52 protein-coding genes and 2 pseudogenes (2 of these 54 only partly in view) are annotated in these 55,222 nt (G+C 73.0%); 16 read left to right on the forward strand and 38 right to left on the reverse strand.

The features are described 5' to 3' along the window. Positions 1-541, reverse strand: partial view of a phosphoenolpyruvate carboxylase gene (ppc, locus tag ACIGXW_RS25775; RefSeq protein WP_360908881.1) — the start only. 2,183 nt of this gene lie to the left of the window's left edge; 541 of the gene's 2,724 nt are visible here — the first part of the coding sequence; it begins with the start codon at positions 539-541; its stop codon lies off the left edge, out of view. 194 nt (positions 542-735) lie between these two features. On the opposite strand from ppc, the gene ACIGXW_RS25780 reads away from it, so the two are divergent. Then, positions 736-1,713, forward strand: a complete 978-nt coding sequence (locus ACIGXW_RS25780) for an acyl-CoA desaturase (RefSeq protein ID WP_399575186.1) — start codon at positions 736-738, stop codon at positions 1,711-1,713. 45 nt (positions 1,714-1,758) lie between these two features. Beyond that, complete coding sequence (locus ACIGXW_RS25785) at positions 1,759-2,457, forward strand: TetR family transcriptional regulator (RefSeq protein WP_399575187.1); 699 nt, start codon at positions 1,759-1,761, stop codon at positions 2,455-2,457. A gap of 19 nt (positions 2,458-2,476) precedes the next feature. On the opposite strand, the gene ACIGXW_RS25790 is transcribed toward ACIGXW_RS25785, so the two are convergent. Then, positions 2,477-3,307, reverse strand: coding sequence for a trans-aconitate 2-methyltransferase (locus ACIGXW_RS25790; protein ID WP_399575188.1), 831 nt, complete (start codon positions 3,305-3,307; stop codon positions 2,477-2,479). Between the two features lie 107 nt (positions 3,308-3,414). On the opposite strand from ACIGXW_RS25790, the gene ACIGXW_RS25795 reads away from it, so the two are divergent. Beyond that, a complete protein-coding gene (locus ACIGXW_RS25795) occupies positions 3,415-3,912 on the forward strand; it encodes a MarR family transcriptional regulator (RefSeq protein WP_071963251.1) in 498 nt (165 codons plus the stop codon). On the opposite strand, the pseudogene ACIGXW_RS25800 reads toward ACIGXW_RS25795, so the two are convergent. The 8 genes and pseudogenes from ACIGXW_RS25800 to ACIGXW_RS25835 all read right to left on the reverse strand — a co-directional run. After that, positions 3,871-4,392 (reverse strand): annotated as a pseudogene (locus tag ACIGXW_RS25800) (DNA-binding response regulator); the annotation flags it as partial. The gene ACIGXW_RS25795 and the pseudogene ACIGXW_RS25800 overlap by 42 nt on opposite strands. Positions 4,393-4,464: 72 nt before the next feature. Further along, positions 4,465-4,656 (reverse strand): annotated as a pseudogene (locus ACIGXW_RS25805) (DNA-binding response regulator); the annotation flags it as partial. A gap of 327 nt (positions 4,657-4,983) precedes the next feature. Next, positions 4,984-6,153, reverse strand: a complete 1,170-nt coding sequence (gene galK, locus ACIGXW_RS25810; protein WP_399575189.1) for a galactokinase — start codon at positions 6,151-6,153, stop codon at positions 4,984-4,986. Next, entirely contained in the window at positions 6,150-7,130 is a 981-nt protein-coding gene (gene galE, locus ACIGXW_RS25815; RefSeq protein ID WP_399575190.1) for a UDP-glucose 4-epimerase GalE, read from the reverse strand. Before galE ends, galK begins: the two co-directional genes overlap by 4 nt. After that, positions 7,127-8,185 (reverse strand): galactose-1-phosphate uridylyltransferase, encoded by a 1,059-nt coding sequence (galT, locus tag ACIGXW_RS25820; protein WP_399575191.1) that lies wholly within the window; start codon positions 8,183-8,185, stop codon positions 7,127-7,129. The genes galE and galT overlap by 4 nt, the downstream gene beginning before the upstream one ends. A gap of 92 nt (positions 8,186-8,277) precedes the next feature. After that, complete coding sequence (locus tag ACIGXW_RS25825; RefSeq protein ID WP_079273874.1) at positions 8,278-9,042, reverse strand: response regulator transcription factor; 765 nt, start codon at positions 9,040-9,042, stop codon at positions 8,278-8,280. Positions 9,043-9,280: 238 nt separating this feature from the next. After that, on the reverse strand, positions 9,281-11,128 hold the full coding sequence (locus ACIGXW_RS25830) for a PQQ-binding-like beta-propeller repeat protein (RefSeq protein WP_071963256.1): 1,848 nt from the start codon (positions 11,126-11,128) through the stop codon (positions 9,281-9,283). 217 nt (positions 11,129-11,345) lie between these two features. Beyond that, the gene (locus ACIGXW_RS25835; RefSeq protein WP_071963257.1) at positions 11,346-13,154 is read right to left on the reverse strand and encodes an ABC-F family ATP-binding cassette domain-containing protein; all 1,809 of its coding nucleotides are present in this window, start codon (positions 13,152-13,154) and stop codon (positions 11,346-11,348) included. A gap of 232 nt (positions 13,155-13,386) precedes the next feature. On the opposite strand from ACIGXW_RS25835, the gene ACIGXW_RS25840 reads away from it, so the two are divergent. Beyond that, a complete protein-coding gene (locus ACIGXW_RS25840) occupies positions 13,387-14,475 on the forward strand; it encodes an acyltransferase family protein (protein ID WP_399575192.1) in 1,089 nt (362 codons plus the stop codon). Here the strand turns inward: ACIGXW_RS25840 and ACIGXW_RS25845 are convergent. The 8 genes from ACIGXW_RS25845 to ACIGXW_RS25880 all read right to left on the reverse strand — a co-directional run bounded on the left by ACIGXW_RS25845 (position 14,464) and on the right by ACIGXW_RS25880 (position 21,821). Then, positions 14,464-15,387 carry a 4-(cytidine 5'-diphospho)-2-C-methyl-D-erythritol kinase gene (locus ACIGXW_RS25845; protein WP_399575193.1) on the reverse strand — a complete coding sequence of 308 codons (924 nt, stop codon included), beginning with the start codon at positions 15,385-15,387 and terminating at the stop codon, positions 14,464-14,466. The two genes, ACIGXW_RS25840 and ACIGXW_RS25845, sit on opposite strands and share 12 nt — an antisense overlap. Further along, complete coding sequence (rsmA, locus tag ACIGXW_RS25850; protein ID WP_399575194.1) at positions 15,384-16,265, reverse strand: 16S rRNA (adenine(1518)-N(6)/adenine(1519)-N(6))-dimethyltransferase RsmA; 882 nt, start codon at positions 16,263-16,265, stop codon at positions 15,384-15,386. The genes ACIGXW_RS25845 and rsmA overlap by 4 nt, the downstream gene beginning before the upstream one ends. Next, positions 16,262-17,722, reverse strand: a complete 1,461-nt coding sequence (locus tag ACIGXW_RS25855; RefSeq protein ID WP_399575195.1) for a ubiquitin-like domain-containing protein — start codon at positions 17,720-17,722, stop codon at positions 16,262-16,264. The genes rsmA and ACIGXW_RS25855 overlap by 4 nt, the downstream gene beginning before the upstream one ends. A gap of 93 nt (positions 17,723-17,815) precedes the next feature. Then, on the reverse strand, positions 17,816-18,727 hold the full coding sequence (locus tag ACIGXW_RS25860; protein WP_399575425.1) for a TatD family hydrolase: 912 nt from the start codon (positions 18,725-18,727) through the stop codon (positions 17,816-17,818). Positions 18,728-18,775: 48 nt separating this feature from the next. Further along, a complete protein-coding gene (locus ACIGXW_RS25865) occupies positions 18,776-19,276 on the reverse strand; it encodes a hypothetical protein (RefSeq protein ID WP_399575196.1) in 501 nt (166 codons plus the stop codon). A gap of 181 nt (positions 19,277-19,457) precedes the next feature. Then, positions 19,458-20,318, reverse strand: coding sequence for a 16S rRNA (cytidine(1402)-2'-O)-methyltransferase (rsmI, locus tag ACIGXW_RS25870; protein WP_071965833.1), 861 nt, complete (start codon positions 20,316-20,318; stop codon positions 19,458-19,460). A gap of 34 nt (positions 20,319-20,352) precedes the next feature. After that, positions 20,353-20,835 carry a DUF6299 family protein gene (locus ACIGXW_RS25875; protein WP_399575197.1) on the reverse strand — a complete coding sequence of 161 codons (483 nt, stop codon included), beginning with the start codon at positions 20,833-20,835 and terminating at the stop codon, positions 20,353-20,355. A 134-nt stretch (positions 20,836-20,969) separates the two neighbouring features. Further along, entirely contained in the window at positions 20,970-21,821 is an 852-nt protein-coding gene (locus ACIGXW_RS25880) for an EamA family transporter (protein ID WP_399575198.1), read from the reverse strand. A gap of 234 nt (positions 21,822-22,055) precedes the next feature. Here ACIGXW_RS25880 and ACIGXW_RS25885 point away from each other — a divergent pair, with 234 nt between their 5' ends. Beyond that, positions 22,056-23,828 (forward strand): dolichyl-phosphate-mannose--protein mannosyltransferase, encoded by a 1,773-nt coding sequence (locus ACIGXW_RS25885; RefSeq protein ID WP_399575199.1) that lies wholly within the window; start codon positions 22,056-22,058, stop codon positions 23,826-23,828. A gap of 119 nt (positions 23,829-23,947) precedes the next feature. Next, a complete protein-coding gene (locus ACIGXW_RS25890; RefSeq protein ID WP_399575200.1) occupies positions 23,948-25,570 on the forward strand; it encodes a penicillin-binding transpeptidase domain-containing protein in 1,623 nt (540 codons plus the stop codon). A 70-nt stretch (positions 25,571-25,640) separates the two neighbouring features. Here ACIGXW_RS25890 and ACIGXW_RS25895 read toward each other — a convergent pair whose 3' ends face one another. The 4 genes from ACIGXW_RS25895 to ACIGXW_RS25910 are packed head-to-tail and all read right to left on the reverse strand — an operon-like array spanning position 25,641 to position 27,581. Next, positions 25,641-26,828, reverse strand: coding sequence for a methyltransferase domain-containing protein (locus ACIGXW_RS25895; protein ID WP_399575201.1), 1,188 nt, complete (start codon positions 26,826-26,828; stop codon positions 25,641-25,643). After that, positions 26,825-26,980: a hypothetical protein gene (locus ACIGXW_RS25900; RefSeq protein ID WP_399575202.1), complete on the reverse strand. Its 156-nt coding sequence runs from the start codon at positions 26,978-26,980 to the stop codon at positions 26,825-26,827. The genes ACIGXW_RS25895 and ACIGXW_RS25900 overlap by 4 nt, the downstream gene beginning before the upstream one ends. A gap of 47 nt (positions 26,981-27,027) precedes the next feature. Continuing rightward, entirely contained in the window at positions 27,028-27,219 is a 192-nt protein-coding gene (locus ACIGXW_RS25905; RefSeq protein WP_399575203.1) for a hypothetical protein, read from the reverse strand. Beyond that, entirely contained in the window at positions 27,216-27,581 is a 366-nt protein-coding gene (locus ACIGXW_RS25910; protein WP_399575204.1) for a DUF6415 family natural product biosynthesis protein, read from the reverse strand. Before ACIGXW_RS25910 ends, ACIGXW_RS25905 begins: the two co-directional genes overlap by 4 nt. A gap of 120 nt (positions 27,582-27,701) precedes the next feature. Between ACIGXW_RS25910 and ACIGXW_RS25915 the strand changes: the two genes are divergently transcribed. The 4 genes from ACIGXW_RS25915 (at position 27,702) to ACIGXW_RS25930 (ending at position 30,747) form a co-directional block, all read left to right on the forward strand. Further along, on the forward strand, positions 27,702-29,042 hold the full coding sequence (locus ACIGXW_RS25915) for a hypothetical protein (RefSeq protein ID WP_399575205.1): 1,341 nt from the start codon (positions 27,702-27,704) through the stop codon (positions 29,040-29,042). A 154-nt stretch (positions 29,043-29,196) separates the two neighbouring features. Then, positions 29,197-30,102 carry a hypothetical protein gene (locus ACIGXW_RS25920; protein ID WP_399575206.1) on the forward strand — a complete coding sequence of 302 codons (906 nt, stop codon included), beginning with the start codon at positions 29,197-29,199 and terminating at the stop codon, positions 30,100-30,102. A gap of 80 nt (positions 30,103-30,182) precedes the next feature. Further along, positions 30,183-30,485 carry a hypothetical protein gene (locus ACIGXW_RS25925; RefSeq protein ID WP_399575207.1) on the forward strand — a complete coding sequence of 101 codons (303 nt, stop codon included), beginning with the start codon at positions 30,183-30,185 and terminating at the stop codon, positions 30,483-30,485. Next, complete coding sequence (locus tag ACIGXW_RS25930; RefSeq protein WP_399575208.1) at positions 30,478-30,747, forward strand: hypothetical protein; 270 nt, start codon at positions 30,478-30,480, stop codon at positions 30,745-30,747. The genes ACIGXW_RS25925 and ACIGXW_RS25930 overlap by 8 nt, the downstream gene beginning before the upstream one ends. A gap of 71 nt (positions 30,748-30,818) precedes the next feature. Here ACIGXW_RS25930 and ACIGXW_RS25935 read toward each other — a convergent pair whose 3' ends face one another. The 5 genes from ACIGXW_RS25935 to ACIGXW_RS25955 form a co-directional block, all read right to left on the reverse strand. Beyond that, positions 30,819-31,607, reverse strand: coding sequence for an SDR family NAD(P)-dependent oxidoreductase (locus tag ACIGXW_RS25935; RefSeq protein ID WP_399575209.1), 789 nt, complete (start codon positions 31,605-31,607; stop codon positions 30,819-30,821). Positions 31,608-31,617: 10 nt separating this feature from the next. Next, positions 31,618-32,790 carry a serine hydrolase domain-containing protein gene (locus ACIGXW_RS25940; RefSeq protein ID WP_399575210.1) on the reverse strand — a complete coding sequence of 391 codons (1,173 nt, stop codon included), beginning with the start codon at positions 32,788-32,790 and terminating at the stop codon, positions 31,618-31,620. 84 nt (positions 32,791-32,874) lie between these two features. After that, complete coding sequence (locus ACIGXW_RS25945; protein ID WP_399575211.1) at positions 32,875-33,648, reverse strand: energy-coupling factor ABC transporter ATP-binding protein; 774 nt, start codon at positions 33,646-33,648, stop codon at positions 32,875-32,877. Then, positions 33,645-34,409 (reverse strand): cobalt ECF transporter T component CbiQ, encoded by a 765-nt coding sequence (gene cbiQ, locus ACIGXW_RS25950; RefSeq protein ID WP_399575212.1) that lies wholly within the window; start codon positions 34,407-34,409, stop codon positions 33,645-33,647. Before cbiQ ends, ACIGXW_RS25945 begins: the two co-directional genes overlap by 4 nt. Before the next feature lies 1 nt (position 34,410). Continuing rightward, positions 34,411-35,454, reverse strand: a complete 1,044-nt coding sequence (locus tag ACIGXW_RS25955) for an energy-coupling factor ABC transporter permease (protein ID WP_071965279.1) — start codon at positions 35,452-35,454, stop codon at positions 34,411-34,413. Between the two features lie 227 nt (positions 35,455-35,681). Between ACIGXW_RS25955 and ACIGXW_RS25960 the strand changes: the two genes are divergently transcribed. Both ACIGXW_RS25960 and ACIGXW_RS25965 read left to right on the forward strand, forming a co-directional pair. Continuing rightward, positions 35,682-37,718: a DHA2 family efflux MFS transporter permease subunit gene (locus tag ACIGXW_RS25960; RefSeq protein WP_399575213.1), complete on the forward strand. Its 2,037-nt coding sequence runs from the start codon at positions 35,682-35,684 to the stop codon at positions 37,716-37,718. Between the two features lie 138 nt (positions 37,719-37,856). Then, positions 37,857-39,008: a DUF1524 domain-containing protein gene (locus ACIGXW_RS25965; RefSeq protein ID WP_399575214.1), complete on the forward strand. Its 1,152-nt coding sequence runs from the start codon at positions 37,857-37,859 to the stop codon at positions 39,006-39,008. Between the two features lie 16 nt (positions 39,009-39,024). Here ACIGXW_RS25965 and ACIGXW_RS25970 read toward each other — a convergent pair whose 3' ends face one another. The 3 genes from ACIGXW_RS25970 to ACIGXW_RS25980 all read right to left on the reverse strand — a co-directional run bounded on the left by ACIGXW_RS25970 (position 39,025) and on the right by ACIGXW_RS25980 (position 43,322). Further along, positions 39,025-40,221 carry a MarP family serine protease gene (locus ACIGXW_RS25970; protein ID WP_399575215.1) on the reverse strand — a complete coding sequence of 399 codons (1,197 nt, stop codon included), beginning with the start codon at positions 40,219-40,221 and terminating at the stop codon, positions 39,025-39,027. A 164-nt stretch (positions 40,222-40,385) separates the two neighbouring features. Next, entirely contained in the window at positions 40,386-42,599 is a 2,214-nt protein-coding gene (locus ACIGXW_RS25975) for an MMPL family transporter (protein WP_399575216.1), read from the reverse strand. 123 nt (positions 42,600-42,722) lie between these two features. After that, a complete protein-coding gene (locus ACIGXW_RS25980; protein WP_399575217.1) occupies positions 42,723-43,322 on the reverse strand; it encodes a TetR/AcrR family transcriptional regulator in 600 nt (199 codons plus the stop codon). A gap of 82 nt (positions 43,323-43,404) precedes the next feature. On the opposite strand from ACIGXW_RS25980, the gene ACIGXW_RS25985 reads away from it, so the two are divergent. Next, positions 43,405-46,725: a S41 family peptidase gene (locus ACIGXW_RS25985; protein WP_399575218.1), complete on the forward strand. Its 3,321-nt coding sequence runs from the start codon at positions 43,405-43,407 to the stop codon at positions 46,723-46,725. A gap of 100 nt (positions 46,726-46,825) precedes the next feature. Here the strand turns inward: ACIGXW_RS25985 and ACIGXW_RS25990 are convergent, their stop codons facing one another. The 3 genes from ACIGXW_RS25990 to ACIGXW_RS26000 all read right to left on the reverse strand — a co-directional run bounded on the left by ACIGXW_RS25990 (position 46,826) and on the right by ACIGXW_RS26000 (position 49,484). After that, positions 46,826-47,005 carry a hypothetical protein gene (locus ACIGXW_RS25990; protein WP_399575219.1) on the reverse strand — a complete coding sequence of 60 codons (180 nt, stop codon included), beginning with the start codon at positions 47,003-47,005 and terminating at the stop codon, positions 46,826-46,828. A 77-nt stretch (positions 47,006-47,082) separates the two neighbouring features. After that, positions 47,083-47,967 (reverse strand): SDR family oxidoreductase, encoded by an 885-nt coding sequence (locus ACIGXW_RS25995; RefSeq protein WP_399575220.1) that lies wholly within the window; start codon positions 47,965-47,967, stop codon positions 47,083-47,085. Beyond that, positions 47,964-49,484: a flavin-containing monooxygenase gene (locus ACIGXW_RS26000; RefSeq protein ID WP_399575221.1), complete on the reverse strand. Its 1,521-nt coding sequence runs from the start codon at positions 49,482-49,484 to the stop codon at positions 47,964-47,966. Before ACIGXW_RS26000 ends, ACIGXW_RS25995 begins: the two co-directional genes overlap by 4 nt. 190 nt (positions 49,485-49,674) lie before the next feature. Between ACIGXW_RS26000 and ACIGXW_RS26005 the strand changes: the two genes are divergently transcribed. After that, on the forward strand, positions 49,675-50,367 hold the full coding sequence (locus ACIGXW_RS26005; protein ID WP_399575426.1) for a MerR family transcriptional regulator: 693 nt from the start codon (positions 49,675-49,677) through the stop codon (positions 50,365-50,367). 19 nt (positions 50,368-50,386) lie between these two features. Here ACIGXW_RS26005 and ACIGXW_RS26010 read toward each other — a convergent pair whose 3' ends face one another. Further along, complete coding sequence (locus ACIGXW_RS26010) at positions 50,387-51,028, reverse strand: hypothetical protein (protein ID WP_399575222.1); 642 nt, start codon at positions 51,026-51,028, stop codon at positions 50,387-50,389. A 156-nt stretch (positions 51,029-51,184) separates the two neighbouring features. After that, positions 51,185-51,979: an exodeoxyribonuclease III gene (locus ACIGXW_RS26015; protein ID WP_399575223.1), complete on the reverse strand. Its 795-nt coding sequence runs from the start codon at positions 51,977-51,979 to the stop codon at positions 51,185-51,187. 68 nt (positions 51,980-52,047) lie between these two features. On the opposite strand from ACIGXW_RS26015, the gene ACIGXW_RS26020 reads away from it, so the two are divergent. Then, positions 52,048-52,533, forward strand: a complete 486-nt coding sequence (locus ACIGXW_RS26020) for a GNAT family N-acetyltransferase (protein WP_399575224.1) — start codon at positions 52,048-52,050, stop codon at positions 52,531-52,533. Between the two features lie 7 nt (positions 52,534-52,540). Here the strand turns inward: ACIGXW_RS26020 and ACIGXW_RS26025 are convergent, their stop codons facing one another. The 3 genes from ACIGXW_RS26025 to ACIGXW_RS26035 form a co-directional block, all read right to left on the reverse strand. After that, positions 52,541-53,041 carry a DUF1269 domain-containing protein gene (locus tag ACIGXW_RS26025; protein ID WP_399575225.1) on the reverse strand — a complete coding sequence of 167 codons (501 nt, stop codon included), beginning with the start codon at positions 53,039-53,041 and terminating at the stop codon, positions 52,541-52,543. Between the two features lie 37 nt (positions 53,042-53,078). Next, positions 53,079-54,308, reverse strand: a complete 1,230-nt coding sequence (locus ACIGXW_RS26030) for an ATP-binding protein (protein ID WP_399575226.1) — start codon at positions 54,306-54,308, stop codon at positions 53,079-53,081. A gap of 78 nt (positions 54,309-54,386) precedes the next feature. Continuing rightward, positions 54,387-54,842, reverse strand: a complete 456-nt coding sequence (locus ACIGXW_RS26035) for a hypothetical protein (protein WP_399575227.1) — start codon at positions 54,840-54,842, stop codon at positions 54,387-54,389. 265 nt (positions 54,843-55,107) lie between these two features. Between ACIGXW_RS26035 and ACIGXW_RS26040 the strand changes: the two genes are divergently transcribed. Beyond that, positions 55,108-55,222 carry the 5' portion of an alpha-N-acetylglucosaminidase gene (locus ACIGXW_RS26040; RefSeq protein ID WP_399575228.1) on the forward strand. Its footprint extends 2,075 nt past the window's final position, so 115 of the gene's 2,190 nt are visible here — the first part of the coding sequence; the start codon lies at positions 55,108-55,110; its stop codon lies beyond the right edge, outside the window.

The following is a 55,222-nucleotide window of genomic DNA, read 5'->3' on the forward strand; positions in this document are numbered from 1 at the left end:
CGTCGGTCTGCCAGAGCAGGTCGATGTTCTCGGCGAGGCGCAGGTCGGTGCGGCGCTTGTCGCCGGTGCCGACGACCGTGGTGTCGAGGAGCTCGGCGATGCGGCGGAGCTTGTTGAGGACGCTGCGGCGGGCGGCTTCGGTGGGGTGCGCGGTGAAGACGGGGCGTACGCCGAGGTGCTCGACGGTCTGCCGCAGGTGCTCGGGGTCGGCTTCCTTCAGCTGGTCGGCGGTGCGGGCGAGGATGGAGCCCTCGGCGTCGCGCTTGGCGCGCAGCTCGCGGCCGCGGTGGACCTGCTCGGTGACGTTGGCCAGGTGGAAGTAGGTGGAGAAGGCCCGCACGAGCTTGGCGGCGGTCTGCGGGTCGGTGGTGCCGAGCAGCTCGGCGGCGGCTTCGCCGTCCGTCCGGGTCAGGGCGCGGACGCGCTCGACGAGGTCGAGGAGCTCGTCGCCCTCCTGGCGGACGAGGGTTTCGCCCAGGAGGTCACCGAGACGGCGGATGTCGGCGCGCAGGGCGGCGTTGGTGTTGTCGGCACTGCTCACAGGTGCGGCTCCTTGCGGTGTTTCCGAGCACGTCTGGAGGGGTTGCGGACCGCGCTGTCCGACGTCCCCAGCATAGGTCTCCGCACGACGCGCGGTTGTCCACAGCCCTCTTGCCCACCCTCTTCGCCCTGCCATACTTACGAAGCCGTAGGTTACGGAACCGTAGCCATGCTCCGACCCCCATGAGGGAACCCATGACTGCAAGCCCCGACGTGATCGAAGACGCGCCGAAGGCCCACCAGGAGACCCCGCTGCCCGCCGGCACGCTGGGCAGCGACAGCAAGCGTTCGATCGAGCAGATCACGCTGCTGCTCTTCATCACCGTTCCGTTCATCGCGTTGCTCGCGGCGGTCCCGCTGGCCTGGGGCTGGGGCGTGAGCTGGCTGGATCTCGGCCTGATGGTGGCGATGTACTACATCGGCTGCCATGGCATCACGATCGGCTTCCACCGGTATTTCACGCACGGTTCGTTCAAGGCCAAGCGGCCGTTGCGGATCGCGCTGGCCGTCATGGGGTCGCTGGCGGTGGAGGGGCCGCTGGTGCGCTGGGTGGCGGATCACCGCAAGCACCACAAGTTCTCCGACGCCGAGGGGGACCCGCATTCGCCGTGGCGGTACGGCGAGAGCGTGCCGGCGCTGATGAAGGGCCTGTGGTGGGCCCATGTGGGGTGGATGTTCGACGAGGAGCAGACGCCGCAGCAGAAGTACGCGCCGGATCTGATCAAGGACCCGGCGATCCGGGCGGTCTCCCGGCAGTTCGTGCTGTGGACGGCGGTCTCGTTGCTGCTGCCGCCGCTGGTGGGCGGGCTGGTGACGTGGTCGTGGCAGGGCGCGGTGACGGCGTTCTTCTGGGGTTCGCTGGTTCGGGTGGCGCTGTTGCACCATGTGACGTGGTCGATCAATTCGATCTGTCACGCCGTGGGGAAGCGTCCGTTCAAGTCGCGGGACCGGTCGGGCAACGTCTGGTGGCTGGCGGTGCTCTCGTGCGGTGAGTCGTGGCACAACCTCCACCACGCCGACCCGACGTCCGCGCGGCACGGTGTGCTCAAGGGGCAGCTGGATTCCAGCGCCCGGATCATCCGCTGGTGTGAGAAGGCGGGCTGGGCGTACGACGTGCGCTGGCCGAACGCGGACCGGATCGCGTCCCGTCGGCAGTCCCAGGAGAAAGGATAAGGACGGTGCCGCCCGGGGGTGCCCCCGGCGGTAGCTGGGGGAGGCATGATTGACGGCGTGGCGATCGACAGCAGTACCACCGGTGACAAGGACCTGCCCCCTACGTCGGGGGGCAGGCGGGCGCGGCCGCGCCGGGTGCGGATGACCGGCGCGGAGCGCCGTGAGCAGCTGCTGGACATCGGTCGCACGCTCTTCGCCGAGCGGGGGTTCGAGGGCACGTCGGTGGAGGAGATCGCGGCGAAGGCCGGGGTGTCCAAGCCGGTGGTCTACGAGCACTTCGGCGGCAAGGAGGGGCTGTACGCGGTGGTCGTGGACCGCGAGATGCGGCAGCTGCTGGACATGGTGACGGGTGCCCTGACGGCGGGGCATCCGCGGGAGCTGCTGGAGCAGGCGGCGTTCGCCCTGCTGGACTACATCGAGAAGTCCACGGACGGTTTCCGCATCCTGGTGCGGGATTCGCCGGTGGCCCAGTCGACGGGCACGTTCGCCTCCCTGATCAGCGATATCGCGACGCAGGTGGAGGACATCCTGGGCCTGGAGTTCAAGGCCCGGGGCTTCGATCCGAAGCTGGCCCCGCTCTACGCCCAGGCGCTGGTGGGCATGGTGGCGCTGACGGGTCAGTGGTGGCTGGACGTGCGCAAGCCGAAGAAGGCCGAGGTGGCGGCGCATCTGGTGAACCTGGCCTGGCACGGCCTGGACGGTCTGGAGCCCCATCCGCGCCTGGTGGGTCACCGCAAGAGCTGAGGTCCCGGCCGTGGGCCGCTCAGCCGTCCTTCCGGGCGACCACGAAGACCCTGCGGAAGGGGAAGAGGGTGCCGTGCGGCCCCGGCGGGTAGGCGGCCCGCAGCAGCGCCGCGTACGCGCCGAGGAACTCCTCGGTGGCCGCCGGATCGCCGGCGAGGGTGGTCAGGACGGGCCGTAGCCCCGTTCCCTTGATCCAGTCGAGGACGGGGTCCTCGCCCTGCAGGACGTGGGTGTAGGTGGTCTCCCAGGCGTCGACCTCGCAGCCGAGGCCGGCGAGGTGCTGGAGGTATGCGCCCGGTGGGAGGACGTCGAGGGTGCGGCGGCCGGCCGGTCCGAGGCGGTCCCGCCATTGGGGTGAGGCGCACAGTTCGCGGAGCAGGGCGTGGCTGGGGGCGTCGGAGTTGCCGGGGACCTGGAAGGCGAGGGTGCCGCCGGGGGTGAGGGCGCGTGTCCAGGCGGGGAAGGACCGGGTGTGGCCGGGGACCCATTGGAGTGCGGCGTTGGAGACGATCAGGTCGTAGGGCTCTTCGGGGACCCAGTCGGTGAGGTCGGCGTGGACGAAGTCGGTGTGCCGGCCGGCGGGCAGGGTGGCCAGGTGTTCCCGGGCGGTGTGCAGCATGGCGTCGGAGTTGTCGATGCCGGTGATGCGGGCGTGGGGCCAGCGCTCGGCGAGGAGCGCGGTGATGTTGCCGGCGCCGCAGCCGAGGTCGGCGATGCGGGTGGTGCCCCGGTGGGCGGGCGGCTCGGGGATACGGGCGAGCAGGTCGAGGAAGGGGCGGGTGCGGTGGCCGGAGTGGCGGAGGTACTGCCGCGGGTCCCAGGTGGGTGTGGGGGTGGGTGCGCCGTGCATGGTGGGGCCTCCCTGCAGGTCCTGCGGATGTCGCGTTCCCAGGATCTCCACAGAATTATCTTGACGTCAAGAGACTTCATGTCGACACACCCTCTACACTGATCGTCATGGAGGACGAGGTCGATCGGCTGGTCGCAGCATGGCGCCGGGAGCGCCCTGACCTCGACGTGGAGCCACTCGAGGTGCTCAGTCGGGTCAGCAGGCTGGCCCGCCACCTCGACCGCGCCCGGAGGATCGCGTTCGCCGAGCATGAGCTCGAGCCCTGGGAATTCGACGTCCTGACCGCCCTGCGCCGCGCCGGGGCGCCCTACCAGCTCTCGCCGGGGCAGCTGCTGACCCAGACCCTGGTGACCTCGGGCACCATGACCAACCGCATCGACCGGCTCGCCAAGAAGGGCCTGGTCGAGCGCGAGCCCGACCCGACCGACCGGCGCGGTGTGCTCGTCCGGCTCACCGCCGAGGGGCAGGACCGCGCCGACCAGGCGCTCGCCGGGCTGCTGGCGCAGGAGCGCGCCATCCTCGCCGAGCTGTCCTCCGCCCAGCGCAGCGATCTGGCCGCTCTGCTACGCCAGTTGACCGCCCCGTTCGACAACGTCCCCGGCTAGGTCCACCGGGCCGACCCCGGCCCGCCGGGCCAGTGCGACGGCGGCCAGCGTGGAGTGCACCCCCAGCTTGCCCAGGACGTTCTGCATATGGGTGCGGACCGTGTGCGGGGAGAGGAAGAGACGCTCGGCGACGGCCTTGCGACCCAGGCCGGCCACCATGCAGCGCAGCACCTCGCGTTCGCGCGGGGTGAGCGACTCCACCAGCCGCTCGCTCTCCGTGCGGTGCTTGCGCGCGGCCGTCAGCTCCCGCAGCACGCCCGTCAGCAGGGCGGGCGGCAGATGCGTCTCGTCCCGCAGCACACCGCGTATGACCGACAGCAGGCGCGAGAGGGAGCAGTCCTTGGCGACCCAGCCGCCCGCGCCCGCCTGCAGCGCGGCCGCGGCCCGGCGCGGGTCGTCGCGCTCGGCCAGCACCACCGTCCGTACCCCCGGATGCCCCGAGCGCACCCTCGCCACCAGCGAGATCCCGTCGACCGTGCCCTCGCCGGACGACTGACCGCCGTCCTGGCCCCGGAGCTGGCCCGGGACCTGTGCGACGTCCGAGCCGACCGTGCCGAGGTCGGCGTCGATCAGCAGGACGTCGAACCGCCGCCCTTCACCCACCGCGCGCTCCAGTGCGCGCAGCGCCGCCGGCCCGCTGCCGGCCGCCGAGACGTCCACGTCCTGCTCGGCCGCGAGGGCGGCGGCGAGCGACTCGGCGAAGATGCGGTGGTCGTCGACCACCAATACCCGAATACGTGCCACAACCACCCCCATATCCCGGTAGGCAAGGGCAGTGCGGGTACGGCGCCCGAACCTGGGGCCGCCACATGCGCACGGCCGCCGCCGTGCCCTGACAACTACCCCACCCGGGCGTCGTACCTGCCTGTCTCGCCCCCTGATCAGCGCCGGCCCCCACCGGCACTGTGCATCAGCGTACGGGCGGGGTCCGACAACGGAAGCCGATTGGCAAAACTGCTTGACCCGGGTGTTTATCGTGAGCTTTATGTTCAGTATTGAGGCGGTGAACGACTCGGAACGACGCGATGTGGTCCGCGCCGTGACCGAACACCGGCCGGCTCCGCCACAGGGCTAGGCCACCCGCCGCGCGCCCGCCGACGGTGCCGCCGCGAAGACGCGCGGCTCCCGGTGCCCGGCCTCGGCGAACGCGCCGGTGACCGCCGCCCGGACCGCCCCGGCGGCCGCCTCCTCGGCCAGCACCACCGCCGAGCCCCCGAACCCCGCCCCGGTCATGCGGGCCCCGAGCGCGCCCGCACCGAGCGCCGAGGCGACCACCAGGTCCAGCTCCGGGCAGGAGACGGCGAAGTCGTCGCGCAGCGAGGCGTGCCCGGCGCTCAGCAGCGGCCCGGCCGCCCGGGCGTCACCGGCCCCCAGGAGGGCGGCCACCTCCCCGACGCGGCGGTTCTCCGTCACGACGTGCCGCACCAGCGCCGGCCACTCCCCCGCACCGCCCGTTCCGGCCAACTCCTCCAGGGCGGCGGACAGTTGCGCGTACGGCACGTCCCGCAGGGCGCGCACGCCCAGCGCGCGTGCGGCCGACTCGCACCCCGCGCGCCGCCGTGCGTACCCGCCGTCGCCCACCGCGTGCGCGACCCGGGTGTCGACCACCAGCAGGGTGAGGCCGTGTGCCGCCGGGTCGAAGGGGATCTGCCGCCGGGTCAGGTCGCGGGTGTCCAGGTGCAGCACATGGCCGTCGGTGCAGCACGCCGAGGCGATCTGGTCCATGGCCCCGCAGGGGACGCCCACGAAGGCGTTCTCGGCCCGCTGCGCCAGCCGGGCCAGCACGGGCAGGGCGTCGGCGGCGGGGCCGGGCCCGAACAGCCCGTCCAGGGCGAGGGCCGTGGCGACCTCCAGCGCGGCGGACGAGGACAGGCCCGCCCCGGCCGGCACCGTGCTCTCGACGTGCAGGTCGGCGCCGGTGATGCCGTACCCGGCCGCGCGCAGGGCCCAGGCGACCCCGGCGGGGTAGGCGGCCCAGCCGGGCACCCTGCCGGGCGCGAGCTCCCGGACGTCCAGCTCGGCGGCCCGGCCCGCGGACGCGGAGTGCAGGCGCAGCCGCCCGTCGGTGCGGGCGCGGGCGGCCACCCAGGTCTGCCGGGGCAGCGCGAAGGGCATGACGAAGCCGTCGTTGAAGTCGGTGTACTCGCCGATGAGGTTGACGCGGCCGGGCGCGGCCCAGACCCCTTCGCAGGGGGCGCCGTGGACGGCGCGGAAGGCCCGCTCGGCCCGATGGGCGCTCACGGCCGGGCCCGGGCGTCCCGGCGTGCGAACGTCCAGGCGTCCTCGATGATCGCGGCCAGGTCGGGCCGGGCGGGCCGCCAGCCGAGCCGGTGCGCGGCCCGGTCGGCGGAGGCGACGAGCACGGCCGGGTCGCCGGGGCGGCGGGCGGCGGTGCGCTCGGGGATGGCGTGGCCGGTGACCTTGCGGGCGGTCTCGACGACCTCGCGGACGGAGAAGCCGTTGCCGTTGCCGAGGTTGCAGATCAGGTGCTCGCCGGGGCGGGCGGCGGCGAGGGCGAGCAGGTGGGCCTCGGCGAGGTCGGCGACGTGGATGTAGTCGCGTACGCAGGTGCCGTCGGGGGTGGCGTAGTCCTCGCCGTGGACGCGGAGGGCCTCGCGCTCGCCCAGGGCGACCTGCAGGACGAGGGGGATGAGGTGCGATTCGGGGGTGTGGCGCTCGCCGTGCCGGCCGTGCGCCCCGGCCACGTTGAAGTAGCGCAGGGAGACGGCGGCCAGGCCGTGGGCCGCGCACTCGCCGCTGATCATGTGGTCGGCGGCGAGCTTGGTGGCGCCGTAGGGGTTGGTGGGGAGGGTGGGGGCGTCCTCGGTGATGGGGACGGTGGCGGGCTCGCCGTAGGTGGCGGCGGTGGAGGAGAAGACGAGCCTGCGCACGCCGGCCGCGCGCATGGCGGCGAGCAGTTCGAGGGTGCCGCCGACGTTGTTGCGCCAGTAGGCCTCGGGCTGGGCGACGGACTGCCCGACCTGGGAGAAGGCCGCGAAGTGCAGGACGGCGTCGTGGGAGGGCCCGAGCCAGCGGGCGGCGTCCTGGACCCGGCCCTCGAGGAAGCGGGCGCCGTCGGGGACGGCGTCGCGGTGGCCGCTGGAGAGGTCGTCGAGCACGTCCACCTCGTGCCCGGCGGCCAGCAGGTGCGCGGCGACCACGCTGCCGATGTATCCGGCGCCGCCGGTGACCAGGCACTTCAGGGGGGTGCTGCTCATGGGCTCGCTACCTCTCGCAGTCGCTGGGCCGCGTCCTCGGGCGGCACGTCGTTGATGAACACGTTCATGCCGGATTCCGAACCGGCGAGGAACTTCAGCTTTCCTGCGGTGCGGCGAATGGTGAAGAGCTCGAGGTGGAGGGCGAATTCACTCCTGTGGGGGTGGCGGAAGGGCGCCTGGTGCCAGGCGGAGATGTACGGGGTGGGCCCCTCGGCCTCCCCGCTGTCGCCGTCGAAGATCCGGTCGAAGCGCCGTAGGAGCTCCAGATAGACGCGGGGGAAGTCGGCGCGGGCGTCGTCGTCGAGGGCGAGCAGGTCGGGCACCCTGCGCCGGGGGTAGAGGTGCGCCTCGTAGGGCCAGTGGGCGGCGTAGGGCACGAAGGCGGTCCAGTGCGCGCTCTGCAGGACGATCCGCCGGCCGTCGGCGCGCTCCCGGTCGACGACGTCGTCGAAGAGGTTGCGTGCGGCGCCGCGTTGGCGGTGGGCGGCGGCCGAGGCGAGCATGCGGGCGGTGCGCGGGGTGACGAAGGGGTAGGCGTAGATCTGCCCGTGGGGGTGGCCGAGGGTGACGCCGATCTCCCGGCCGCGGTTCTCGAAGCAGAAGACCTGCTCGACTCCGGGCAGGGCGGCCAGTTCGGCGGTCCGGTCGGTCCAGGCGGCGAGCACGAGGGCGGCCCGGTCGGGGTCGAGGCCGGCGAAGGAGGCGTCGTGGTCGTCGGTGAAGCAGACGACCTCGCAGCGCCCTTGGTCGCCGGTCAGCGAGGGGAAACGATTCTCGAAGACGACGACCTCGTAGGCGGCGGCGGGGATCTCGGTGTGCCGGCCGTCGCGGGAGGGGCACAGCGGGCACTGGCCGGGCGGTGGGTGGTAGGTGCGTGCCTGGCGGTGGGAGGCGATGGCGACGCTGTCGCCGAGCAGCCGGTCGCGGCGGATCTCGCCGGTGGTCGTGGGCCGTTCGAGGGGCCGCTGGTCGACGTCGTCGCGTACGGCGTCGTCCCGCGAGTCGTAGTAGAACAGCTCGCGGCCGTCCGCGAGCCGAGTCGCCGTCTTCTTCACGCCGCCCTCCTCACACACCCCCGCACACAACCGAACACAAGGAACCATGACCCCACAACCGGGTCAACAGTGCGTGAAGAGTGGCGTGCGCGTCAGCCGACGGGCGGCCGCGGGCCTCCCACCGCGCCCGGGGGCGCTCCCGCCGGGCCGGGGCCCCGGGAGGGGGCGGCGGCCTGGGGCGGGACGGGGGCGGAGCCCGTGGCGCGGTCGAGCAGGCCCGTGCGCGCCGCGAGGGCGGCCGCCTCCAGGCGGGAGCCCACGCCGAGCTTCATCAGGACGCGCTGGACGTGCGTACGGGCCGTGCTGGGCGCTATCCCCATGCCGGCCGCGATCAGGCGGGTGTCCTCGCCCTCGGCGACCCGGACCAGGACCTCGACCTCGCGCGGGGTCAGCAGCTGCAGCAGCCGGGCGCCCTCGTCGTCCGGCTGGGCGGCGGGGTTGAGCAGCTCGGCGAAGGCGCCCTGCAGCAGCTGCGGGTCGACCGCGGCCTCGCCCGCCCGGGCCTTCATCATGGCGCGCTCGACGCCCTCGATGCGTTCGTTGTGGCGTACGTAGCCGGAGGCGCCGGCGGCGAAGGCGGCCGCGATGCCGAGCGGGCTCGGCACCGGGCCGAGCACGACGACCGCGACCTGCGGGCGCTCCCGCTTGATCCGTACGACCGGGTCGAAGGCCCCGGGCTCGGCCGGGGTCGCGGTGCCCAGCAGACACACCTCGGGGGCGCGGCTGATCACCAGGTCCGCCGCCCCGGCGCTGGGCGCGGCCGCGGCCAGCACGCGATGGCCGCGCAACTTCAGTGCCGAGGCGAGGGCCTCGGCCAGCAGCCGGTGGTCGTCGACCACCATGAGCCGCACGCCCATGCGCTAACCCCCCTGTCGCCCGCTGCCGCCCTCTGCCGCCCGCGCAGGTCTCCCCGGCACCCTCTTGCCCCGGAAGCTACACGCTTGTTCGACGTTCCGCGCCCCTTACCGGTGAGAAGTCCCCCGGAATGCCGAAATCCCTGCCAATCACGTGTACTTCGAGACTGAAACGGATCGTTCAGGCATGTACGCGCGACGGACAGGGATACGGGCTGGAGCGCTCGTCAAACGATCATTATCAGCTGCCGCCGAAGATCATCGTCAGATACTCCTTGCCGAAGCTCACCGAGCTGGGCTTGTTCGCGTAACTGCTGCCCAGGTAGAGCCGGCCCTGCGACCACAGCCCGTAGTGGGTGCCCGGCGTGAGCCTGCGCTCACTGTCGGCCGTGGTGGCCGGATTCTTCAGCAGCACATCGGTCTTGAACGACTTGGGATCGATCCGTACCACCCTGCCGCCCGACTTGTAGGTGGGTTCCTGGTAGCCGATGGGGTAGCCGTCCTTGTCGACGCCCAGCGGGATCAGCGTGGAGCCCGCGACGCCCTCGGCCTTGCCCTTGGACTGGCCGCTGGCCAGGTCGAAGCCGACGATCTCGTTGACGCGGCCGACCTGCTGGGTGTTGCCGCTCGCGTGCTCCTCGGAGGGCAGGTAGAGCGTGTCCTTGGTGATGGCCAGTTTCATGCAGCCCTCGACGTCCGTGGAGGGACACCTCGGCGTGAACTTGCCGTTCTCCGTGGAGATCTTGGAGCGCAGCTTGGCTTCCTTGGCGCTGTCGTCGATCACCAGGAAGTCGGAGGCGGAGCTGCCGGTGGAGCCGCCCGCGTCGACCGCGATGACCAGCGGGTCGGTGGAGGCGATGTGGACGTACTGCAGTCCGGCGGGCACCTTGTAGACCGACTTGACCGCGCCCGTCTCGGGGGTGAGGGTCTGGACCTGCATCTGGGGCCGGGAGTAGTCGCCGCAGCGGCGCACCGCGACGAGCTTGCTTCCGCCGCCGTAGCCGTCGTCGCGGCAGTCCTCGCCGGGCTTGGGCTTCCACAGCTCCTTGCCGTCGGCCAGCGTCCAGGCGGCGCCGCCGCTGGTGCCGCCCGCGGCGACGGTGCCGCCGCCGACGGTGACCTCGTCGAAGCGGATGTCCTGGTCGCCCGCCTTGGCGGTCTTCTGCCAGAGCTTCTCGCCCTTGTTCAGGTCGATGGCCACGACCTGGGTGCAGGGACCGCCGTACTTCTTCTCAGAGCTGGGCTTGCCGTCCTTGACGACGACGGCGGTCTTGCCGTCGGCCGTGGCCTGGCGGGAGGCCCAGCAGACCTCGCCGTCGAGCGGGATCTCCCACTTCTGGCCGCCGGAGAGGCCGTAGCCGACGAGCTTGTAGACGTCGACCTTGGCGTAGACCTGGTCGGTGACCCAGTGGCCCTTGACGCCGACGAGGTCGTCGACCTTGGGCTGGTCGACGCTGAACAGCAGCTTGCCGTCGATGGTCGCGGGCGCCTTGGCACCGCCGCCGCCGGCGCCGCCCTGCTTGCCGGCGTCCTGGCCGCCGGTCGTGCCCTTGGCCTCGTCGTCCTTGCCGCCGTCCTTGGTGGCGAACCAGACGCCGCCGCCGATGACCAGCACCAGCGCCACGACGGCGCTGATGATGATGGCCATGCGCTGCTTGGCCTTGCCGTTGCCGCCGTCACCGCCGGGGGCGCCGCCGGGGAACTGCGCGGTGGGCGGGTACATGCCGTACTGCTGCGGCTGGGGCGGCTGGACGGCGCCGAAGGCCTGGGTGGCCATGTCCGGCTGGCCGGGGACGCCCGGGCCGGGCTGGGCCGGGTAGCCGTAGCCGGCCGGCGGCGGGGTCTGGGGCGCGCCCGGCGGGGGCGGCGGGGCCTGGGGGTAGCCGTACGCGGGCCCGCCCGCGGGCTGGCCCGGCGGCGGGGGCGGTGCCTGCGGGTAGCCGTACGCGGGCCCGGCGGGGGGCTGCGCGGGCGGCGGGGCGCCGAAGCCGGGGGGCGGGCCGGAGGGGGCCTGTGGCGCGCCGAAGCCTCCGCCCGGCTGGGCCGGAGGGCCCTGCGGCGGCGGTGGTGGCTGGGGCGGCTGTGACATCAGCTTTCCTCTTTACGCGCGGGTCCAGGGCTTGAATCCGCAGGAATCCGGCCAGTGTGCGGCAGGCGAGCGGGTGTTCTTTGTACCACCCGTCGCCGACAGCCCAAGGGCCGATCTCAGACCTATCCACCACCTGAGACCGGCCCGTGACGAGACTGTTGCGCCTTATTGCGCCTTACGATCCGTCAGTTGGCAGCAGCGCCGCACCGCACCGCCCTCACGCGTCCTCGGCCAGCTCCAGCCAGCGCAGCTCGAGCTCATCGCGCTCGCCGGCCAGTTCCCGCAGCTCGGCGTCCAGCTTGGCGACAGCCTCGAAGTCGGTCGCCTGCTCGGCGATCCGCGCGTGGAGCTTGGCCTCCTGCTCGCTGACGCGGTCGAGCCGGCGCTCGATCTTCTGCAGCTCCTTCTTGGCCGCGCGCGCGTCGGCGGCGCCGAGCTTCGCCTTCGTCGCGGACGCGTCCGCGACGGGGGCGGCGGGGACCGCGGCGTCGATGACGCGCTGCCTGCGCTCCAGGTACTCGTCCAGGCCGCGCGGCAGCATCCGCAGCGCCCGGTCGCCCAGCAGCGCGAAGACGCGGTCCGTGGTGCGCTCGACGAAGTACCGGTCGTGGCTGATGACGACCATCGAGCCGGGCCAGCCGTCGAGCAGGTCCTCCAGCTGCGTGAGCGTCTCGATGTCGAGGTCGTTCGTGGGCTCGTCGAGGAAGAGGACGTTGGGCTCGTCCATCAGCAGCCGCAGGATCTGCAGCCGGCGCCGCTCACCGCCGGAGAGGTCGCCGACGGGCGTCCACTGCTTCTCCTTGGTGAAGCCGAACTTCTCGCACAGCTGGCCCGCCGTCATCTCCCGGCCCTTGCCGAGGTCGACACGGTCGCGCACCTGCTGCACGGCCTCCAGGACCCGCTTGGCGGGGTCGAGTTCGGCGACCTCCTGCGAGAGGTAGGCCAGCTTGACGGTCTTGCCGACGACGACCTTGCCGCCCGCGGGCTGCTTCTCGCCCTCGGTGGCGGCCGCCTCGGCGAGCGTGCGCAGCAGCGAGGTCTTGCCGGCGCCGTTGACGCCGACGAGGCCGATCCGGTCGCCGGGGCCCAGCTGCCAGGTCAGGTGCTCGATCAGCGCCTTGGGGCCGGCCTGGACGGTGACGTTCTCCAGGTCGAAGACGGTCCGGCCCAGGCGCGAGCTGGCGAACTTCATCAGCTCGGAGCTGTCGCGCGGCGGCGGCACGTCGGCGATCAGCTCGTTGGCCGCCTCGATGCGGAAGCGGGGCTTGCTCGTACGGGCGGGGGCGCCGCGCCGCAGCCAGGCGAGCTCCTTGCGCATCAGGTTCTGCCGCTTGGTCTCCTCGGTCGCGGCGATCCGCTCCCGCTCGGCCCGTGCGAAGACGTAGTCGCTGTAGCCGCCCTCGTACTCGTGGACGGAGCCGCGCTGCACGTCCCACATGCGGGTGCAGACCTGGTCGAGGAACCACCGGTCGTGGGTGACGCACACCAGCGCCGAGCGGCGGGCCTGCAGGTGCTGGGCCAGCCAGGAGATGCCCTCGACGTCGAGGTGGTTGGTGGGCTCGTCCAGGACGATCATGTCCTGGTCGGCGATCAGCAGCTTGGCCAGCGCGATGCGGCGGCGCTCGCCACCGGAGAGCGGGCCGATGACGGTGTCCAGGCCCTGGGGGAACGCCGGCAGGTCGAGCCCGCCGAAGAGGCCGGTCAGCACGTCGCGGATCTTGGCGTTGCCCGCCCACTCGTGGTCGGCCATGTCCCCGATGACCTCGTGCCGCACGGTGGCGGCCGGGTCGAGGGAGTCGTGCTGGGTGAGGACGCCGAGCCGCAGGTGGCCGGCGTGGGTGACCCGGCCCTTGTCGGCGTCCTCGAGCTTGGCGAGGATGCGGATGAGGGTGGTCTTGCCGTCGCCGTTGCGGCCGACCACGCCGATCCGGTCGCCCTCGTTCACGCCGAGGGAGACGCCGTCGAGCAGCGCACGCGTGCCGTACACCTTCTCGACGGCTTCCAGATTGACCAGGTTGGCTGCCATGCCGCTCCTTGCTCTATGGGACTGCCTCCAGGATCCCACGCCCGGCCGAGGCCCCCGACCGGGCCGGTGGTGCGCTGTCCGGGGCGCACGACCCGGCCGCGACGGCTACCGCTGGTAGATTCCACCCGGTCCGCGCCCGTATCCGCGCATTCCCGTCCGGCCAGAAAGACAGAGCGTGAGCCTTATATCGGAGGCCGTCCCCCGGACCGGGGCGGATGCACGCCCTCGGGCGGTGTCTTCGCGGATACGGCTGGATTCGCTCACCGGTCTGCGTTGGTTCGCGGCGCTGCTCGTGTTCTGTTACCACTTTTCCTACGAGCAGTACGGCGCCGGTACCGCGGAGCAGCTGCGCAAGCTGAAGGACGCCACCTTCGCCGGTCCCTCGGCGGTCTCCTTCTTCTTCATTCTCTCGGGCTTCGTCCTCGCCTGGTCGGCCCGGCCCGGCAGCCCGGCCGCCGGATTCTGGCGGCGGCGTTTCGCCCGTATCTACCCCAGCCATCTGGTGACCTTCGCCATCGCGGTGCTGATGCTGGTCTGGATGGGCAAGAGGCTCGACCCCGATCTGGCGCTGAGCAATCTCAGCCTGACGCAGTCGTGGGTGCCCAACGACGAGGACCGGTGGTTCGCCTACAACGGCGTCTCCTGGTCGCTGAGCTGCGAGGTCTTCTTCTACGTCTGCTTCCCGCTGCTGGTCTGCGCGATCCGCAGGCTCCCGCTCGCGGGCCTGTGGGCCGTGGTCGGCCTGGGGAACGTCTTCGTCCTGCTGCTGCCTTTCGCCACGGACGTCGTCCGGCGCACGGCGGGCTGGGAATCGAAGTTCACGCTGTACATGCTTCCGCCCGTGCGCCTGGCCGAATTCGTCATCGGCATCGCGCTCGCCCTGCTGGTGAGGAAGGGCGCCTGGCGGGGCCCGGGGCTGGTGGCGAGTGTCGCGCTGTCCGTGGGGGCGGTCTTCGCGCTGGCGCATCTCGTGCCGGAGGAATTCCACTGGGTCGCGGTCACGGTGGTTCCCTTCACCCTCACCGTCGCGGCGGCCGCGCGCGCGGACGTACGGGGCGGGGAATCACCGTTCCGGAACCGGTTCGTGGTGTACCTCGGCGAGATTTCCTTCGCCTTCTATCTCCTGCACGAAATGGTCATCTTCACGACGAGCCATTTCCTGAGGCAGCACCACGTCAGCGTTCCGCTGGCCCTGCACGCCGCCCTGGTGATGGCCATCTCCCTGGGCGGCGCCGTCCTCCTGCACGAGTGCGTGGAGAAGCCGTGCGCGAGGTGGCTGGGTGCTTCCCGGGCGGAACGGATCCCTCGCTCAGGCCGATGAGCGGGCGGTGCCGCAGACCGTCGCCCCCGGCGCGGGGCCGGAGGTGACGCGGACGGCGCGGCAGGTGCCGGACGTCCGCAGGGCTTCGGCCACCTTCTCGGCCTCCGCCTCCCCGGCCACCAGGAACGCCGTGGTCGGGCCGGAGCCCGAGACCATCGCGGCCAGTGCCCCGGCCTCCGTACCGGCGGCGAGCGTCGCGGCCAGCGACGGCCGCAGGGAGACGGCGGCGGCCTGCAGGTCGTTGCTCACGGCGGCCGCCAGGGCCGCCGCGTCACCGGCCGCGAGGGCGGCCAGCAGGGCGGCCGACGGCTCGGGGTCCGGGATGCTCGCCGCGCCGCGCAGCCGGTCGCACTCGGCGTACACGGCGGGCGTGGACAGGCCGCCGTCGGCGACGGCGAAGACCCAGTGGAAGGTGCCGCCGGTCTCGAGCGGGGTGAGCAGTTCGCCCCGGCCGCGCCCGAGCGCGGCACCGCCGACGAGGCTGAAGGGCACGTCGCTGCCCAGCTCGGCGCAGATCTGAAGGAGTTCCTCGCGGGAGGCGCCGGTGCCCCACAGGGCGTCGCACGCCAGGAGCGCGCCCGCGCCGTCGGCGCTGCCGCCGGCCATGCCGCCGGCGACGGGGATGTCCTTGGCGATGTGGATGTGGACGTTCGCCTCCCGCCCGTGCCGGGCCGCGAGGGCGAGGGCGGCGCGGGCGGCGAGGTTGGTGGCGTCCAGGGGGACCTGGTCGGCGTCGGGGCCGGAGCAGGTGACGCGCAGCTCGTCGGCGGGGGCGACCGTGACCTCGTCGTACAGGCCGACGGCGAGGAAGACGTTGGCCAGGTCGTGGAAGCCGTCGGGGCGCGGCGGGCCGACGGCGAGCTGGACGTTGACCTTGGCGGGGACGCGAACCGTCACGGCGGCGGCGGTCACTGCGCGGCGCCCTTCTGCTCGGCGATGGCGATGAACTCGTGCACGGTCAGGGCCTCGCCCCGGGCCTGCGGGGAGACGCCGGCGGCGACGAGGGCGGCCTCGGCGGCCGCGGCGGAGCCGGCCCAGCCGGCCAGGGCGGCCCGCAGGGTCTTGCGGCGCTGGGCGAAGGCGGCGTCCACGACGGCGAAGACCTCTTCGCGCGTGGCGGTGGTCTCGAGGGGCTTGTCGCGGCGGACGAGCGAGACGAGGCCGGAGTCGACGTTGGGGGCCGGCCAGAAGACGTTGCGGCCGATGGCGCCGGCCCGCTTGACCTCGGCGTACCAGTTGGCCTTGACGGAGGGCACGCCGTAGACCTTGTTGCCGGGCCGCGCGGCGAGCCGGTCGGCGACCTCGGACTGGACCATCACCAGGGTGCGCTCGATGGTGGGGAACTGCTCCAGCATGTGCAGCAGCACGGGCACGGCGACGTTGTAGGGCAGGTTGGCGACCAGCGCGGTGGGCGGCGGGCCGGGCAGCTCGGTGACGCGCATGGCGTCGCTGTGGACGAGCGCGAAGCGGTCGGCGCGGGCGGGCATGCGGGCGGCGATGGTGGCGGGGAGGGCGGCGGCGAGCACGTCGTCGATCTCGACGGCCGTGACCCGGTCGGCGGCCTCCAGCAGGGCGAGGGTCAGCGACCCGAGCCCCGGCCCGACCTCGACGACGACGTCGTCGGGCCGCACCTCGGCGGTCCGTACGATGCGCCGGACCGTGTTGGCGTCGATCACGAAGTTCTGGCCGCGCTGCTTGGTGGGGCGGACCCCGAGGGCTGCGGCGAGTTCGCGGATGTCGGCCGGGCCGAGCAGGGCGCCGGAATCGTCTGTACTGGGGCTGGAGCTCACCCGTGAAGTTTACGGCCGCACACGGGCCACGGGCTCGCCCCCCGGCTGATGTACAGCTTCTTGGCCCGGAAGGTCTGTTCCTCGGCGGACGCGTCCTGTGGTCGGCCGCTGCCGCCGAGGGAGTGCCAGGTGCGGACGTCGAACTGGTACAGCCCGCCGTACGTGCCGGAGGGGTCGACGGCGTTGGGCCGTCCGCCGGCCTCGCAGTGGGCGAGTCCGGCCCAGTTCAGGCCGTCCGTGCCCTGGACGGAGGTGGGGCGGGCCTTGGTGCCGACCTTCACGATCTGGGTGCGGGGCTGCTTGACGGTCTCCGAGGAGATCCGCTTGGGCTTCTGCTGGACCCCGTTGACGGTGCGCAGCTCGTAGGTGACGCGCTCGACGCCCTTCTCGCCGCGCTGGACGACGACCTCGGTGCCCTTGTAGAGCGTGGGGTCCTCGCGGCGTTCGGTGGTGTAGTCGATGGGTTCCTCGCGGACCTCGCGGCTGCCGGTGATGCGCATGACGGAGATCGTCTGGCCTTCGCGGGGGAAGCTGTCGGGGTCGACGGAGGTGGTGTCCTGGCCGCGCAGGCTGATGCCGGCCTGGTCGATGGCCTCGCGGATGGTGGCGGCGTTGGTGCGGATGGTGCGTTCGCGTCCGTCGGCCATGAAGGTGACGCTGCGCTCGGTGCGGACGTCGAGGTCCAGGCCGTGGCGTCCGATGCGCGCGGAGCGGGAGGCGGAGAGGTAGGCGCCCTCGGCGCGCACGCCGAGCTGGCGCAGGGCGCCGTCGACGGTGCGGGCGGTGGTCCACACCTGGCGGCGTTCGCCGTCGAGGGTGAGGGCGACGGGGCGGCCGTAGCGGATGATGACGCGGTCGCCGGAGGCCAGGTCGTGGTGGGGGCCGGGGGCGATGATGTCGTGCTCGCCGACGGTCATGCCCTCATCGGCCAGCAGTTCCTCGACGTCGTCGGCGAAGGTGTGCAGAGTGCGGGCCTTGCCGTCGATGCTGAGCTGGACGGATTTGTCGCTGGCGATGAAGGCGGAGGTGCCGCCGGCGAGGAAGGCGACGACGAGGGCCTGCGGGAGCAGCCGGCGCAGCGGTTCGGTCCGCTCGCGGGTGCCGGTGCGCTTGCGGCGCTCCCCGGCGGCGGCCCGGCGCGCGGCGGCGCGGCCGCCGGCCTCAGGGGGCACGTCGGTGGTCGTGCCGGTGCCCGGCTCGTCGCGGGAGGCGGCGTCGTCCAGGAGGACGGGGGCGACGGCCTGGCGGGGCAGCTGGGGCTGCCCGAAGGGTTCGTGGACGTCGATGGACTCGTACGGGTCGTACGCCTCGTACGGCGGGGCATGGGTCTCGTACGGCTCGTACAGCCCGTACGGCTCGGGGCCGTACGGATCGGGCCGCGCGTACGGGTCGTACGGCGGCGGCGTCTCCGTCGCGGCGCGGGGTGCAGCGTGGGGGCTGCCCTGTGCATGACTCACGACACTCCAGGGGTCCGGCTAGGCCCGGGACTGTAGCGGAGCCACCGTCACCCACCAAAGTCGTATGGTCACAGGGTGTCGCGATTTCTGGGGTCAGTACCCGAAGGCGCGTGCGGTATTCGCCGCGACTGCCGTGGCCAGGGCGTCCTCGTCGATGTCCTTCATCTCGGCCATGGCGCGCAATGTGACCGGAATGAGGTAGGGCGCGTTGGGCCGTCCGCGATACGGCATCGGGGTCAGGAAGGGTGCGTCGGTCTCGACGAGGATCAGGTCCAGGGGGGCGACGGCGAGGGCGTCGCGCAGCTGCTGGGCGTTCTTGAAGGTGATGTTCCCGGCGAAGGACATGTAGTAGCCGGCGGCCGCGCAGACCTTGGCCATCTCGGCGTCGCCGGAGTAGCAGTGGAAGACGACGGTCTCGGGCGCGCCTTCCTCCTGCAGGACGCGCAGGACGTCGTCGTGGGCGTCGCGGTCGTGGATGACCAGGGCCTTGCCGTGGCGCTTGGCGATGTCGATGTGGCGGCGGAAGGACAGCTCCTGGGCGGCCATGCCCTCGGGGCCGGTGCGGAAGTAGTCCAGTCCGGTCTCGCCGACACCCCTGACCTGGGGCAGGGCGGCGAGGCGGTCGATCTCGGCGAGGGCGGCCTCCAGGGCGGCTTCGCCGCCGGGTTCGCGGGCGCCCTGGCGCGACCAGCCGTCGGGGTCGCCGAGGACGATGCGGGGTGCCTCATTCGGGTGCAGGGCGACCGTGGCCCAGACGGCGTCGTGCGCGGCGGCCGTCTCGGCCGCCCAGCGGGATCCGGCCAGGTCGCAGCCGACCTGGATCACGGTGGTCACTCCGACGGAGGCCGCCTTGGCGAGGGCGTCCTCGACCGTGCTGCTCTGCATGTCGAGGTGGGTGTGGGAGTCGGCCACGGGCACGTTCAGCGGCGCCGGGAGCGGCGGAGGGACGTCCTTGTCGTCGTTCTTCTTCCGCCCGCCGTCAGCCGGGCCGCTGTTCGATGCCATCTTCTGTGCCGCCATGCACGCGATTGTAGGTTTCGCGTGGGGCGGGCCTTACTTGCGGTGGAAGGCCTTGAGGATGTCCGACAGGTGCCAGTGATGCTCGTCGGCCTTCGGCTCGCCCGTCTCGTCACCGCGGGTCCTGGAGGCGCGCGGCTCATGGGTGCCGTACGCGCTCATCTGCAGCGGTCCGGCGGCCGCCTGCATGGTGGCCGGTACGACGGTGCGTCCGGGCAGGTGGAGGGCATCGGCGATTTCGGACACCTGCCCGGAGCGCATGATCCGCACCACGTGCTCGCCGCAGTTCACGCAGGTCGGGCGGGTCAGCGGGGACGGTACGCGCTCGCCGTCCGCGTAGTACGTGACGAAGGGCCGGCCTTCGGCGTCGGTGTAGTGCCGTATTTCGTACGACTGCTCCCAGCCGTGCCCGCATCGCATGCAGGCGAAGGAGTAGGACTCATGGGCCGACTCGAACGCCGGTGCACTCGTGTGGGTGATGGTGTGCGTTCGCGTCGTGGGCTGGGCACCGCTTGAAGCCCCTGCGGTCTCGCTCATGGCAGCTCCCTCTTGTCCGCTGGACAAGTCTCTCCGGGACCGGACGTCCCACATCCAGGGAACGCCTCTCCCGGCGATGGCGCAGCAGCCTGACCCGCGAATTGGGACAAACTTGGCGGCTTCATGCCCTGAGGCGCCGGCTGCCATGCCCAAGCTTTGCTTTTCAGGTTAGCCCTTTACTTTACGATCGGTCCGGCTGTGCGGCATTTTTTGCCGCTACGACCGCATCGAACACCTCGCGCTTGGGCAGGCCCGCCTCCGCCGCCACGGCCGCGATCGCCTCCTTGCGGCGCTCACCGGCCTCCTCCCGGACCCGCACCCGGCGGACCAGCTCGGCGGGGTCCAGCTCCTGCGGGCCGCGCTCGGCGGCGCCCTCGACGACGATCGTGATCTCGCCGCGCACGCCCTCGGCGGCCCACTCGGCCAGGTCCTTCAGGGGCCCGCGCTTGACCTCCTCGTACGTCTTGGTCAGCTCGCGGCACACCGCGGCCCGGCGGTCGGCGCCGAACGCCTCGGCCATGGCGGCGAGGGTGTCGTCGAGGCGGTGGGGGGCCTCGAAGTAGACGAGGGTGCGCCGCTCGTCGGCCACCTCGCGCAGCCTGCCGAGCCGCTCCCCCGCCTTGCGCGGCAGGAAGCCCTCGAAGCAGAACCGGTCGACCGGCAGCCCGGACACCGCCAGGGCCGTCAGCACGGCCGAGGGGCCCGGCACGGCCGTCACCTTGATGTCGTGCTCGACGGCCGCGGCGACCAGCCGGTACCCGGGGTCGGACACCGACGGCATGCCGGCGTCCGTCACCAGCAGCACCCGCGCCCCGCCCCGCAGGGCCTCGACCAGCTCGGGGGTACGGGCCGACTCGTTGCCCTCGAAGTACGAGACGACCCGGCCGGTGGTGTGCACCCCCAGGGCCTGGGTCAGCCGGCGCAGCCGCCGGGTGTCCTCGGCGGCGATCACTTCGGCGGCGCCCAGTTCGGCGGCCAGCCGCGGGGGCGCGTCGGCCACGTCGCCGATGGGGGTTCCTGCGAGTACGAGCGTTCCAGTCACGCCTCCATCCTCGCAGGGTGCCGCGGCGGGGCCGCTACGGCCGGGTGACGAGGGTGACGTCCCGCAGGCCGGCGACGGCGACGAAGTGGGGCAGCAGGATCCCGCTCTTGGTCTTCTTGAACTGCATCAGCGTGCCGTCGGCCCGCGCCGGTCCCGGCCGGAACGGGGCACGGTACGGACGGGCCGAGTTCCGCCACGTGTGCCGGGCGCCGTCGCACACGGCCCGGCTGCCGCCGATGCCGCTGGACCGGCCGCCCTGCATGAGGTTGCTGGCGACGAGCACGGGGGCCGTGGAGCCGCCGGGCAGCAGGAGGCAGCGGTAGGTGCCCGTCATGGTGATCGTGCCGTCGGGTGCGACGTGGGCGGTCGGGTCGATGGTCAGCTCGTTGCGGGGCGGCGGCGGGGGCGCGGCGGCGGCCTCGGGGACGGACGCGGGGGCGACGGCCGTCAGGGCGACGGCGCCGAGCGCGGTGACGGCGATGCCGATCGCCTCTCGGATGCGGGTGCGGGTGGGCATACGGGGTCGGTATCCCTCCATGGAGCTCCATCTGTGATGAAGGGCCAGGAATACCCGACGGTGCGGCCGGGGTGTTCGCACCTCACCCGGTCGGGGGCGCGTCCCGGGCGTCCGCCGGCCGTCGTCCGTCCCGCTCAGCCGGCGTGGAGCATCAGCCCGATGCCTGCGACCATCAGTGCGGCCGCCGCGATCCGGGGCGCGCCGAAGCGCTCCTTCATGAAGAGCGCGCCGATGGCCGCGCCCACGAGGATGGACGACTCGCGCAGCGCCGCGATCGGGGCGAGGGCCGCCTTCGTCTGGGCCCACAGCACCAGCCCGTAGGCGAAGACGGACAGCAGTCCACCGAGCAGCCCGCGCACGGCGAAGGGCCGGATCCCGGCGAGGAACCGGCCGCGCCGGGCGGCCACGGCCCAGAGGGGGATCACCGCCCCCTCCAGGACCATCAGCCAGCCGATGTAGCCCGGCGCGGAGCCGGAGGCCCGTACGCCCAGGCCGTCGACGACCGTGTACGCGGCGATGGCCAGCCCCGTCGCCAGGGCCGCCCCGATGGCCGCCCACTGGGGCCGCGTCCCCGAGCCGCGGATGCCCCACAGCGCCAGGCCGACGAGCCCGGCCGAGGCCACCGCGACGCCCGCGAGCTGCCAGCCGCCGGCGAACTCCCCGGCGAAGACCGCCGCCAGGGCGGTCACGGCCAGCGGCGCGGTGCCGCGCGCGATCGGATACATCTGCCCGAAGTCGCCGAGGCTGAACGACCGCATGAGCAGCGCCTGGTAGAGGACGTGCAGCACGGCCGAGAAGGCGAGGTACGGCCACGCCCCGGCGGCGGGCGCCGGCGCGAACGGCAGGAGAAGCGCCCCGCAGGCCGCTCCCCCGCCGCCCACGAGCGTGAAGGCCAGGAGCTGGTCCTTGATGCCGTGGGCTATCGCGTTCCAACTGGCGTGCGCGACGGCGGCGATGAGGACGGCGGCGGCGACCGCGGGTGTCATGCGTGACGCCCGAGCGCGCGTGCGTTCCGGCGAACGCATATGTGTACTGGGGTGTTCATGGAGCCTGACGCTAGCGGTAGCTGCATGGGCCACGCGATGTTGTGTCGCGCACCCGGGCGTCCCCCCTTCACCGCCTCTCCCCAGGGCTTCCCCGGCACGGCCCGCGCACCGGCTCCGCGGCCGCCCGCGCGGCGCCCTCAGGACTCCCACAGGGTCGTTCCCTACGATGGCGCGGTGACCAGTGACACCGCGACGCACGCCCAGCAGGGCCCGACGGCAGACGAGCAGCCGCCCCCGTGGCAGCGCAGACTCCGCCGCTTCGGCTATGCGGGCCCCAGCCACGCGAAGGCGCTGTCCGACGTGCGGGAGCGGCTCGTGCCGCCGTTTCCCGAGCCCGGGACGCGGCTGTGGGCGGCCGCGGGGGCCGGTCCGAGAACGGCGGAGCTGCTCGCGCGGTCGATGGGGTGGCTGGGGCCGCTGCTCGTCGCGCTCTTCGCCGGGGTGATCCGGTTCTGGAACCTGGGCAGCCCCAAGGCGGTCATATTCGACGAGACGTACTACGCCAAGGACGCCTGGGCGCTGTGGAAGTACGGCTATGAGGTCGAGTGGCCCAAGGAGGCCAACGATCAGATCATCGGCGGGAACACCGCCGTCGGCGACGCCGCCTCGTACGTCGTGCACCCGCCCGTCGGCAAGTGGGTCATCGGCGTCGGCGAGTGGCTGTACGGGCTGAACCCCTTCGGCTGGCGCTTCATGGTGGCCGTGCTCGGCACCCTGTCGGTACTGATGCTGTGCCGCATCGGGCGGCGGCTGCTGCGGTCGACGTTCCTGGGCTGTCTGGCGGGCGCGCTGCTGGCCGTGGACGGTCTGCACTACGTCATGAGCCGGACGTCCCTGCTCGACTCGGTGCTGATGTTCTTCGTCCTGGCCGCCTTCGGGTGCGTGCTGGTCGACCGGGACAAGGCCCGGTCCCGCCTGGCGGCGGCGCTGACGGAGGGTGAGGACGGGGTGGCGCTCCCGGACGCCGCCGTCGGCGACCGGACGCGGCTGGGGTGGCGGCCCTGGCGGATCGCCGCCGGGGTCTTCCTCGGGCTGGCCTTCGCCACGAAGTGGAACGGTGCCGTGTATCTGGCGGCGTTCGGGCTGCTCGTGGTGGCGTGGGACGTCGGCGCCCGGCGGCTGGCCGGGGCCCGGCACCCATGGCGTGCCACGCTGCGGCGCGACGTGCCGTGGGCGTTCCTGTCGACCGTACCCGTGGCCGTGGGCGTGTACATCGCGTCCTGGACCGGCTGGTTCGTCAACAGCGGCACGTTCAGCCGCACGGAGGGCTGGCGGCACAGCGGCTTCTACCGGCACTACGCCGAGACCGAGGGCGGCCACAGCCCGGACGGGTTCCTCGCCGGCCTCCTCAACCCGCTGCGCAGCCTGTGGCATTACGAGAAGCAGGTGTGGGAGTTCAACACCACGCTCTCCTCGCCCCACACGTATCAGTCCAACCCGTGGAGCTGGCTGGTTCAGTCGCGCCCGGTCTCGTACTTCTACGAGTCCCCGAAGGCGGGCCAGGACGGCTGCCCGATGGACGCCACCGAGAAGTGCGCGCGCGAGGTCCTCGCCCTGGGCACGCCGCTGCTGTGGTGGACGGCGTGCTTCGCGCTGCTGTACCTGCTCTACCGGTGGGCGCTGCGGCGCGACTGGCGCGCGGGGGCCGTGCTGTGCGCGGTCGCGGCCGGCTATCTGCCGTGGTTCATGTGGCAGGAGCGGACGATCTTCGTCTTCTACGCAGTCGTCTTCGTGCCGTTCCTGTGCCTGGCCGTGGCCATGCTGCTCGGGGCGATCCTCGGCAGGCCGGGGGCCTCCGAACGGCGAAGGGTCGTCGGGGCGGTGGGCGCGGGCACGCTCTTCCTGTTCATCGTCTGGAACTTCATCTACTTCTTCCCGATCTACACGGGCCAGCCGATCCCGATGGACGCGTGGCGCAACCGGATGTGGTTCGACACCTGGATCTGATGTGACGTCAGGCGGTGGTCCTGCGGCCGGGCCGGAATCGCTCCATGTGTCACGTCCCTCCCGTAGAGTGCCCAACGAGGTTTTAATCAGGTGATTAAAACCAGGAGGGGGCAAGACACATGCGTACTGGCGCGAAAATCGCCATCGGCGTCGTGGGCGCCGCGGTAGTGGGGGCGGCCGGGCTGGGGGCCTACAACCTGGTCGACGCCGTCGCGGACGGCGGCTCGGGCTCGAGAACCCAGGCGGCGCCCGTGCAGACGGGGCCGCCGTCGGCGGGTGAGACCGAGAAGACCGCGCGCGCTTTCCTCGCCGCGTGGGCGGCGGGCGACACCCGGAAGGCGGCGGGCCTCACCGACAACGCGGAGGCCGCCACCACCGCGCTGACCGGCTACCGCGAGACGGCGCACGTGGAGAAGGTGGCGTTCAAGCAGGGGGCGGCCACGGGCGCGAAGGTGCCGTTCTCCGTCACCGCCGAGGTCGTCGACGGCAAGCAGCGCTCGACGTGGACGTACGACTCCTCGCTGGCCGTCGTCCGGGGCCAGAGCAGCGGCCGTCCGCTCGTGGACTGGCAGCCCACGGTCGTCCACCCCGAACTGACCGAGGGCCGGACCCTGCGGACCGGCGCCACCCAGGCGGCGCAGATCACCGCCGTCGACCGCGACGGCAACGAACTGAAGGCCTCGGACTACCCGTCGCTGGCGTCCGTCCTGCCCGAACTGCGCAAGCGGTTCGGCGAGAAGGCGGGCGGCGAGCCGGCCGTGGAGGTACGGGCGGAGGGCGGGGCCCCGGGGAGCGGCGGCCAGGCCAAGACCCTGCACGTGCTCTCCCAGGGCAAGCCCGGCAAGCTCCGCACCACCCTCAGCGCCGCCGTGCAGCGCGCCGCCGAGGCCGCGGTCGCCCAGCGCGACGACGCCTCCGTGGTGGCCGTGAAGCCGAGCACCGGCGAGATCCTCGCCATCGCCAACGCCAAGAAGACCGAGTTCAACCCGGCCCTGTCCGGCCAGACCGCGCCCGGCTCCACGATGAAGGTCGTCACCGCCGCGATGCTGCTGGAGCAGGGCAAGGCCTCGCCGGGCAAGCCGCTGCCCTGCCCGAAGAACGCCACGTACGGCATGACCTTCCACAACGTGGAGCAGAGCGAGAACCCGGGCGCCACCTTCGCCCAGGACTTCGCCGCCTCCTGCAACACCGCCTTCATCCAGCTCGCCGGGCAGGTCTCCGACGACGCCCTCGCCGCCGAGGCGCGCGACGTCTTCGGCCTCGGCCTGGAGTGGAAGGCCGGCATCCCCACCTTCGACGGCAGGGTGCCCACCGACAGCGGCGCCGGCAAGGCCGCCGCGATGATCGGGCAGGGCCGGGTGCAGATGAGCCCCCTGAACATGGCCTCGGTCGCCGCGACCGTCCGCAGCGGCTCGTTCCACCAGCCCTACCTCGTCGACCCCGCCCTGGACGGCCGCCAACTGGCCAAGGCCCCGCGCGCCCTGTCCCCGGCGGCCGCCCGCGACCTGCGCTCGATGATGCGGCTCACCGCGGTCTCCGGTACGGGCGCCAAGGCGATGGCCGGGCTCGGCGGCGACGTCGGCGCCAAGACCGGGTCGGCGGAGGTCGACAACCAGACCAAGCCCAACGGCTGGTTCACCGCCTACCGCGGCGACGTGGCCGCCGCCGCGGTCGTCCCTCAGGGCGGCCACGGCGGCGACTCCGCCGGGCCCGTCGTCGCGGCGGTCCTGCGCGCGGGGTGAGCGCGCCGATGCGGGCGCGAGGCCGGGAGGGGCGGGCTGTGCCTCACCGCGGCGGTCGTGTGCAGCGGGCTCATGGCGCGACGACGTTGCCGGGGTCGTCCAGCCATGTGGTGTGGCCGTCCGCTGTGACGGTGAGGCCGAAGCGCTCGACGCCCGGCCTGCCGTTGCCCGCCCACCAACGGTAGGCGGCCTCAGCCTCGTCCCAGAGGCGGCGGGGTCCGCACTGGTGGACCGTGGCTTCCTTCCGGTCGTCGCGGAAGACGACAACGGCCCAGGACCTGTCCGCCAGCCCGTAGAACCACACCGGTCGCCTGCCGTTCCGTTTCCGGTCTGCGACGTGCGCGACGTCGCGCATCCGCAGGCCGATGGCGAATTCGGCGGCGTCGAAGCGTCCCGTGCCGCGGAATTCGGCCTCGGTGACCGTCGTGGACGACACGTCCGCGTCGTCGCCCGCCCCTTCCGGCACGTAGGCGTCGTGCGGAAGCCGGACCAGCCGCTGCGCACGCATGCGCATGAACGCCACCGGCCGGGTGAAGAACCCGGACGCGCTCCGGCCGTCCTCGGCCACCAGCAGCCGGGCCGTGGCCTCGGCAGGCCCGTAGTGCGTCCCCCAGGGAACGAGGATCAGGCCCCCTGGTGTCGTCTGCTCCACCCACGCGAAGGGGATGGTCCGCAGACCGCACGTCGCGATGATCCGGTCGAACGGAGCCCGTTCGCGGCACCCGAGGAATCCGTCACCGTGCACCACCTCCACCGGCAGCCCGAACCGTTCCAGCGCCTCGCGCCCGGCCGCCGCGACGGCCCCGTCCACCTCCACCGTGACGACGTTCTCGGCGCCGATCCGGTATGCGAGCAGTGCGGCGTTCCACGCGGTGCCGGTGCCGATCTCCAGCACCTGTTGGCCATCGCGGACGTCCAGGTCGGCGAGCATGGAGAAGACGAGGCTCGGCATGGACGACGACGAACTGAACGACGTGCCCGGCGCGGAGCCGGCGTGCGCTCCGTCGTCCCACTGCGTGACGATCGGCATGTTCGAGTCCGCGTACTCCTGCCATGTCTGCGGGTCCCGTGCCTTGTCGACCGGGATGCTGCGGCCGGTGGCCATGTCGTGCGGCCACATCAGGTCGGGCAGGAAGTCCGACCGGAACACCGCGTCGTAGACGGGGGCCCAATCCGGCGACATCGCTCCCGTAGCGCTGAGGAAGCGGCCCAACTCCTCACGGGTGGGCCGCCCCGTCCGCTCCGTCGAGCCGGTCACTTGCGATGCGTCCCGTCGCCAGGAGGCGTCGAACCGTCGGGGGTCGGCTCGTCCGTCGGCGCCCACGGCTGTCCGGGGAGCCCGTCCCCCTCGCCTTGGTCCTTGCCGTGGCCGCCGCCTTGCGCGCAGGCGGTGCTCGATCGCAGATCCATGGTGTGCTCCTCCTGGCATTCGGCTTTCCTCGTGGTCCCCGCTGCCCTCACGCGTGCGCCTTCCGCTGATGCACGCCCATGCGGGCAGCGGCGGCGCCCATCCCTGCGCGATCGCCCCGCTGCTCCGCCCCGCGCCGGGCCGCTTTGATGTCGCGGCATTCGGTGCAGCGCGGTGCGGCTCCCGCTTCGACGGTCGCGCGGACACCGGCGACCTCGTCACCCGTGACGGTCCGGTTCACCGGTGGTCTCCCGGCAGGAGGCCACGCAGGTGATGGCACGCCCGGCCCAGGTCCTGCATGTGCAGGACGGCCGAGCGCAGGCCCGAGCCGGGGCCGGCGGTGAGCTCGTGACGGGCGGTATCCACCGTCGACTGGGCCAGGTACCACGCCGTCGTCCCCCGCACCATGCCGCTGATGTGGCGCTCCGCCTCCGGCAGCAGGCGCTCCAGGTATTCCCGCAGCTGTTCGGTGGTCTCCTCGACCTCCTCGTGGCGGGGCAAGGGGACGGGGTGCGACAGCGCGCGGCGGATGGCGTCGGCTAGGTACTGCGACATCTCGGCAGCGGTGGCGCACGCTGGCTGGTCGCTGGCGGTCACGGTCACGTGTTGGCTCCCTCGTAGAGATCGGATCGCACGTAGAGGTAACTCCCTGCGCAGGCCCGGCCGGTACCGTGAGAGGGAGGTGTGAACGTGAAAGCCATGAAAGTCGGCGGGAGTTGAGACATGGCGAGCAACCCACGCACCCCCAACGCCGGGCTGGCCGGTCTGCTCGACCAGGCACGGTGGTCGCGCACCCAGTTCGCGATGGCGGTGAACCGCGCCGGAGCCGAAGCCGGGCTGTCCCTGCGTTACGACCAGTCGGCCGTATCGCACTGGCTGTCCGGGACGATGCCCCGGACACCGGTCAGGCCCGTCATCGTCGAGGCCCTCGCCCGGCGTCTGAAGCGGCCCGTCACCCACGCCGAGGCCGGCTTCGCCGGGGCGGCCGGCGGTGGGAGCGGAAGCACTCTCGACGAGCTCGTCGACGTCGGCCGGGCCGACATGGACCCCTCGCGCCGTGGCGTTCTCACGGCGGGCATGTACTCGGCGGCGTTGGCCGTACCCCTCTTCCCGGACCTTGCCGGTCGCCTCGCGGGGCCTGTCGGCGACACAGGCCGCACCACGCGCATCGGCGCGGGCGAGGTGGCCACTGTCCGCACCATGACCGAGAAGATCGCCGACATCCTCGACGAACTGGGCGGTGGCCATGCCCGTCCCATGGCGGCGGCCTTCCTGGTCAACACCGTCGCCCCGTACCTGAAGGCGTCGGGCCCGGAGAAGGTCCGCAAGGACATGCTGGCCGCCGCGTCCGACCTGGTCTATCTGACGGGGTGGATGGCGATGTACGAGCGCGAGCACGGCCTCGGGCAGCGCTATTACACCAAGGCGCTCAAGCTCGCCGGGGCTGCGGAGGACCACGTCACCTACTGCCGCACCCTGCGTGGCATGAGCCTGCAGGCGTCGAACCTCGGCTACGGCACCAAGGCGTTGCAGCTGGCCGATGCCGCCGCCGAGGCATCACCCAAGGCCGGGCCGCGCCTGCAGGCCTTCCTCGCAGGTCAGCAGGCACACGCCGCGTCGATGACGGGCGACCGGCACACCGCCTTCGCACGACTGCGCGAGACCGAGACGGCCCTGTCGAAGGCCGACTCCCGGCGGGAGGCCGTCGGAGGGTACGACGCCAGCGCGTACCAGTTCCACGTCTCGCATGTGCTCTACGAGTTCAAGGACCTCGAGGGCTCGGTCCAGGCCATGCGGGAATGCCTGAAGGTCCAGCCCCGGCAGGAACGCCAGGGCCGCCTGCACTCCAACGCGCTTCTGGCCCAGCGCCAGTTCGCGCTCGGCCACCTGGAGGCGGCGTGCGCGACGTGGCACAGCTTCCTCGACGACTACGTGCAGCTATCGACGGCTCGCGGGGACGAGCACTTCGACACGATGCGGCGCCGCATCCAGCCGTACGGGAAGACCCGCGCGGTGCGGGCCCTCGTGGAACGGGCCCGCGAGGTGGCGCGCGCCAAGGTGTGACGAGCGCCGAGCCCGCCCCCATCGAAAGCTTTGGGGAGAGGCGGTGAACACCCTGCGAAGTGCGCTACGTTGCGCGCAAGAAGCGACCCCCGACGCCGGCGGCAACCGGCGAAGGGGGTCTACACCCGCGAGGACTAAGACGAGGAGTCCCGGGATGCTCCGGCATGTTATCGCCCCTGCCCGTTTCTTCACCCAGGTGCCGAACGAGATCATCCGGCACCCGCGCCTGTCGGCGGACGCCGTCCGGCTGCTGCAGTGGCAGCTGTCGCTGCCGGACGGGGCGCATCAGTCGCTGTCGGAGACAGCGAAGCAGGCAGGCATCAAGAAGACGGCGTTCGGCCACGCGAAGCAGCAGTTGCTCGACGAGGGGTTCCTGCACGAGTGGCGCCGCCAGGGCGTCGCGGGGCGGTGGCGGACGACGCAGCTCGTATCGAACGTTCCGCTGACGCCGGAGGAGGCGCTGGCCGTGCGGGACCGCGACGCGCAGACCTCGCCGACCGCCGCCGAACCGACCGCCGTCGCACCGACCGCCGTCGCACCGACCGTCGGTGAGCCGACCCCTCGGGCCGTCGGCCGTTCCCAGGAAAACACCGAGGAGAACACTCCCCACCCTCCCCACCCGCTCGCCGAGCGCGGCGCGCAAGCGCTCACGGCCGTCACGCGCGGGGAGCGCAGGCTGCGCCTGTCGGGCCGGGACATCCGGGCCCTGGCCCCGCTCGCGGCGGAATGGCTCACACGCGGCGCCACCCTCGCCGACCTCCGCGACGCCGTCACCTCCGGCCTGCCGGACACCGTCCACTCCCCCGCGGGCATCACCCGCGACCGCCTGACCAGGAAAATGCCGGACCCCGCTCCTGAGCCGGAGCCCCGCCCCCAGCCCCTGCGGTCCTGCTCGGCCGGGTGCGGCCGCCTGATCCGGCCCGTCGCCGACGAGAGCGCCTGCCGTGACTGCCGCGTGGACGGGGCGGCGGCGGCCGCCGCGCGCGACGTCTCGGGCGCGGTCGCCGCGACGGAACGCGGCATGGCCGCCGTCCGCGCCGCCTTGTGCGCCCGAACCTGACGAGAAAGGTCCTTCACCCCATGCACCTCGCTCTCCGCACCGACTACCGTGGCGGTGAACGCACGAGCCGGAGGCTTGCCATGACCGCACAGCCCATCCACCACCGCGACGCCGACGGCCCCCGCGTGCCGCGTACGATCCAGGGCATCGCCGACGCGCTCGCCCCGGATCGACGGATGGAGTTCTACCGTCTCGTCCTGGCCGCCGAGGCCGGCACAGAGCTCCAGAGCGTGATCGCGACCTGGTGGGGTCATGCGATGCTCGACACCGATCCGGACCGTGAACGCATCATCGCCGCCGCCGAAGCGGGCACCCTGCCGACCGTGAGCATGGACGAGGTCCTCCGCCGCCGCATCGCCGGTGGAGCGACGCCCGGTGAGTGACGAAGACGACCTCTGGCCCGTAGAACCTTCGCCTGTCGTAGCAGCAGCGCTCGCCGACCCCGCGTTACCCGTTGCCCTCTTCTCGAAGATCGTCTCGCTTACGGTCGCCATCGCGCAGGATCCGCGGCTTGCCGACAGCTCCCCGGCAGTCCAGGGCGGGCATTGGCGAACTGTCCCCATCCCCGACGGCGGAGGCATCGCGGAGTACCTGATCAGGACCGAAGAGCATCGGGTCCTGCTCACCCGGATCTTTCCATTCTGATGGGCGCTCCACGGCCCTCGCCGTCCCGTTCAGGACGGCTGGGGGCCGGCCCCCGCCCTCGACCGTCCGCATCACTTCCCCCGCAGAGCCCCCCGCAGCCCCACGTTCCCCACCAGGATCCCGCCGTCCACCGGCAGCGTCACCCCCGTGATCCACACGGCGTCCGCCGAGGCCAGGAAGGCCACCGCCGCCGCGATGTCGTCGGGGCGGCCCACGCGGCCCAGGGGGTAGTGGGCCGCCGCGCGCTCCAACGCCGCTTCCCGGCCGTACCAGTTGGGTGTGCAGACCGTGCCCGGCGCCACGAGGTTCACGCGGACGCCGCGGGGGGCGCACTGGCCGGCCAGGGTGCGGGTCAGGCTCGCCAGGCCGGCCTTGGCGGCGCTGTAGGCGTGGTTGCCGAAGTCCTGTTCGGCGTTGACGGAGCCGATGCTGACGATCGCGCCGCGGCCCCCTGCGGCGGCCAGGTGGGGCATCGCCGCCCGGACGCACCGCATGGCCCCCGTCAGCGTGATGTCCAGGTCCCGGGACCACTCCCCGTCCGCGTAGTCCTCCACCAGCGGCGGGTCCGGGTGGCAGGAGAAGGCGTTGTTGACCAGCACGTCGAGGCGGCCGAAGCGGTCCACCGCGTGCGTCACCGCGGCCTCGACCGCCGCGCGGTCGCCGACGTCGCATGTCGCCGCCTCGGCCGCCAGGCCCTCCGCGCGCAGCGCCGCGGCCGCCTTCTCCGCGCGCTCCCCGTCCGCGTCCGTCAGGAGCACCCGCGCGCCCTCGGAGGCGAGGCGGCGGGCCGTGGCCTCGCCGATGCCCCGGCCGGCGCCCGTGATCAGTACCACATAGCCGTCGAAACGTCCCGATGCCATGCGGGCAGCATTACCCGGCCAACGTCCTGGCAACCGCCCGTACCAGCGCCTGGGCGCGCGGGTCGGCGGTGACGTTCTTCTGCATGCCGTTGGTGACGTAGCCGAAGGAGACGCCGGACTCGGGGTCGGCGAAGGCCAGGGAGCCGCCGCGGCCGGGGTGGCCGAAGGAGCCGGGGGCCAGCAGGGGCGAGGCGGGGCCGTGGAGCATATAGCCGAGGCCGAAGCGGGTGTTCACGACCAGGACGCGGTCGGGGCCCGCGGACTCCTCCGTGCGGGCCATGGTGAGCGTCGCGGGGGCGAAGAGGCGGCGGCCGCCGTCCACGACGCCGATGAGGGAGCCGTAGAAGCGGGCCAGCGCGTCCGCGGTGGCGATGCCGGCCGAGGCGGGGAGCTCGGCGGCGCGGTAGGCGGGGTCGTTCTCGTCGGCGTGCGGGCTGATCGCGGCGAAGGCGCGGCGGGTGAGCGAGGCGGGGTCGGCGTAGGCGTCGGTGACCGACGCCTTGGCGCGCACCCGCAGGCCGGCCGCGGCGGGGGCGGCCGGGGCCTCGATGTCCGCGATGCGGCCCACCCGGTCCTGCTCGGCCTCCGGCAGGCCCAGCCACAGGTCCAGGCCCAGCGGCCCGGCTATCTCCTCGGCGACCCAGGTGCCGATCGACCGGCCGGTCACGCGCTTGACCAGCTCGCCGATCAGCCAGCTGTAGGTCTGCGCGTGGTAGCCGTGGTCGGTGCCCGGCTCCCAGGCGGGCGCCTGCGCGGCGAGGGCGGCCGGGCCGCTGACGCCGTCGATCGCCTCGGCCGGGGTGAGCGGGGTGTCGAGGGCGGGCAGGCCGGCGCGGTGCGAGAGCAGGTGCCGTACGAGCACCCGCTCCTTGCCGGCCGCCTTGAACTCCGGCCAGTACGTGCCGACGGGCGCGTCCAGGTCCACCTGGCCCCGCTGGTGCAGCAGCAGCGGCACGGCCGCGGCCACGCCCTTGGTGGCGGAGCGCACGACCTGCGCGGTGCCCCGGGCCCACGGCTGGTCGCCGTCCGCGTCCTTCGTGCCGGCCCACAGGTCGACGACGCGGCGTCCGTCGCGGTAGACGGCCACGGCCGCGCCCCGTTCGCCGCGCCGCGCGAAGTTGTCCGCGAAGGCGTCCCGGACCGGTTCGAAACCGTCCGCCACCGTGCCCTGGACGTCCACCACTGTTGTCCGCTCCCACTCGTGCCGATTACTGCAAATCCACCCACCATGGTGCAACGTGATCGGCAGTGCTCCGGACCAGGGGGGTCATCCCCGCACGGCCACCGACCGCGGATCGAAGCCGAAGGGCAGCTCCAGCCGGTGGGCGCGCATCGTCTCCTCGTCGCACAGCAGCTCCCGGGTGGGGCCGTCCGCCGCGATGACGCCGTCGCTCAGCACGACGGACCGCTCGCACAGCTCCAGGGCGTACGGCAGGTCGTGCGTGACCATCAGCACGGTGACGTCCAGGGAGCGCAGGATGCCGGCGAGCTCGCGGCGGGAGGCGGGGTCGAGGTTGGAGGAGGGCTCGTCAAGGACGAGGATCTCGGGTTCCATGGCCAGGACGGTGGCCACGGCCACCCGGCGGCGCTGCCCGAAGGAGAGGTGGTGCGGGGGGCGGTCGGCGAAGCCGGCCATGCCGACCTGGGCGAGGGCCGCCTCCACGCACGCCTCCAGTTCGGCGCCGCGCATTCCGGCCGCCGCGGGGCCGAAGGCGACGTCCTCGCGCACGGTGGGCATGAACAGCTGGTCGTCGGGGTCCTGGAAGACGATGCCGACGCGGCGCCGGACCTCGGCGAGGTGGCGTTTTTCGACCGGCAGCCCGGCCACGCGCACCGAGCCCGCGCCGCCGCCCAGGATGCCGTTGAGGTGGAGGACGAGCGTGGTCTTGCCTGCGCCGTTGGGGCCGAGCAGGGCGACGCGCTCGCCGCGCCCGACGGTCAGGTCGACGCCGAAGAGGGCCTGGTGGCCGTCGGGGTAGGCGAAGGCGAGGCCGCGGACCTCGAGGGAGGGGACCTCGAGGGAGGGCACCACAGGTGTCATGTCAGCATCCATCCGGTCAGGCAGACCGCCAGCGCGGCCAGGGGCAGGGCGGCCGCGTACGTCCACTGCGCACGCGAGGCGGTCACCTCGTCGATCACGGGCATCGTGCCGGCGTAGCCACGGCTGATCATCGCCAGGTGGACGCGCTCGCCGCGCTCGTAGGAGCGGATGAACAGCGCCCCCGCGGACGTGGCCAGCACCCCCCAGTGGCGCACCCCGCGCGCGGTGAAGCCGCGCGATTCCCGGGCGATGCGCATGCGCCGCATCTCGTCGGCGATGACGTCCCCGTAGCGGATCATGAAGGAGGCGATCTGGACGAGCAGCGGTGGCAGCCGCAGTCGCTGCAGGCCCAGCAGCAGCGCGCGCAGCTCGGTCGTCGAGGCGAGGAGCACCGACGCGGCGACGCCCAGGGTGCCCTTGGCGAGGATGTTCCAGGCGCCCCACAGGCCGGACTGGCTCAGCGAGAGGCCCAGGACGTGCACGCGCTCGCCCTCGGCCACGAACGGCATGAGCAGGGCGAAGGCGACGAACGGCACCTCGATCAGCAGCCGGCGCAGCAGGAAGCCGGCCGGTACCCGGGCCGCGCCCGCGACGGCCGCCAGCAGCAGCGTGTACAGGCCGAAGGCCCAGACCGCTTCGCGCGGGGTGGAGACGACGACCAGGACGAAGCAGAAGACGGCCGCGATCTTGCAGTGCGGGGGCAGGGCGTGGACCGGTGAGGGGGCGTGCCGGTAGAGCCTGTGGGTGTGGCCGGCGCCCATGTCAGACCGTCCCGGCGGACGAGGCACGGGCCGCGGCGGACGCCCGGCGGCGGCGTACGACGACGAACACGCCGGTGCCCACGGCCAGCGTGGCCCCGACGCCGATCACTCCGGCGAGCCCGCCCGAGATCCGTTCGTCCGCGACGTCCTCGAGCTGGTAGTCGGCGAGGGGGGAGCCCTTGGCGGCGTGGTCCTCGGCCTTGCTGTCGATGCCCTTGTCGTGGGCGACCTTCTCCAGGCCGTCGGGGCTGGAGGAGGCGTAGTAGCTGACGAAGCCGGCGAGGGCGAGGGCGGCGACGAGGCCGACGGCCCTGATCCGGCGGGTGGAGCGCGGGGCGGCCGTGGAGACGACGGGCTCGATGACCGTTCCGTCGGCCGTGCGCAGCTCCAGCGGCCTGGCCAGGCCCCGGGCGCCGTGGACGAGGTCGGGCCGGACGGCGATCACCGCGCCCACCGTCAGGGCGGTGATGGCCGCCTCGCCGATGCCGATGAGGACGTGCACGCCGACCATCGCGGTGAGGACCTTGCCGGTGGGCACGTCGGTGGTGCCGCCCAGGGCGTAGAGGAGGGTGAAGGCGCCGGCCGCCGCCGGTACGGAGACCAGGGCGGCCGCGAAGGCGGCGGCGGTCACGGACGGGCGGCGCCGCGGCAGGGCCGTGACCAGCAGCCGGAAGACGGCGTAGGCGACGAGCGTGGTGACCACGGCCATGTCGGTGATGTTCACGCCGAGGGCGGTGAGCCCGCCGTCCGCGAAGAGCACGCCCTGCATGAGCAGCACCACGGATATGCAGAGGACCCCGGTGCAGGGGCCGACGAGTATCGCCGCCAGCGCGCCGCCCAGCAGATGGCCGCTCGTGCCGGCCGCCACGGGGAAGTTCAGCATCTGGACGGCGAAGACGAAGGCCGCCACGAGCCCCGCCAGCGGGGCCGTCTTCTCGTCCAGTTCCCTGCGGGCCCCGCGCAGGCAGACCGCGACGGCCGTCGCGGCGACGGCCCCCGCTGCCAGGGACACGGGGGCGTCGATGAATCCGTCGGGTACGTGCATGGCGAGCTCCGTCCGTTCGTGCCTCGCTCGTGCGGTTCAGCCGCTTGCTCAGCCGTGGTGTTCAGCCGTTTGGTTCAGCGATGAACCGCTCGATGATAGGGCCGGGCTGCAAATCAGTGGCAAGAGCGTGGGCGATGCGACTGCGCGCCCCTCGCCGTGCCCCACGCCCGTCAGAGGTGGCGAGTCGGGGCAACTCCCCAAATGCTGGGCACGGGAGGTACGTCACCATGACCACGGCCACCGCGCCCGCCCCACAGGCCCCGGCCCCACCCGTGCTGAGCCGCCGGCGTACGAATCTCGTCTTCGTCACGATCGTGCTCGGCATGCTGCTCGCCGCCCTCGACCAGACGATCGTCTCCACCGCGCTGCCGACGATCGTCGCGGACCTGGGCGGCGGCGGTCACATGGCCTGGGTGGTGACGGCGTACCTGCTCACCGAGACGGTCTCGACGGTTCTGGTCGGCAAGTTCGGCGACCTCTTCGGGCGCAAGGTGGTCTTCCAGCTGAGCGCGGTGGTCTTCACCGGCGGCTCGGTCTTCGCGGGCGCGGCGAACTCCATGGCGATGCTGATCGCCGCCCGCGCCCTGCAGGGCGTGGGCGGCGGCGGTCTGATGGTGACGGCCATGGCGCTGATCGCGGACGTCATCCCGCTGCGCGAACGCGGCAAGTACCAGGGCGCGCTGGGCGCGGTCTTCGGGGTGACCACGGTCGTCGGCCCGACCCTGGGCGGCGTCTTCACCGACCACGCCACCTGGCGCTGGTGCTTCTACGTCAACGTGCCCGTCGCCGTCGTGATGGTGGTCATGGCGGCCCGGACGATTCCCGCGATCCGCTCGGCGGTGCGCCCGGTCATCGACTACCTGGGCATCGCGCTGGTGGCCGCCGGCTCCTCCGGGCTGGTCCTGGGCCTGCAGTGGGGCGGCCAGACGTACGCCTGGGACTCGGCCGTCATCATCGGCCTCTTCGCGGGCGCGGTCGTCCTGCTGGCGGGCTTCGTCCTGGTGGAGCTGCGCGCGCGGGAACCGATGCTGCCCATGCACCTCTTCCGCAATCCGGTCTTCACCGTCTGCTCGACGCTGAGCTTCATCGTGGGCTTCGCGATGCTGGGCGCGCTGACGTACCTGCCGACGTATCTGCAGTACGTGGACGGGGTGTCGGCCACGATGTCGGGCGTACGGGCGCTGCCGATGGTGGCCGGGCTGCTGGGCGCGTCCATGCTCTCCGGCGTCGTGGTGAGCCGCACCGGCCGCTATCGGGTCTTCCCCATCGCCGGCATGGGCGTGATGGCGCTCGGGCTGTATCTGATGTCGACGATGGGGGCGTCGACCGGGGCGTGGCTGGAGTCGCTGTACATGTTCGTGCTCGGGGCCGGCATCGGGCTCGCCATGCAGGTGCTGACGATCGCCGTGCAGAACACCGTGCCGTACCACGAGCTGGGCACGGCCACCTCGGGCGTGACGTTCTTCCGTACGCTCGGCAGCGCCTTCGGCACGGCCATCTTCGGCACGCTCTACACCGGTCAGCTGGTGCCCAACCTCACCGAGGCGCTGGCCCGTTCGCCCGGGGTGCCGCCGGCCGCGGTGCAGAGCCCGCAGGCGCTGGGCCGGTTGCCGGCGGAGCTGGCACGGCCCGTCGTCGACGCCTACGCCCAGACCGTGAACTACGTCTTCCTGTGGGTGGTGCCGGTCGCCCTGGCGGGCTTCGTCGCCGCCTGGTTCCTCAAGGAGGTGCCGCTGCGCGACAGCGCCCGGGCCGGGGCCTCCGACATGGGCGAGGCGTTCGCGGCACCGGACTCGGGCGATGCGGAGCGGCAGCTGGAGCGGGCGGTGGCGAGCGTGATGCGCAAGGCCAAGGGCGGTCCGGTCAGCCGGCAGATCCTCGACGCGTCCGGCAGTGCGCTCGACCCCGTCGAGGCGTGGACCCTCGGCCAGATCCACTGGCGCCTGCGGCTGCGCGGCGATGCCGCCCTGTCGTCGATCGCCGCGGCGCACCGGATGCCGGCGGAGGTGCTGGAGCCGGCGTTCTCCCGTACGGCGCGGGCGGGGTACGCGCGCCTGGAGGGCGACCTGCTGTTCCTGACCCCGGCCGGCGAGGCGGAGCTGGAGCGTCTGAGCACGGCCTGGCGCTCCTGGCTGGCCACCCATCTGGACGACTGGGACGCCGGCGATCCGCAGGACCGCGCCCGCATGGAGCGCGCCCTGGACGGTCTGGCGGAGCGGCTGCTGGAGGAGGACGAGCACGCCCGGGAGCGCACGGGTGTGTGAGGCCGTTCCCACCGAAGCCAATGGGGTGAATCGCGGCAAACACGCGCATGTGCGGACGTATTCGGTCAACTCCCTGAGGGCCACGTCGGAGTGGACGTGGACCCGAATGGAGGTTCCATGCGACCGGAGGAGATATTCATGCGTCGTCACCGCCTGACCTTGCCGTCCGCCATCACGGTGGCCCTGGTGTTCAGCGGTACGGCCCTACCGGGCGCGGCCGCGGTCGCCGCGCCACAGCCCGGGAAGGCTCCGGCGCACGCGGCGAGCCCGTCGGATTTCGACGAGGTCGACTGCGAGGGCCCGGCGGAGGGAGAGGGCGACGTCTACACCCGGCCCCCCGTGACCGGCCCCCCGAAGGACGCCGAGCACCCGCAGGGACAGCAGCCCAAGGAAGGGGATCACCCCAAGGGCCAGGTGCGGCCCCAGCCCAAGGAACCGGATCACGTGCAGGCCCAGCCCGCCAAGGACACGGACCACCCGCAGGCGCAAGCCCCCAAGGCGCCGGAGCAGCCCAAGGCGCCGGAGCAGCCCACCAAGGCACCGGAGCAGCCCAAGGCGCCGGACCCCCCGCAGGCCCAGCCGCCCAAGGACATGGACTACGGGTGGCAGCAGGCCCAGCCCGCCAAGGGAGCGGATCACGCGCAGGCCCCGTCGGCCGGGGGCTCCGCGAGCACGCCCCACAAGCCCGCGGGCGTCGCGCCCGAGATGCGCCGCGGCCTCCCGCTGAAGTGGCCCAGGAACATCCCGGACCGCGACGACGCCGTGCGCATGCTCGACGAGCTCGAGGTCAAGCCGTTCAGCAGCAAGGGCTACGACCGCAAGCACTTCGGCGGTGCGGCCTGCTGGGTCCGGCACGGCATCAACAGGTGCACCACCCGTGAGATGGCCCTCAAGCTCCAGTCCCTCGTACCGGCGAGGCTCGAAGGCAAGTGCAGGGTCGTCGGCGGCCAGTGGCGCAGCGAGTACGACAACCGGACGATGCACGACCCGCTGCACATGGACGTCGACCACATCGTGCCGCTGCGGCACGCGTGGGGCTCCGGGGCGAACACCTGGTCGGCCGCCAAGCGTCAGGAGTTCGCCAACGACCTGACCGCCACGCCGCAGCTGATCGTGGTGTCCACCTGGAGCAACCGCCGCAAGGGCGACAAGGCGCCGGACAAGTGGCTGCCGCCGGGCGGTGAGTGCCAGTACAGCCAGGCGTGGATCGCGGTGAAGGACTACTACGGGCTCAGCGTCACCGAGGCCGAGAAGAACAAGCTCCAGTCGGTCCTCGAGAAGTGCAACTGACCACGGCCGGGCGGCGCTACAGCGCCGCCCGGCTGCCCGTGCTCACCGGCGCCGTCGCCCGGGCGGCGCGCTGCGCGGCCTCGGCGACCTGGTCGGCGGTCAGGACGTAGCCGGTCTCCTCGTCGGCCGTGGAGCGGGCGAAGACGACGCCGTAGACCTTCCCCGTGGGCGTCAGCAGCGGGCCGCCGGAGTTGCCGGGGCGGACCGTGGAGCGCACGGAGTAGACCTCGCGGGTGGTGATGCCGTCGCCGTAGATGTCCTGGCCCTTGGCGCGCAGCTCGTTGGCGACGGTGGCCGCGCGCAGGTCGAGGCCGCCGTTCTCGGGGAAGCCCGCGACGACGGCCGCGTCGCCGCGCTTGGCGCTCTTGTCGAAGGGCAGTACGGGCGCGTCCAGGCCCGGCACGTCCAGGACGGCGACGTCGGACTTGGGGTCGAACAGCACGACCTTGGCCCGGTAGGCGCGCCCGACGCCGCCGACCTTGATCGTGGGGTCGCTGACGCCGGCCACCACGTGGGCGTTGGTCATCACGTGCTCGTCGGCGTAGACGAAGCCGCTGCCCTCCTGGCCGCGCCGGCCGCCGCCGACGTTCGCGACGCCCTCGACCTTGACGACGCTGTCGCGGGCCGCCTGCGTCGCGGCGGCGGTGACCGCGTCGCCGGACGGCTTGGGGACGCTGGTGGCGGGTTCGTTCTCGAAGGGGTTGAAGACCTGGGGGAAGCCCGCGCCGGACAGCGCGTCGGTGGTGCGGCTGAACCAGGTGGGCGCCTGCTCGGGCATGGCCCGCTGCACCGCGCCCAGCAGCGTCGAGTCCTTGATCTCCCGCGTCAGCAGCGTCGAGTTCGCCGACACGAGAACGCTCGCGGCCACCCAGCCCACCAGCAGCACGGCCAGCGAGTTGACCGCGGCGCCGCCCACGCCGTCGACGCCGCGCACGGGCGCCCACGTCAGCTTGGACCGCAGCCGCCAGGCCAGCCGCCCGGCCAGGGCGTGGCCGACGGCCGCGGGTATGAGGACCACCAGCACGGCGGCGACGGCCGCCGTCCGCGTGCCGGCCTCGAAGGGCTCCAGCGCGTACGGCAGCGCCCACACGCCCAGCACGGCGCCGCCGAGGAACCCGGCGAGCAGCACGGCGCTCGCCACCAGTCCCCGGCGGTAGCCGGACACGGCGTAGCCGAGGACGACAAGCATCAGCAGCACATCGAGCAGGTTCAACGCGGAGCCCTTTCCTTCCACACGCGTCCCCCGATCGCGCCCACAGGCGTGGACTAAGGAAAACGCCGGCCCGAAGGCCGGCGGTTCCCATTCATGCCGAATTCATGGCGTACGCCACGTTGTGGATCGCGCCCGGGGGCGGCGCCGGGGGCGCCGCCCGGGCGTCAGACGCGGCTCGGCTCGCGGACCGGGTCCGGGTCGGCGTCCGGTGCCGCACCGGCGGGCGCGAGCCGCTTCTGCAGCTGCTCGCCCTCGACGTCGACGTTGGGCAGCACCTTGGCCAGCCAGCCGGGCAGCCACCAGGCCGCCTTGCCGAGCAGCGCGAGCACCGCCGGCACGATGGCCATGCGCACCACGAACGCGTCGAAGAAGACGGCGATGGCGAGGCCGAAGCCGATCATCTTGATCATCGGTTCCGAGGAGCCGATGAAGCCCGCGAAGACGCTGATCATGATGACGGCGGCGGCGGTGACGACCCGGGCCCCGTGCCGGAAGCCGGTCACGACGGCCTGGCCGGGCCGCTCCCCGTGGACGTACGCCTCCCGCATGCGGGTCACGAGGAAGACCTCGTAGTCCATCGCGAGGCCGAAGACGACGCCCACCATGAAGATCGGCATCATGCTCATGATCGGCCCGGTCTCCTCGACGCCGAAGAGCCCGCCGAGCCAGCCCCACTGGAAGACGGCGACGACCGCGCCCAGGGCGGCGACCACCGACAGCAGGAAGCCGAGCGCCGCCTTGAGCGGCACCAGCACGGACCGGAAGACGACCATCAGCAGCAGGAACGCCAGGCCGACGACGAGCGCCAGGTAGGGCAGCAGGGCGTCGTTCAGCTTCTGCGAGACGTCGATGTTGACGGCAGTGGTGCCGGTGACCAGGACCTCGGCCTTGGTCTCGGACGTGATCGAGGCGCCCTTGTCGCGGATGGCGTGGACGAGGTCCTCGGTCCGGGAGCCGCTGGGCTTGGACTTCGGGACGACCGTGATCGTCGCCGTGTCACCGGCCTGGTTGAAGGCGGCGGGGGTGACCATGGCCACGTCGTCCAGGCCCCGGACGGTGGTGACCACGGACTCGGCCGCGGCCTTGCGGTCGCCGGCGTTCGCCGCGTCGACGACGACCATCAGCGGGCCGTTGAAGCCGGGGCCGAAGCCCTCGGACAGCAGGTCGTAGGCCTTGCGCTGGGTAGTGCTCTTGGGCTGCGAGCCCTCGTCGGGCAGGCCCAGCATCAGCGAGCCGGCGGGCACGGCGATCGCGCCCAGGCCCAGCACACCGACGAGCAGCACCATGACCGGGCGGCGCAGCACGAAGCGGGCCCAGCGGGTGCCCGCGTTGGGCTTGTCCTCGGCGGCGGCCGCCGAGGGGGCCTTGCGGACCTTGCGGGCCAGCACCTTGCGGCCGGCGAAGCCCAGCAGGGCGGGGATGAGGGTGAGCGCGATGAGCACCGCGATGGCGACCGTGAAGGCGGCGGCGACGCCCATCTTCGTCAGCATGGGGATGTTGACGACCGCGAGGCCGGCCAGGGCGATGACGACCGTCAGGCCCGCGAAGACGACGGCCGAGCCGGCCGTGCCGGTCGCCCGTCCGGCGGCCTCCTCCGGCTCGCGGCCCTCGGCGATCTCCGCGCGGTAGCGGGAGACGATGAAGAGCGCGTAGTCGATGCCGACCGCGAGGCCGATCATCGTGGCGAGGGTGGCGGTGTTGTTGCCCAGGTCGAGGGTGGAGGCGAGCGCCGTGATCGAGGAGACGCCGATGCCCACGCCGATGATGGCGGTCAGCAGCGGCAGCCCGGCGGCCACCAGGGAACCGAAGGTGATGACGAGGACGACGGCCGAGATGATGATGCCGATGATCTCGGTCGAGCCGCCCTCGGGCATCGCCTGGAGGGCGCTGCCCCCGGTCTCCACGGTCAGCCCGGCGTCGCGGCCGGCCTGGGGAGCGGCCTTGAGGTGGTCGCGCGTGGCGTCCGTCAGCTCGTTGGACTTCACCTTGTAGGTGACGGAGGCGTAGGCGATGTCGCCGTTCTTGCTGACGGCGTTGGCGGTGAACGGGTCCGCGACGGCCGCCACCTGGGGGCCGTTCAGCTCACGGACGACCTTGTCGACCGCCGCCTTGTTCTTCGGGTCGGTGATCTTCTGGCCGCCGGGGGCCTTGAAGACGATGCGCGCGTTGGCGCTGTCCGCCTTCATGGCCGGGTTGCGCTTCTCCAGCAGGTCGAAGGCGCGCTGCGCCTCCGTGCCGGGTATGGAGAAGTTGTCGGTCGCCTTGGGCGCGGACGCGGCGCCCGCACCGGCGAGGACCAGCAGCGCCACCCATATCAGGGCGACGTACCAGCGGCGCCGGAAGGCGAGCCGGCCGAGTTTGTAGAGGAACGTGGCCACGAGTGTGGTGCTCCCGTCGGGTCGGAAACGTAAGGAACTGGATATGGGGAACCAGCCCGACGAGAGCGGTGCGTCAGGTGGAGCCTCGGTGGGGCAGCTGAGTGAGGGCTAAATGAAGGGGGGTCATACGCCGAGAGCGGGGAGGATCACGGCGTCGAGGTAGCGGGCGAGGAACTCGCCGTCCGCGGGCCGGTCGTCGACCAGCGGGCGGGCCATGAACGCGCCGAGCATCATGTGCGCGACGAAGTCCAGGGCGGGGTTGTCCGCGGCGATCTCGCCCCGGTCGACCGCGCGCCTGAGCATCCCGTCGAGCGCGGCGATCTCCGGCTCGATGAGCAGTTCGCGCAGCGCCCGGTTGAGGTCCGGGTTGTCGTGGATGGCGCGCTGCAGCCCCCGCATGAGGGCGGCGTCCCGCTCCATCCGCTCCTCGTCGGAGTCGCAGATCATGGCCTTGAGGTCACCGCGCACCGTTCCGGTGTCGATGTCCGCGAGGCTCACCGGCTTGTCGTGCCGCAGCGCACTCGCGACCAGCTCCGGCTTGCCCTTCCACTGGCGGTAGAGGGTGGCCTTGCTGGAGTGCGTGCGCGCGGCCACGGCGTCCATCGTCAGGGCGTCGTAGCCGACCTCGCGGAGCAGCGCGAGCACCGCCTCGTAGAGCTCGCCCTCGCGCTCGGGGGTCAGTCGCGTGCGGCGACCCGCCGGCTTGGGTGGTTCCGTGGGCATCCGCGCCCCCTTTCACGCAGTCGTACGAAACGGTTTCGTACAGCAGCGTACGTGAGGCGGGGATCGAAACGGCATCGTTTCGATGGTGTTCTGCGTCACGAACCGAGTTGCCGGGGGGCTTGCGGCCCGAAACGATGAATGGGTGAGCGATGCCTACATCCGCTTTCCCCATCTGCACGGCGAACTGCTCTGCTTCGCCGCGGAGGACGACCTGTGGCTCGCCCCCCTGACCGCGGCCGGGGCCGGGGCCGGGCGGGCCTGGCGGCTGACCGTGGACCGGACCAGGGTGGGGCATCCGCGCTTCTCGCCCGACGGCCGGCACATCGCCTTCACCAGCTGGCGCAGCCTCGACCCCGAGATCCACCTGGCCCCGGTCGAGGGCGGCCCGGCCCGGCGGCTCACCTACTGGGGCAGCACCGACACCCGGGTCTGCGGCTGGACGCCGCCGGAGGAGGGGCTCTCCCACATCCTGGCGGTCAGCTCGCACGGCCAGCCGTTCTCGTACTTCTCCTGGGCCTACAAGGTGCCGACCGACGGCGGTCCCGGCGGGCGGCTGCCGTGGGGGCCGGTCTCGGACCTGGCCGTCGCGGACGTCGACGGCGAGCACAGGACGCTGATCCTCACCGGGAAGCCGCCGCACGAGCCCGCCTCCTGGAAGCGCTACCGGGGCGGCGCCATGGGCCGGCTGTGGCTGCAGGGCACCCGGCTGCTGCCGGAGCTGGGCGGCCATCTGGACTCGGTGATGTTCGTCGGCGACCGCATCGCCTTCCTCTCCGACCACGAGGGCGTCGGCAACCTCTACTCCTGCCGCCCCGACGGCTCCGACCTGCGCCGCCACACCGATCACGCGGACTTCTACGCCCGGCACGCCGCCACGGACGGCTCGCGCGTGGTCTACCAGTGCGCGGGCGAGGTGTGGCTGGCCGAGGACTTCGGCCCGCAGGGCCGCCCCCGCCGGCTGGAGCTGCGCCTGGGCGGGCCGCGGGCGGGCCGGCGCACGTACCAGGTACAGGCCGCCCGGCACGTCGAATCGCTGAGCGTGGACGGCACGGGCCGGGCCAGCGCGGTGCAGGTGCGCGGCAGCCTGTACTGGCTGACGCACCGCGACGGGCCGGCCCGCGCCATCGCCGACACCCCGGGCGTACGGGTCCGGCTGCCGGAGATGCTGGGGGCGACCGGCCGGGTCGCGTACGTCACGGACGCCGAGGGCGAGGACGCCGTCGAGATCGCCCAGCTGCCGCGCGCCGCGGGCCCCTCCGAGCCGCGGCGGCTGGCGGCGGGCCGCATCGGGCGGGTGCACGAGCTGCTCGCCTCGCCGGACGGCCAGCGGCTGGCGGTCGCCGCGCACGACGGGCGGCTGCTACTGGTGGACGCCTCGCCCGAGGGGGACGGGGAGGTCGGCGAGGTGATCCGGTCCACCAACGGGCCCGTGCGCGACCTGGCCTTCTCCCCCGACTCGGCCTGGCTGACCTGGTCGCACCCCGGCATCGGGCGCTCGCTGCGCCAGATCAAGATCGCCAGACTGTCCGACCGGCTGATCGTGGACGTCACCAACGGCCGTTTCGAGGACGAGCAGCCGGTCTTCACCCGCGACGGCCGCTATCTGGCCTTCCTCTCCTGGCGCGGCTTCGACCCGGTCTACGACGTGCACACCGGCGACCTGTCCTTCCCGCTGGGCTGCCGCCCCTATCTCGTACCGCTGTCGTCGGTGACGCCCTCGCCGTTCGCCCTGTCGACGGAGGGCCGTCCGGCGGGCGGCGGGCTGGACCTCGACACCGGCGGGGAGAGCGCCGAGGGCGGGGCGGTGACGGTGGAGGCGGAGGGGCTGGAGAGCCGGGTGACACCGTTCCCGGTGGCCGCGTCGAAGTACTCCGCCCTCCATCCGGTCAGCGGTGGGGGCCTGGTGTGGCTGCGCTGGCCGATCTCCGGCGCGCTCGGCGAGACGTTCGCCAACCCGACCGACACCTCGGGACGGCCGACCCTGGAGCACTTCGACCTGGCCAAGGCCAAGCGCACCGAGCTGACCGGCTCGCTGGACTGGTACGCGGTCAGCGGCGACGGGACCCGGCTCGTCGTCAACGACGAGGGCGACCTGCGGGTGGTGCCGGCCACGGACCCGGCGGACTCCGACTCGACCGTCTACGTCGACATGCGGCGCATCCTCCACGACGTCGACCCCGCCGCCGAGTGGCGCCAGGCCTACGCCGAGGCGGGCCGCATCATCCGCGCGTACTTCTGGGAGCCCGGCATGTGCGGCGTCGACTGGGACGCGGTGCTGGAGCAGTACCGTCCACTGGTCGAACGGGTCGCCTCCCCCGACGAGTTCGCCGACCTGCTGCGCGAGGTGCTCGGCGAGCTCGGCACCTCGCACGCGTACGTCACCCCCGCGCGCCGCAACGAGGGCCCGCCGCACTACCAGCGCGCCATCGGCCTGCTCGGGGCCAACCTCACCCACCACAAGGACGGCACCTGGACCGTGCGGCGCGTGCTGCCCGGCGAGTCCTCCGACTCCAAGGCCCGCTCGCCGCTGGCCGGTTCGGGCATCCGCGAGGGCTGGGTACTCACCCACGTCGACGGGCGCCCGGTGGACCCGGTCGCCGGCCCGTACCCGCTGCTGGCGGCGGCCGGCGGGACGACCGTGGAGCTGAGCTTCGACGCGCCCGGGGGCGAGGGGCATCCGCGGCGGGTCGCCGTCGTGCCGCTGATCGACGAACGACCGCTGCGCTACCAGGACTGGGTGACCAAGCGCCGCGCGGTCGTCCACGAACTGAGCGACGGCCGGTGCGGCTACCTCCACATCCCCGACATGGGCGGCTCGGGCTGGGCGCAGTTCAACCGCGACCTGCGGATGGAGATGTCCCGCCCGGCCCTGATCGTCGACGTCCGCGGCAACGCGGGCGGCAACATCAGCGAGCTCGTCGTCGAGAAGCTCACCCGCACCATCATCGGCTGGGACCTCACGCGCGACGCCGAGCCCGTGTCGTACGCCAGCAACGCCCCGCGCGGCCCGGTCGTGGCCATCGCCGACGAGATGACCTCCTCCGACGGCGACATGATCACCGCCGCGTTCAAGCTCCAGGACATCGGGCCGGTCGTGGGCCTGCGCACCTGGGGCGGCGTCGTCGGCATGACCGGGCGGCACCGCCTGGTCGACGGCACCTCGATCACGGTGCCGATGAACGCGGCCTGGTTCGGCGCGTACGGCTGGGGCGTGGAGAACCACGGCGTGGAGCCCGACATCGAGATCGACCGCACGCCGCTGGACTGGGCCGAGGGCCGCCACCGGCAGCTGGACGACGCGGTACGGGTCGCGCTCGATCTGCTGGAGCGCAAGGGCGCCGCCGAGCCCCCGGACTATTCCGACGTGCCCAACCTGCGCCGGCCCGAACTGCCGCCGCGCTGAGGGCGTTTTCGGCACGGAAGGCGTACGGGCGAGGGGCGCACCCGGCATCCGGGTGCGCCCCTCGCGTGCGGTCTCGTGCGGGCCAGGTCGGCCCGCGTCGTCAGCGGTCGTCCAGCTCGTCGCGGAGGTCGTCGAAGGACTGCTGGCGGCCCTCCTGCTCCCTGCGCTCCTTCAGCCGGTCCTGCGCCTGCTGGCCCTTCTGCTGAGCCTTCTGCTTGGCCTCTTCCGCCTTCTGCTTGGCCTTCTGCGCCTTGCCCTGCATCTCGTCCTTGATGCCCATGCGTGGTCACTCCTCGGGGAGGTCGGGTGGGTGGGCCGCGACCAGCCTCACACGCCGGGACATACCGCGCATTTCGATCAGTTACGCTCCGTGCTCGCCTTGGTGTCCGCCGCGCCTCCCGGCCCCACCAGCCCCGGGCGCACCCCTGCCAGGCGGGGCTCGGCCCGTCGCATCTCGCGGGACCCGCCCGCGGCGACGAGAGCCGGCAGCCAGCCGCGCACCGGCTGCATCCCGCGCAGCCACCACTGCCCGTAGACGTGCGCCGAGCGCCGTTCGATGCCCGCCACCAGGCGGTCGACGGCCGGGCCGAGGGGGTAGGTGCGGCCGGCGGGCCCCGGCAGCCGGCGGCGCATCTCGCGCATCGCCTCGTGCTCGTCGGCGCCACGCACCATGTCGGTGTCCGTCCAGCTCAGATACGCGACCCCCACCCGTACGCCCTTGTGCGCGACCTCGGCCCGCAGGCTGTGCGCGTACGCCTCCACGCCCGCCTTGGAGGCGCAGTACGCGGTCATCAGCGGGGCCGGGGCGAGCGCGGCCAGGGAGGCGATCTGCAGGAGGTAGCCCCGGCTCCCGGTCAGGGCGGGCAGGAAGGCGCGGCCGGTGACGGCGCTGCCGATGAGGTTGACCTCGACGACGCGCCGCCAGGCGTCCGGGTCGGAGGCGGCCAGCGGGCCGCCGGTGGCGACACCGGCGTTGGCGACGACGACGTCCACCCGGCCGAAGCGCGCCCGGACCTCCTCCGCCACCCGCGTCATCGCCTCCTGGTCGGTGACGTCGGCGTGCCAGTGGGCGGCCCGGGGGCCCAGCGAGCCGGCGACCCGGCGCAGCGCGTCGGGCTCCAGCCCCACCAGGGCCACGCTCGCCCCGCGTGCGGCGAGTTTGCGGGCGAGCGACTCCCCCACCCCGCGCGCCGCCCCGGTGACGACCGCGACCTGGCCCGCCAGGCCCGTGCGCGCCCTCATCGCACGGCCTCGGCGCGGGCGGCCGGCCGGGACGTGCCGCCCGGCGGGCGCAGCACCTGGTACTCGGCGAAGTCGATGCGCCGGGTCACCTTGCGGAACTCTGCCGTGGTGCCGGGCCAGACGGTGGTGTTGCGGCCATTGGCATCCAGGTACCAGCTGGTGCAGCCGCTGTTCCAGACGGTGCGGGTCATGCGCTGCTGGACCTTGCGGTTCCAGGCGTTCACGGCGGACGGGCGGGCGTCGAGGGCGACCCGGCCGCCGAGGGTGTTCAGCTGGCGCATGAAGTCGGCGAGGTAGTTCAGCTGGGATTCGATCATCAGGATCATCGAGCTGTTCCCCAGCCCGGTGTTGGGGCCGATGACGGTGAGGAAGTTGGGGAAGCCGGCGGCGCTGGCGCCGCGCAGGGACGCCATGCCGTCCTTCCACTCCTCGGCGAGCGTGGTGCCGTGGGCGCCCGTGACCCGTTCGGCGATCGGCATGTCGGTGACCTGGAACCCGGTGCCGAAGACGATCGCGTCGGCCTCGGCCTCGGTGCCGTCCGCGGCGACGAGCGTGGAGCCGCGCACCTCGGCGAGGCCGGAGGCCACGACGTCCACGTTGGGCCGGGTGAGCGCGGGGTAGTAGTCGTTGGACAGCAGGATGCGCTTGCAGCCGATGCGGTAGTCCGGCAGCAGCTTGGCGCGCAGCGCCGGGTCCTTGACGGCCTTGTCCAGATGGGCCGTGGCGACGCGCTCCACGAGCCCGAGCCGGTCGGGCCACTTGGTGAAGAGGCCGACCTGCAGCTCCCGTACGCCCCACAGCAGTCCCCGGCGCATTGCCCGGGTGGCCGGCAGCCGGCTGTGCAGCCACTGCTCGGCGGCGCTGATCGGGCGGTCGGCGCGCGGCAGCACCCAGGGCGGGGTGCGCTGGAAGAGGGTCAGGCGGGCGGCGTCGGGCTGGACGGCGGGCAGGAACTGGGCGGTGGAGGCCCCGGTGCCGACGACGGCGACGCGCTTGCCGCGCAGGTCGTAGCCGTGGTCCCAGCGGGCCGAGTGGAAGACCTTGCCGGGGAATGCGGCCAGCCCCGGGATGTCGGGGACCTTCGGGTCGGAGAGCGGCCCGGTGGCGGAGACGACGACGTCGGCGGTGTAGGCGGCGTCGGTGGTGACGACCTCCCAGCGCAGTTCCTCGCCGTCCCATCGCATGCTGCGCACCTCGGAGTTCAGGCGCAGGTGCGGCCTGAGGCCGAAGGTGTCGGTGACGTGCTCCAGGTAGGCGCGGATGTGCGGCTGGCCGGAGAAGTTGCGCGGCCATGCGGGGTTGGGGGCGAAGGAGAAGGAGTAGAGGTGGGAGGGGACGTCGCAGGCGCAGCCGGGGTAGGTGTTGTCGCGCCAGGTGCCGCCGACGGCGTCGGCGCGCTCCAGGACGACGAAGTCGGTGATGCCCTCGCGGCGCAGCCGGATGGCGGCCCCCAGGCCGCCGAACCCCGATCCGATCACCGCGACCCGTACATGCCGTCGCCGTACGTGCTCGACCATGCCGCCTCCCGGGAGCCTGCCTGTTCGACCGCGCCAGTGATCGCTGGCACGGTTGGAGCGTACGGCAGGCGGCGGCCGGGGCGATAGAGGCGCGGGGCAAGGAAGTTACCCGTCCGTTCCCCCGTAGGCTTCCCGCGTGGCGAACGACGAGGGGACCCCGGGCGGAAGCGGCGGGGAGCGCGAATTCCGGATGGCGGAACTGGCCGAGGAGGCCGGCATCACCGTCCGCACGCTCCGTTTCTACCGCGAACGCAAGCTCATCCCGCCACCGCGCCGCGAGGGCCGCATCGCCTGGTACGGCGAGCACCACCTCGCCCGGCTGCGCACGATCGGGGCCCTGCTGGAGCGGGGCCACACCCTCGGCGGCATCGCCGAGCTGCTGGCCGCCTTCGAGTGCGGGCGCGACGTGGGTGAGCTGCTGGGGCTGGCGGGCGCCGCCATCACCACCCCCTGGTCGCGGGAGACGGCGGTCCGGCTGACCCCCGAGGAGCTCGCCGACCGCTTCGAGGGCCAGGTCACGCCGGAGAACCTCACCGCCGCGCTCGACATCGGCTACCTCGCGGCGGACGGCGACGAGATCGTCCACGTCAGCGGCCGCCTCCTGGACGCCTCCACGACCCTGGTGCGCGACGGCGTCCCCCTCGCCGCCGTCCTCGCCACCGCCCGCGAGGTGCGCGCCCACGCCGACGCCCTGGCGGAGGCCTTCACCGCCCTGATCCGCACCCATGTCCTGGCGGGCGCGGCGACGGACGGGACGGCCGGGGTGACCGAGGCGCTGGACCGGCTGCGCCCCATCGCGAAGACCGTCGTCGACGCGGAGCTCTCCCTGGCGATGGACCGCCGCCTCCGCGCCGAGCTCCAGGCGTGGCTGTCGGGCCACTGACGCGGCATCGCCACCGGGATCACTTCTTGGGGATCAGCGGCAGCTCGGCGTGCTCGACGGTGTACCCGCCCTTGGTGACGGGGGCATACGGCGCCGGGGCCATGCACGTGCCGACCTCGGCCATCGTGGGCTCCTTGTCGCCCTGCGGCACGAGATTGTTCACCGCCCAGGAGAAGCCCACCCGGTCCTTCGAGCCGCCCTTGCCGTTGTCCTTGCCGGCGTCGAGAACGCTGAAGCCCAGCCGCTTGCCCTTCCAGTCCGGACCGCCGGGGCTGACCTTGGTGATGACGGCCGTCAGCGTCGCGGTGCGCGGCCCGGTGACCAGGCAGTCCACCGTCCCCTCCGCGGTGTGGGTGACGCCCTCGCCGGCGAAGTAGTGGGACACCTTCACCGTGCCGCGGGCGTCGGTGGGCAGCCCGGTGGGGATGCCGGGCAGGGGCTTGCTGTAGGGGGCGGCCTGCGCGTCGAAGCTGAACGAACGGACGTCGTCGTCCGGCGAGAACGGCAGCATGAAGGACGCCGCCCCCTTCACACTCGCGAGCTTCGGCTGCGGCCGCGCGTGGTCGGTGCCGGCCGAGGCGGTGGTGGCGCCGCCCAGGGTCACGGTCGCGGTGAGCGCCGCGAGCACGGCAGCGGCCTTGCGCGGGGACAGGGTTGCCATGGGGAACTCCGAGGTCTGGAAGGAGACGGCCCCGAACGGTGACCGCCGTGATCCCCATCGTTCTCGAACGCCCCTGCAGTGCCGTCCGCCCTCGGACGGAAACCGCGCCGCCCGCCTCCGCCGCAAGGCGAGGCGGGGTCGGCCGGGGGGATGATCTCAGGCGGCGCCGAAGACCACCGTCACCGGCGCATGGTCGCTCCAGCGCTCCGCGTGCGTCGCCGCCCGCTCCACGCGCGCCTTCAGCGCCCGCTGCGCCAGGCCCTGCGTGGCGACGAGGTAGTCGATGCGCCAGCCCGAGTCGTTGTCGAAGGCGCGGCCCCGGTAGGACCACCAGGAGTAGGGGCCCTCGACGCCCGGGTGCAGGGCGCGGACCACGTCCACGTACTCCTCGAAGACCTTGGTCAGCCAGGCCCGCTCCTCGGGCAGGAAGCCGGCGCTCTTGCGGTTGGCCTTCCAGTTCTTCAGGTCCGCCTCGGTGTGGGCGATGTTCCAGTCGCCGCAGACCACGACCTCGCGGCCGTCCGCCGCCGCGCGGGCCTTCAGGCCCACGAGGTAGGGGAGGAACTCCGCCATGAAGCGTTCCTTCTCGTCCTGGCGCTCCGTGCCCACCTCGCCCGAGGGCAGGTAGAGGCTGGCGACCGTGACGCCCGGCAGATCGATCTCGGCGTACCGGCCGCTGCCGTCGAACTCAGCCGAGCCGAAACCGATCCGCACCGCGTCCGGCTCGCGCCGGGAGTACAGCGAGACGCCCGCGCGGCCCTTCGCCGCCGCCGGGGCGTGCACCACGTGCCAGCCCTCCGGCTCGCGCACCTCGTCGGGCAGCTGGTGGGGCTCGGCGCGCACCTCCTGCAGGCAGACGACGTCGGCCTCGGTCTGCGCGAGCCACTCGACGAAGCCCTTCTTGGCGGCGGCGCGCAGCCCGTTCACATTTGCGGTCGTTACGGTCAGCATCCGGGCACGATAACCGACTTCCACCCGCCCCTGCCGGGCGCCGACCGGACACCCGTACGATCCGTGGCATGGAGATCATGCCGGTCGCCTACGACCATCCCGACGCCGTGAAGCTCAATGACCAGGTGCAATCGGAGTACGCCGAGCGGTACGGCGACGGCGATCTCACCCCCATGGACCCGGCGCAGTTCGCCCCGCCGCGTGGCCTGTATCTCATCGCGTACGACGCCTGCGGCGCGCCCGTCGCCACCGGTGGCTGGCGGTCGATGGACTCCGGCCGGGAGGGCGGCTACGCGGATGGGGACGCGGAGCTGAAGCGGATGTACGTGGTGCCCCGGGCGCGCGGTCTGGGGCTGGCGCGGCGGATCCTGGCGGCGCTGGAGGACAGCGCGCGGGAGGCGGGCCGGATACGGATGGTGCTGGAGACGGGCAACCGGCAGCCCGAGGCCATCGCCCTGTACCTCTCCAGCGGATACGAGCCCGCCGTGCCCAAGTTCGGCCACTACCGCGGCTACGACAGCAGCCGCTGCTTCAGCAAACCGCTGCGCGGCTGAGCGGGGACTACTTGTGGTGGCCGGCGGCGATCGCCGCCTCCACCTCCGCCCGCACCTGTTCCGCCGGATAGCGCCGCACCTCGCCGAACTGCGCGAGGACGCCGTCGACCATCTCCGGGCCCTCCTCGCGGACCTCCGCCATCAGGACGGTGCTGCCCGGCGGCACCTCGGCCGCCAGCATCTCCAGGGCCGCGTTCGAGGCGGTGGCCGCCTTGGCGTCGTGGACGCCGCCGATCAGCCCGCCGGCCCCGAAGCCGATCATGACCCCGAGCGGCCCGCCGAGGATGCCCAGCAGCCCGCCGAGCAGGCCGCCCATGGCGAAGGCCGGGGCCGCGCCCGTGTTGTCGGCGGCGTCGGGGAAGTCCAGGGCGCCCTCCGCGTCCCGCGCGATCACCGCGCCCTCGCGCAGGGTGATGTCGCCGGCGGCGTGCGCCTGGCGCAGGGCGTCCAGCGCCCGGTGGCCCTTCCGCGGGCTGTCGGCATTGAGGAACAGGACGTTGTCGTTCACAGCTTCCACTCTTGGGCCTGTTCCCCGCCGCCGCACGTCAGTCGCCGCCCTCCGGCGGAGCCGACCGGACCGCGCCCGTCAGGTCCAGCGTCGCCTGCGCTCCCCCGCCCGCCGGGTTGGCGAAGGCCAGCCGCCCGCCCAGCACCCGCGCCTGCCCCGCCGCGATCGTCAGCCCCAGGCCGAGGCCCGCGCCCGAGCCCGTACGGAAGCGCTGCGGGCCGCCCGCCAGCAGCTGTGCCGGAAAGCCCGGGCCGTGGTCGCGGACGCGTACGAGACCGCCGTCGACCTCGGCCACGACGGGCGCGCTGCCGTGCCGGAAGGCGTTGGTGACGAGGTTGGCGAGTATGCGCTCGACCCGCCGGGCGTCGGTCTCGACCAGGCAGTCGCGCACGATCCGCACCTCCGCGCTCCCCTCGCCGTGGCCGGCCGCCGCCCGCACCGCCCGTCGCGTCAGCTCGCCCAGCGCCCGTACGTCCGTCTCGGCCCGCTCGGCGTCCGAGTCCAGGCGGGCCACCTCCAGGACGTCCTCCATCAGGGACCGCACCCGCTGCGCCCGCTCCCGCACCAGCTCGGCGGGGCGGCCCGGGGGCAGCAGCTCGGCGGCGGCGACCAGGCCCGCGACGGGGGTGCGCAGTTCGTGGGAGATGTTCGCGGTGACCTCGCGCTCGGCCTGGAGGCGGGCGGCGAGGGCGTCGGCCATGGTGTTGACGGAGTGGATCAGCCGGGCGATCTCGTCCTTGCCGCCCCGGGGCCGCAGCCGGGCGGTGACGTCGCCGTCGGCGATGCGCTCGGCGGTGCGGGCGGAGGCGGTCAGGCGGCGGCCCGCGACGGTCGCCAGGCCCACGCCGACGACCCCCGCCAGGGCGGTGCCGACCCCGCCGGCCAGCCAGAGGTCCTCGTCGAGGCCCTGGAGGTTGCGGGTCTGGCGGCGGTAGGAGTGCTTGAGGACGAGGATGTCGTCGCCGACGCGCATCGCCGCCCACAGCATCGGCTCGGGCCCGGACCGGTCCAGGTAGGTGGCGCGCTGCCCCTTGTCGGCCGCCCGGCGCAGGGGCTCGGGCATGCGGTACGGGTTGAGGATCACGCGGGGCCGGTCAACGCCGGCCGCGTGGTCCTCGGCGGCCGACACCAACCGCTGGTCGAGGCCCTCGCGGGCGGTCTCCAACTGGTTGACGGCCGTGCGGTGGTGCACGACGAGTCCGACGAGGGCGGCGACCAGCGCGGCGGTGGCGGTGATCGCCACACCGATCTTCGTGCGCAGACCCATCGGCAAAGACTCCTCGGCGGCTGGCGCCCGGCGCTGTGGCCCGGCGGTCGCTCGGCTGTCGGTCGGGTTGGTGCGCGGCTATCGCCCGGGGACGAAGAGCCACAGGTCGCGCAGGTCGCGCTGCTGTTCGGGCGGAAGCTCCTCGGCGACGACCGTGGCCCTGCTGTAGTAGGCGGAACGGTCCTTCCGGACCACCCCGCTCAGCGTGACCCTGGCCTTGTACGGGGTGTCCTTGCAGGCCTGCTTGCACCAGCCGCCGCCCACCGCGCCCGTCGCCTCGGCGGTGGACCCGCCCCAGGAGCGCCAGCGCAGGTCGGTCAGGCGGACGGAGCCGCCGATCTCCAGGGACGCCGGACCGCGCATCGGGGGCCTGCCCGGGCCCTCGACGACGTAGACGGGTCCGGCGGTGGGCGTGGGGGTGTGGGCGGGGCCGGCGACCTTGAGCCCGCCGGGGTCGGCGCACCCGCAGAGCAGCCCGCACAGCAGCCCGGCGGCGAGGGCCGCGGCGCCGAGCGTGGCGTGGAGTGGTCGCACGGGATTCCTCAGGCCGGGGACGGGCGGACGGTAGGGGCGGGACGAGTGGAGCCGGACAGACGGGTGGAGCGGGCGGTACGGGCGTGCTCGGGCGGACGTAGCAGGTCGGGATCGGTCGGTGCGGCCATTCGTGCCAAATGTAACCGGCGTGGCTGGTAAGCCGCCCGTGCCCTTGACCGATTCCCTTCGCGGGCTCATAGGATCTCCGCGCTCAAGTGGTCCAGTCCAGCCCGTCGCCCCAGCGCCACGGCCCCGGAGGTCACTCATGCACGTCGCCCGTCGTACGCTCCTCGGCGCCCTCGCCGGGTCCGCCGCGCTCGGCGCGGTGGGCGTGCCCCCCGCCGGAGCGGCGGGATCCGCCCCGGCGGCCGGCGGCGGAG

This window comes from Streptomyces sp. NPDC053079, from assembly GCF_044546695.1.
In the GTDB taxonomy this organism is placed as follows: Bacteria; Actinomycetota; Actinomycetes; order Streptomycetales; family Streptomycetaceae; genus Streptomyces.

Bases quoted from the DNA above. Each gene is read 5' to 3' on its own strand.
- ACIGXW_RS25880 (WP_399575198.1), bottom strand. From the start codon at position 21,821: ATGACACCCGCGGTCGCCGCCGCCGTCCTCATCGCCGCCGTCGCGCAC.
- ACIGXW_RS25785 (WP_399575187.1), top strand. From the start codon at position 1,759: ATGATTGACGGCGTGGCGATCGACAGCAGTACCACCGGTGACAAGGAC.
- ACIGXW_RS25945 (WP_399575211.1), bottom strand. From the start codon at position 33,648: ATGACACCTGTGGTGCCCTCCCTCGAGGTCCCCTCCCTCGAGGTCCGC.
- ACIGXW_RS25960 (WP_399575213.1), top strand. From the start codon at position 35,682: ATGACCACGGCCACCGCGCCCGCCCCACAGGCCCCGGCCCCACCCGTG.
- ACIGXW_RS25995 (WP_399575220.1), bottom strand. From the start codon at position 47,967: ATGAGGGCGCGCACGGGCCTGGCGGGCCAGGTCGCGGTCGTCACCGGG.
- ACIGXW_RS25920 (WP_399575206.1), top strand. From the start codon at position 29,197: ATGCTCCGGCATGTTATCGCCCCTGCCCGTTTCTTCACCCAGGTGCCG.
- cbiQ (WP_399575212.1), bottom strand. From the start codon at position 34,409: ATGGGCGCCGGCCACACCCACAGGCTCTACCGGCACGCCCCCTCACCG.
- ACIGXW_RS25825 (WP_079273874.1), bottom strand. From the start codon at position 9,042: ATGGGCGTGCGGCTCATGGTGGTCGACGACCACCGGCTGCTGGCCGAG.
- ACIGXW_RS25835 (WP_071963257.1), bottom strand. From the start codon at position 13,154: ATGGCAGCCAACCTGGTCAATCTGGAAGCCGTCGAGAAGGTGTACGGC.
- ACIGXW_RS25780 (WP_399575186.1), top strand. From the start codon at position 736: ATGACTGCAAGCCCCGACGTGATCGAAGACGCGCCGAAGGCCCACCAG.
- ACIGXW_RS25795 (WP_071963251.1), top strand. From the start codon at position 3,415: ATGGAGGACGAGGTCGATCGGCTGGTCGCAGCATGGCGCCGGGAGCGC.
- ACIGXW_RS26020 (WP_399575224.1), top strand. From the start codon at position 52,048: ATGGAGATCATGCCGGTCGCCTACGACCATCCCGACGCCGTGAAGCTC.
- ACIGXW_RS26030 (WP_399575226.1), bottom strand. From the start codon at position 54,308: ATGGGTCTGCGCACGAAGATCGGTGTGGCGATCACCGCCACCGCCGCG.
- ACIGXW_RS26015 (WP_399575223.1), bottom strand. From the start codon at position 51,979: ATGCTGACCGTAACGACCGCAAATGTGAACGGGCTGCGCGCCGCCGCC.
- ACIGXW_RS25875 (WP_399575197.1), bottom strand. From the start codon at position 20,835: ATGCCCACCCGCACCCGCATCCGAGAGGCGATCGGCATCGCCGTCACC.
- ACIGXW_RS25890 (WP_399575200.1), top strand. From the start codon at position 23,948: ATGCGTACTGGCGCGAAAATCGCCATCGGCGTCGTGGGCGCCGCGGTA.
- ACIGXW_RS25790 (WP_399575188.1), bottom strand. From the start codon at position 3,307: ATGCACGGCGCACCCACCCCCACACCCACCTGGGACCCGCGGCAGTAC.
- ACIGXW_RS26010 (WP_399575222.1), bottom strand. From the start codon at position 51,028: ATGGCAACCCTGTCCCCGCGCAAGGCCGCTGCCGTGCTCGCGGCGCTC.
- ACIGXW_RS25915 (WP_399575205.1), top strand. From the start codon at position 27,702: ATGGCGAGCAACCCACGCACCCCCAACGCCGGGCTGGCCGGTCTGCTC.
- ACIGXW_RS25900 (WP_399575202.1), bottom strand. From the start codon at position 26,980: ATGGATCTGCGATCGAGCACCGCCTGCGCGCAAGGCGGCGGCCACGGC.
- galE (WP_399575190.1), bottom strand. From the start codon at position 7,130: ATGAGCAGCACCCCCCTGAAGTGCCTGGTCACCGGCGGCGCCGGATAC.
- ACIGXW_RS25860 (WP_399575425.1), bottom strand. From the start codon at position 18,727: ATGGCATCGAACAGCGGCCCGGCTGACGGCGGGCGGAAGAAGAACGAC.
- ACIGXW_RS25830 (WP_071963256.1), bottom strand. From the start codon at position 11,128: ATGTCACAGCCGCCCCAGCCACCACCGCCGCCGCAGGGCCCTCCGGCC.
- ACIGXW_RS25935 (WP_399575209.1), bottom strand. From the start codon at position 31,607: ATGGCATCGGGACGTTTCGACGGCTATGTGGTACTGATCACGGGCGCC.
- ACIGXW_RS26000 (WP_399575221.1), bottom strand. From the start codon at position 49,484: ATGGTCGAGCACGTACGGCGACGGCATGTACGGGTCGCGGTGATCGGA.
- ACIGXW_RS25865 (WP_399575196.1), bottom strand. From the start codon at position 19,276: ATGAGCGAGACCGCAGGGGCTTCAAGCGGTGCCCAGCCCACGACGCGA.
- ACIGXW_RS25990 (WP_399575219.1), bottom strand. From the start codon at position 47,005: ATGGGCATCAAGGACGAGATGCAGGGCAAGGCGCAGAAGGCCAAGCAG.
- ACIGXW_RS25925 (WP_399575207.1), top strand. From the start codon at position 30,183: ATGACCGCACAGCCCATCCACCACCGCGACGCCGACGGCCCCCGCGTG.
- ACIGXW_RS25985 (WP_399575218.1), top strand. From the start codon at position 43,405: ATGGTGTTCTGCGTCACGAACCGAGTTGCCGGGGGGCTTGCGGCCCGA.
- ACIGXW_RS25965 (WP_399575214.1), top strand. From the start codon at position 37,857: ATGCGTCGTCACCGCCTGACCTTGCCGTCCGCCATCACGGTGGCCCTG.
- ACIGXW_RS25955 (WP_071965279.1), bottom strand. From the start codon at position 35,454: ATGCACGTACCCGACGGATTCATCGACGCCCCCGTGTCCCTGGCAGCG.
- ACIGXW_RS25980 (WP_399575217.1), bottom strand. From the start codon at position 43,322: ATGCCCACGGAACCACCCAAGCCGGCGGGTCGCCGCACGCGACTGACC.
- ACIGXW_RS26005 (WP_399575426.1), top strand. From the start codon at position 49,675: ATGGCGGAACTGGCCGAGGAGGCCGGCATCACCGTCCGCACGCTCCGT.